Origin of the sequence: Variovorax boronicumulans (genome assembly GCF_029892485.1) — a bacterium.
Lineage (GTDB): Bacteria > Pseudomonadota > Gammaproteobacteria > Burkholderiales > Burkholderiaceae_C > Variovorax > Variovorax boronicumulans_B.
The window spans coordinates 1-56,502 of the sequence record NZ_JARXVG010000017.1 but is presented as its reverse complement, the minus strand read 5'-3'; the positions used below and the strand labels follow the sequence as shown (position 1 = coordinate 56,502).

Sequence of the window (56,502 nt, the reverse complement as noted above, 5' to 3'; positions counted from 1 at the left end):
GCGAAATGGGTTGATCGATGGTCACGCCGCGGTCATGCGCGCGAGGCGCTCGGAGGCGGGCGGATGGGAGTAGTAGAACTTGACGAACACCGGGTCGGGCGTGAGCGTCGATGCGTTGTCCTGGTAGAGCTTGAGCAGGGCGGCGGAGAGGTCGGCGCCGCTGGTTTGCGAGATCGCATAGGCATCGGCCTCGAACTCGTGCTTGCGCGAGAGGCGCGCCGGCAGCGGCGCCACGAAGAAGCCGAACACCGGCACGGCGAGCATGAACAGCAGCAGGGCCAGCGCGCTGTTGGGCGCGGCCGGCGACATGTTCGGCTGCACGCCCAGGCCGGTATAGAACCAGACCTGTGTCGAGACCCAGCCCAGCAGCGCGAAGCCGGCCAGGCTCAGCGCGAACATCGCGACGAGCCGCTTCACGATGTGGCGGTGCTTGAAGTGGCCGAGTTCGTGCGCGAGCACGGCCTCCACCTCGCCGGCGTTGAGCTGGCGCAACAACGTGTCGTAGAACACGACGCGCTTGCTTGCGCCGAAGCCGGTGAAGTACGCATTCGCATGCGCGCTGCGGGTGCTGCCGTCCATCACGAACAAGCCCTTGGCTGCGAAGCCGCAGCGCTTCATCAATGCCGTGACGCGCGCCTTCAGCGTGGGGTCGTCGAGCGGCTTGAACTTGTTGAACAGCGGGGCGATGAAGCTCGGATAGATCAGCATCAACAGCAGGTTGAACCCCATCCACACGGCCCAGGCCCAGAGCCACCACAACGTGCCGGCTGCGCCCATGAGCCAGAGGATCAGCGCTGCGATCGGCAAGCCGATCAGCGCGCCGAGCAGCGTCGACTTGGCGGTGTCGGCCAGCCAGAGCTTCCAGGTCATCTTGTTGAAGCCGAAGCGCTCTTCGAGCCTGAAGGTCTGCCAGAGCGTGAACGGTAGTTCGAGCAGGCCGCCGATGGCCGCGAAGGCGGCCAGCAGCACCAGTTGCTGGACCATGCCGCCGCCGAGCCAAACCAGCAGCAGCTTGTTCAGCACATCGAGCCCGCCGAGCAGCGTCCAGCCGAGCAGCAGTGCCGCGCTCCAGGCCATCTCGACCAAGCCGAAGCGAGCCTTGGCGATCGTGTAGTCGGCGGCTTTCTGATGCGCTGCGAGCGTGATGGTCTGCGCGAAAGCTTCGGGTACGGCGCCGCGGTGCTGTGCCACGTGGCGCACCTGCCGCGAAGCGAGCCAGAACTTCACGACGAGGCCTGCAACGAGCGCGGCCGCGAAGGCGATGGTGAAGATGAGCGAATAGGACATGGAGCGCGGAGTTTAGCCCTCGGTATCTGCAGGCGCGGGCCGTCGGCGACAATCCTGCGATGCCCGAATCCCTTGACCCGACGCCCCCCGCGGCCGTGCCCACCCTGAAGAAAAGCGACCAGAACCTGGTCTGGCTGGACTGCGAGATGAGCGGCCTCGACCCCGAGAAAGAGTTCCTGCTCGAGATCGCCGTGGTCGTCACCGGCCCCGACCTCACGCCCCGCATCGACGGCCCCGTGCTCGTCATTCACCAGAGCGACGCCGTGCTCGACGCCATGGACGCCTGGAACAAGGGCACCCACGGCCGCAGCGGCCTGATCGACAAGGTGAAGGCCTCCACGCTGGACGAAGCTGCGGCTGAACAGCAACTGCTCGAATTCATCGCCAAATACATTCCCCGCAGCGGCTCGCCGATGTGCGGCAACACCATCGGGCAGGACCGGCGGTTTCTGGTCAAGTTCATGCCCAAGCTGGAGGCGTACTTCCACTACCGAAACCTCGACGTCAGCACCCTCAAGGAACTGGCCAAGCGTTGGAAGCCCTCGGCCTACAGCGCCTTCAAGAAACAGCAGGCGCACACCGCGCTGGCCGACGTGCACGAGTCCATCGAGGAGCTCGCCCATTACCGGGACACCTTCCTTCGCCTGACTGATTGACAAAAGATTAGGTGAAAACCCGAAGCCGTGCAATAATCGCAGGCTTCGCTGATTTGACATGTCGTAGGACGACAGATCAGCGTCTCTTGCATCTCCCTATCTTGCACACCGCGCCCGATCGCAATTGCTGATCAAAAAGGGCCACAGCCTCAGGCGTTAGCCGGAAGCTGAATGTCGTTGGATGGTTGATGTTTTTAACCACCAACGGGGCGCCGCCTACGGCAGCGCTCGCGTTTGAGATTGATATCTACATGACCGACGCTTTTGAAGCGCAGGGCGAGTTCGCGCCTGTGCAATCCTCTACCAACAACGAATTCACCGCCGCTGTGGACACCATGTCCGAAGCGCCGATCCTCGAGGCGCTCGACGCAGCCGCCCCCGAGATCGCTGCGGTCGAAGAACCCAGCCTGCCCAACGGCTTCATCCGCCTGGGCCTCGCCCCCGAACTGATCGCCGCCGTGGCCGACCTGGGTTTCACCCAGCCGACCACCGTGCAGGACAAGGTCATTCCGCTCGCCATGGGTGGCGAAGCCGGCCAGGACGGCAAGGCCCGTTTTGTCGACCTGATGGTCTCCAGCCAGACCGGTTCCGGCAAGACCGCAGCCTTCCTGCTGCCCGTGCTGCACACCCTCCTGAAGCGCCAGGCCGAAGCCGAAGCCGAAGCCAAGGCCGAATTCCAGCGTCAGGCCGCCGAAGCCGCCGCCCGCGGTGAAGCCGCCCCGAAGAAGCCCAAGCGCAAGGACCCGACCAACACCCGTCATTTCAAGGCCGCCACCCCCGGCGCCCTGATCCTGTGCCCGACGCGCGAACTGGCTCAGCAAGTCGCACACGACGCCATCGAACTGGTCCGCCATTGCCGCGGCCTTCGCATCGCCAACGTGGTGGGCGGCATGCCTTACCAGCTGCAGATCGCCAAGCTGCAGAACGCCGACCTCGTGGTTGCCACCCCGGGCCGCCTGCTCGACCTGCAACGCTCGCAGCAACTCAAGCTCGACCAGGTCAAGTTCCTGGTGGTCGACGAAGCCGACCGCATGCTCGACCTGGGCTTCTCGGACGACTTGGCCGAAGTCAACCAGCTCACCATCGAGCGCCAGCAAACGATGATGTTCAGCGCCACCTTCGCGCCGCGCATCCAGCAACTGGCCCAGCGCGTCATGCGCGAGCCGCAGCGCATCACCATCGACAGCCCGCAAGAGAAGCACGTCAACATCAAGCAGTCGCTGTACTGGGCCGACAACAGCCAGCACAAGCGCAAGCTGCTCGACCACTGGCTGCGTGACACCAGCATCAACCAGGCCATCGTGTTCGCCAGCACGCAAGTCGAGTGCGACGGCCTCGCCAACGACCTGCAGCAAGAAGGCTTCAGCGCCGTGGCGCTGCACGGCGCCCTGAGCCAGGGCCTGCGCAACCGCCGCCTGATGGCGCTGCGCCAAGGCCAGGTGCAGATCCTGGTGGCGACCGACGTTGCCGCCCGCGGCATCGACGTGCCGACCATCACCCACGTCTTCAACTTCGGCCTGCCGATGAAGGCCGAGGACTACACCCACCGCATCGGCCGCACCGGCCGTGCCGGCCGCGATGGCCTGGCCATCACCTTTGCCGAATTCCGCGATCGCCGCAAGATCATGGACATCGAGCAATACAGCCGCCAGCAGTTCAAGGCTGAAGTGGTTGCCGGCCTCGAGCCGCAACAGCGCATGCCGCAATCGCGTCCGCCGATGGGCGAGTACCGCGGTGGCCGTGGCGACAACCAGTCGCGCGACCGCAAGTTCGGCAATGGCGGTGCAGGCGGCGGCGGTGGCTACCGCGGCAACAACGGCGGCGGCTATGCCGGCGCCAGCGGCTTCAACGACCGCAACGCACGCGGCCCGGCTCCGAGCCAAGGCCACCAGGCCCCGCGCGGCTTCCAGGGTGGCAACAACGCCGGCTTCGGCGGCGGTCGCGACGACGGCGGCAACAACGGTGGTGGCGCAGGCTACGGCCGCAAGCCGGGCTGGGGCGACAGCGCTCCGCGCGGCGGCCATGGCCAAGGTCACCACGGCGGTGGCCGCGGCGACGGTGGTTTCGCGCCCCGTGAAGGCTTCGCACCCCGCGAAGGTTTCGCTCCGCGCGGCAATGGCGCAGGCCATGGCGGCCCGGGCAAGGTGTTCGTGCCCCGCGATGCACAAAAGCGTGCATTCAAACCCACCCGCTGATCCATTGCAGAGCGGCCGATCGGCCGTCTCGCCCCAAAAGAAAGCCCGCGCTTCGCAAGAAGCGCGGGCTTTTTCATTGCGGGTTTTCGAGGGGGCTTCTACACCGAAGTTTGATTGACATCTGAATCGATGAAAAGTAATGTAATGACGCATTACTCCCCGGTCCGCACCGCGGCTGCCGGTTCATCGACATCTGCTTTTCAAACTTCGAACATGAAAATTGCGATTCTTGGCGGTGGTCACGGCGCTTACGCAGCCGCTGCGGACCTGTCCGAAGCCGGTCACGAGGTGCGTCTGTGGCGTCGTGATGCCGCCGCGCTCGAGCCGGTCGTGCGAGCCGGTGCCATCACGCTGAAAGATGCCGATGGCTCGCGCGAGGTGCCGCTCGCACTCGCAACCGCCGATATCGCCAAGGCGTTGAAGGACGCCGAGCTGATCGTCATTCCGACCCCCGCCATCGCACAGCACGACATCGCGCTCGCCATGGCTCCGCACCTCGCCGACGGCCAGGTCGTCTTCCTGCCGCCCGGCACCTTCGGCAGCTACGTGATGGCGAGAACAGTGAAGCAGGCCGGCAACCACGCCGACGTGGCCTGGGCCGAGACTGGCACCTTGCCGTACCTCGCGCGCAAGCACGGCGAGCGCGAAGTGAACGTCACGATCCGGGCGATCCGCTTGCCGACCGGCGTCTACCCGGCGCGTAAGGAGGCCGAGGCGATAGAGGTGATCCGCAAGGCCTACCCGGCCGTGCATGGCTGCGGAGACGCGCTTTCGGGCGCGCTGATGAACGCCGGCCCTGTCATCCATCCGCCGCTGATGGTGATGAACGCCGCCCCGCTGCAACACTTCGAGCGCTGGGACATCCACAACGAAGGCACCCAGCGCGCGGTGCGCGACGTGACCGACCGGCTCGACCGCGAGCGCATGGCGGTGCGCGAAGCCTTCGGACAGGGCGTGCCGCATTATCCGCTGGCCGACCACTACAACAACGACCGGTGGATGTACGGCGACGCGCACAAGCAGCTCGTCAAGTCCGGCGACTGGCGCGAGAACATCGACCTTCACACGCACCGTTACATCACCGAAGACACCGAAATCGGTCTGGCCTTCCTCGCCTCGGCAGCGCGCTATGCCGGGGTGGATGCGCCCATTGCACACGGCCTGCTGGCCATCGTCGGCGGCTTCCTGGGCCGCGATCTGCGCCATGGTCCGCGCACCTTCGAAAGCCTGGGCCTCGCCGACCTGAGTGCAGCACAGCTCAAGCAGAGGCTGCACGATGGCGAATGACCCCGCGTTGCCCCGCTTCGCAGCCGTCGGCGCCGGCCGCATGGGACGCGGCATCGCGATTGCATTCGCCTATGCCGGCCACCGCATCTCGCTGATCGACCTGCGCCAGCGCAGCGACCAAGCCTGGCAGCGCCTGCGCGACGAAGCGAAAACGGAGATCGAAGCCAGCCTCGCAGGACTCGCGCAACTCGGCGTGATCGATGCGGCGCAGATCCAGCCCATCGCCGCGCGCGTGGACTTCGTGAATGCCGCAGCCGCCCCGCAGGCGCTCGCCGCCGCCGAACTGGTGTTCGAAGGCGTCCCCGAAACCATGGACGCCAAGCGCGATGCCTTCGCGCATCTCAACCGCCATTGCCGCGACGACGCGATCCTCACCTCGACCACCAGCAGCATTCTGGTGACCGAACTCGCATCGCTGGTGCGACTGCCCGGGCGCTTTCTCAACATGCACTGGCTCAATCCGGCGTACGTGATTCCAGTGGTCGAGCTCAGCTGCCATCCCGGTACCGATGCCGCCGTGCTCGCACGCACCAAGGCGCTGATGGAAGAGATCGGCAAGCTGCCCGTGGTCTGCGGCGCCTCGCCCGGCTACATCGTGCCGCGCCTGCAGGCGCTGGTCATGAACGAGGCGGCTCGCATGATCGAGGAGGGCGCCGCCACCGCCGAAGAAATCGACAAGGCCACGCGCTACGGCCTCGGCCTGCGCTTCGCCGCGCTGGGCGTGGTCGAGTTCATCGACATCGGCGGCTGCGACATCCTGCACCATGCGAGCCGCGAGATGTCGGCCTCGATCGACAAGGGCCGCTACACCGCGCCAGCCATCGTCGATCGCATGGTCGAAGAAGGACGCCTCGGCCTCAAGAGCGGCAGCGGGTTCTACGACTACGAGGGCCGCGACATCGCCGCCTATCGACGCGACGTGCTCTCGCGCACGCTGGGCGAGTTGAAGCACGCGGGCCTGTGGCGTGCACCTGCGGGCGAGACGGTGTCATGACCATCCGCCGTGCCTTTGCCGACCTGTCGGTGGGACAGGTGCACTACGCGACGTGCGGCGACGCGGAGGCGCCGGCTGTTCTGCTGCTGCACCAGTCGCCGCGCAGCTGGGCCGAATACCGCGAGGTGCTCCCGCTGATCGGCTCACGGTACCGTGCCATTGCGATGGACACCGCGGGCTTCGGCGACTCCGCGGACGGCGGCGTGCCGGCGAGCATCGAACAGTGGGCGCGGGTGGCGCGCGAACTGCTCGATGCGCTGGGCATTCGCGACGCCGTGGTCGTGGGCCATCACACCGGTGGCGTCGTCGCGCTCGAACTGGCAGCTGCATTTCCGGATCGCATTCGCGGCCTGGTGCTGTCATCCACGCCGTACACCGATGAGCCCTTTCGCGTTGCGCGAGCCCAGCGGCCGCCCATCGACGAGGTCGCGCCCAGCGAAGACGGAAGCCATCTCGCCGCACTGTGGCAAAAGCGCCAGGGCTTCTATCCAGCGGGTCGCGCCGACTTGCTCGAGGCCTTCGTGCTGGACGCATTGAAGGTCGGTCATCGCGTGGAGGAGGGGCATCGTGCTGTCGCGTCCTATCGCATGGAAGATCGCATTGGCTGTGTAACGCAGCCTGCGCTCATCATCCGCGCCACCGACGATCCCTTCGCTGCACCGCATGCCGTCGAACTTCTGCACCGCCTGCCGCAAGCGCGCATCGTCGACATCGAAGGCGGCATGGTCCCCTTGCCCGACCAGATGCCCGAAGCCTTTGCACGCACTCTGCTCGACTTTCTTTCGACACTGCCATGAAGGCCGTCCGCATCCACGGTTTCGACGCGGTGCCTGCGGTGGAAGAGGTGGTCGATCCTGTTGCGCGCCCCGGCCGCACCATCGTCCGCATGCAGGCGGCAACCGTCGGTCACATCGATCGCACCGTGTGGCGTGGCAGTTTCCTGCGGCATCCGCCGTTGCCCTACACGCCGGGCGTGGAAGCCGCGGGCATCGTTGTCGCGAGCGAACGCTACGACGTGGGACAGCGTGTGTGGCTGCGCGGCAGCGGGCTGGGCACCTTGTTCGATGGCACCTGGTGCGAACTGATCGATGCGCCCGACGAAGCCCTCGGCCTCTTGCCCGATGCATTGCCGATGACGCTCGGTGCAGCCTTCTTCTCGCCCACCACATCGGCATGGGTGGCGCTGCACGAAGTCGCGAAGCTGCAGGCCGGCGAACAGGTGCTGGTGACTGGCGCAAGCGGCGCAGTCGGCTCTCTCGCAATGCAGCTTGCAAGCGATGCGGGCTGCACCGTGGCGCGGGTGGATCCCGACGCCGGACCGCCCGCCGTCGCCAGCGCCGACCTGCTCATCGACACTGTGGGCGGCAGCGTCCTCGCGACGGCGCTGCCTGCCGTGCGGCCCGGTGGGCGCGCCGTGCTGATCGGCTACACCGCCGGGCCCACGCTGCAACTCGACATTGCGTACTTCCTGCAGCGCGATGTCGCTCTGCTGCCGCTCAACATGTTCCGGCGAGAGGCCGCAGGCCGCGCCGCCGCGCCCGAATTGCTCGCGCGGTTGGCCGATGGCCGCCTGCACCTCGATGTGCAGAGCTTCGCGCTGGCCGATGCCGCCATCGCACTCGACTGGATCGCGCAACGCGGTCATCGCGGGCGCGCGGTGCTGGTGCCCTGGCTGCGCTAAGCGCGAAGAGCGAACGCCTTACTCCTCTCCGGCTCTTCGAGCGGCACATGCACATGCAGTTCGATCATTCGCCGCAGTGTCTGCTTGAGTTCTTCGGCCCGTCGCAGGCCGAAGGGCTCGAGCACGCGCCGCTCGTGTTCGCGAGCCAGCTCCATGAGGTGCTCGACCGCCTTCAACCCCGCAGGTGTGATGCGCACCAGCGTGATGCGACGGTCACTTTCATGGGGCAGCCGCTCGACCTGTCCGCGCGATTCCATGCGGTCCAGCAAGCGCGTCACCGTCGGCTGCTTGGTCACGGTCACCTGTGCGAGCTGGCCGATGCTGACCGGTTCGCTGCCCGCGAGCGAGGCCATCACGCGCCACTCCGACACCGAGAACCCTTGCTGGCGCGCCACCTCGTGGAATTCCGACGAGATCAACTGGCTTGCCTGCGCCAGCAGGGCAGGCAGGTAGTCGTCGACGAAGCGATGCGACTCAGGCGTCGACTTGGCCATGAAGGCACCTCAAGGTTGCCGCGGGCACGCTGCTTGCATGTTTAGGGTAATACATGATTGTGGATACATTCATTTGTCAACATTATAGAAAGCGTGATGTGGCACCTGAAGCGCATCCTCCCACGAGAAAGAAGAAGGACCCACATGGCTGAGCGTTCGTTCGTCGAGGAAGTCAAGAAGCTGCGGCTTTCGGGCGGAGATGTGTTTCGCGGTGAAGGCATTCTGGCGGTCACCAAGGCCTTGCTCGAATCGGGGGTTTCCTACGTGGCCGGGTACCAGGGGGCGCCCATTTCGCACCTGATGGACGTGCTGGCCGATGCGCAGGACATCCTCGCCGAGCAGGGCATCCGCTTCGAGAACAGCGCGAGCGAAGCCACCGCCGCCGCCACGCTGGCCGCCTCCGTCAACTACCCGCTGCGCGGCGCCGTCACCTTCAAGGCCACCGTGGGCACCAACGTCGCGTCCGACGCGTTGGCCAACCTCGCCTCGGGCGGCGTGACCGGCGGCGCACTCATCATCGTGGGCGAGGACTACGGCGAAGGTTCATCGATCATGCAGGAGCGCAGCCACGCGTTCGCGATGAAGTCGCAGATCTGGCTGCTCGATCCGCGCCCCAACCTGCCGAGCATCGTCGATGCGGTGAAGACGGGTTTCGATCTCTCCGAGGCCAGCAACACGCCCGTGATGCTGCAGCTGCGCATCCGCGCGTGCCATGTGCACGGCCACTTCATCGCCGGCGACAACAAGCGCGCCAAGTTCACGCTGCAGGAAGCGCTGGAGAACCCGCAGCGCGACGTGAGCCGCATCGTGCTGCCGCCCGCGAGCTTCGTGCACGAGCAGGAAAAGGTGAAGGACCGCTGGCCCGCCGCGGTGCGCTTCATCGAGGAGCGCCAGCTCAACGAGTTCTTCTCCGAGGACGCCGACGACATTGGCATCATCGTGCAGGGCGGCAGCTACAACACGCTGCTGCGCGCGCTGGAGCGGCTCGACCTCGCCGATGTGTACGGCAACACCAAGGTGCCGCTCTACGTGATGAACGTGGCGTACCCCGTCATCGAGAGCGAAGTCATCCGCTTTTGCGAAGGCAAGCGCGCGGTGCTGATCGTGGAAGAGGGTCAGCCCAACTTCGTCGAACAGAACCTCGCGACGATCCTGCGCCAGGCCGGCTCCACGACGGCGCTGCATGGCAAGGACATGCTGCCCGTTGCCGGCGAGTACACGTCCTCCGAACTGCTCAAGGGCGCGCGTGCCTTCTGCGAGCGCTACGAGCGCCTCGCGCCGCTGCCCGCACCGGTGCGCAAGGTGATCCCGCTCAGGGAAGTGGCCGCCATTGGCGTGGACGCCGCGCCCGAGCCGGCCGTGCCGTCCTCAGCTCTCGGCGATGTCGTGCATGCCCGTCCCCCGGGCTTCTGCACCGGCTGCCCCGAGCGTCCGATCTTCAGCGCGATGAAGCTGGTCGAGCGCGAACTCGGCGCGCACCATGTGAGCGCCGACATCGGCTGCCACCTGTTCTCGATCCTGCCGCCCTTCAACATCGGCAACACCACGATGGGCTACGGCCTTGGTGGCGCGGGTGCGTCCGCGTTGAATGCGCCGGCCGGCAAGCGCGCCATCTCGATGATGGGCGACGGTGGCTTCTGGCACAACGGCCTCACCAGCGGCGTGGCGAACTCGGTCTTCAACAAGAGCGACAACCTCACCATCGTCGTCGACAACAACTACACCTCGGCCACGGGCGGGCAAGACATCCTCTCCTCGAACGCCGTCAACAAGACACGCAGCACCGGCCACGAAATCGAGCGCGCCGTGCGCGGCGTCGGCGTGGAATGGGTGAAGACGCTGCGTCGCACCTACGACGTGGCGGGCATGCGCGATGCGCTCAAGGAAGCGCTCACCACCACGAAGAAGGGCCCCAAGGTCCTGATCGCGCAGTCGGAGTGCATGCTCAACAAGCAGCGCCGCGAGAAGCCGCTGGTGCGCAAGGCCATCGCCGACGGCAAGCGCATGGTGCGCGAGAAGTTCGGCGTCGATTCGGACACCTGCACCGGCGACCACTCGTGCATCCGTCTGTCGGGCTGCCCGTCGCTCTCCATCAAGCCCAACCCCGATCCGCTGCGCACCGACCCGGTCGCGACCGTGCTCGACAGCTGCGTGGGCTGCGGCGTGTGCGGCGAGGTTTCGCATGCCGCGGTGCTGTGCCCTTCGTTCTACAAGGCGCAGATCGTGAGCAACCCCACCGGCTGGGACAAGCTGCGCGAGCGCGTGCGTTCTGCCGTCATCGGCTGGCTGCAGCGCGGCGAAGCGCGCCGCCGTGAAGCCTATGCCTTCTGAAGCGATGACGAACATCAAGGCACAACCGATCAAGATCGCGATCCTCGCCATGGGCGGGGAGGGCGGCGGCGTGCTGGCCGACTGGATCGTGGACATGGGCGAGGCGAATGGTTATGTCGCGCAGACCACTTCGGTGCCGGGCGTGGCCCAGCGCACCGGCGCGACCATTTACTACGTCGAGCTGTATCCGATCGCGCAAGCCGACGCCGATGGCGGACACCCTGTGCTGGCATTGATGCCCTTGCCGGGCGATGTCGATGTGGTGCTCGCATCGGAACTCATGGAAGCCGGCCGCGCGGTGCAGCGCGGCCTCGTCACGAACGACCGCACCACACTCATCGCCTCCACGCACCGCGTGTTCTCCATTGCCGAGAAGAGCGCACTGGGCGATGGGCGTGTCGACAGCGCGCAACTGCTCGCGCACACGGCCAAGGCCGCCAAGCGCTTCATCCGCTTCGACATGGCGCAAGCCGCCGAAGCATCGGGCAGCGTGATCAGCGCCGTGCTCTTCGGTGCGCTCGCGGGGTCTGGCGTGCTGCCGTTCAGCCGTGCGCAGTTCGAGGCGACCATCGAGCGCGGCGGCGTGGGCATCAAGCCCAGCCTGAAGGCCTTCGGCGGCGCATTCGCTCGCGCACAGGCCGGCGACGACGGCGAGACGCCGCCGGAACCGGCAGTGGCCCCGCCAATGCCGCAACCGCGCCACCCGGCCGTGCGCGCGCTGGTCGAACGCGTGCAACACGACTTTCCGCTGGCCGCACAAGACTTCTTGCTCGAAGGGGTGCGTCGCCTCATCGACTACCAGGACGTGGCGTATGCCGGCCTGTACCTAGACCGCATGGCCACGATCGCTGCATTGCCCAGCAACGACGACCACCGCCTGCTGCGCGAGACCGCACGCCACCTCGCGCTCTGGATGTCCTACGAAGACACCGCCCGCGTGGCGGCCCTCAAAACCCGCGCCACCCGCTTCGAGCGCGTGCGCGGCGAAGCCCGCGTGCAACCCGGCCAGGTGCTTGCGATCAACGAATACATGCACCCGCGCCTGCAGGAAATCTGCGAGACGCTGCCAGGTGGCATCGGCCGTTGGCTGATGGGTTCCACGTTGCCGAAGAAGATCGTCGAGCGCTTCACGCAACACGGCCGCGTGATCCAGACCAGCTCGCTGCGCGGCTACCTGATGCTGCGCACGGTCGCTGCCATGAAGCGCTGGCGCCGTTCGACGATGCGCTACGCGGAAGAAAACCGCCGCATCGAGGAATGGCTGCAGCGCATCGCCGCGACCGCGCAGCGCAACCCCGAACTGGCGGTGGAACTCGCGCAGTGCCAGCGCCTCGTCAAGGGCTACAGCGACACGCACGAGCGCGGCATCCGCAACTACGACACCGTGATGCGCGCGGTCGAGCGCGCCGGTGCACAACTCGCTCCCGCTACCTTGCGCGAGTTGCGCGACGCGGCGCTCGCCGATGAACACGGCCACAAGCTGCAAGCCGCGCTGGCGCAGCACGCGCTGGCCTGAAGAGACAACGGACGCACGATGACCGCTCCCACCGCCACGCTCCAGCTTCGTGTCGCCGAAGCGCGCCAACTCAATCCGCTGATCCGCATGCTGCGCCTGCGCGGCGAAGACGGTCGGCCGTTGCCCGGCTTCGCGGCCGGCGCCCACATCCGCGTGCAGGTGTTGCTGGCCGATGGCAAGACCGACTGGCGACACTACTCGCTGATCAACTTTGCGACCGCGCGCAACGCCACCAATGCGCCGACGGAATACGTGATCGCCGTACGCAAGGAAGCCGAAGGCCGCGGCGGCTCGCGCTTCATGCACGAAGGGTTGAACGAAGGCGACACGCTCGCCATCGAGGCGCCGAAGAACGACTTCCCGCTGCACACCGGCCCCGGCGGCTCGGTGCTGGTGGCCGGCGGCATCGGCGTCACCCCGCTCGCCACCATGGCCGCACGCCGCCGCGCCGAAGAAGCACCGGTGCGCATGCACTACGCCGGCCGCAGCCGCGAGCTGATGGCTTTCCTGCCCGAACTCAAGGCGCTGCTCGGCGACGACCTGCGCGTGCACACCGACGCCGAGGCCGGCGCGCCGCTGGACATCGACGCACTGCTCGACGACGTACCTGCCGGCGACCGCCTCTACGTCTGCGGCCCCAAGGTCATGCTCGACGCGGTGCTTGCCCGCACCCAGGCACGCGGCTGGGACCACGACCGCGTGCACTTCGAACTCTTCACCGAACCGGTCGCCGAAGAAGGCGACCAGCCCTTCGAGGTCGAACTCGCCCAGTCGGGCCAGCGCTTCACCGTCGCGGCCGACCAGAGCATCCTCGATTGCCTCATCGACAACGGCTGCGACCCGATGTTCGACTGCAAGCGCGGCGAATGCGGCGTGTGCGCCGTGCCGGTGCTCGAGGGCGAGATCGAACACCGCGACTACGTGCTCACCGCCCGCGAGAAGGCGGCTGGCAATGTCATGCAGATATGCATCTCGCGCGCCAAGGGTGCGCGCCTGGTGCTCGACATCTGAAGGAGATACCAGAACCATGCCTTCGTACAGAGACAACCCCGATGCCGTGCGCGCACTCGTGCAGAACGACCGCGTGCACCGCGACCTGTACACCAGCCAGGAACTCTTCGAGCTGGAACAGGAGCACTTCTTCGCCAACACCTGGAACTACGTCGGCCACGAGAGCCAACTGCCGAAACCCGGCGACTGGATCAGCAACGAGATCGCCGGCCGCCCGCTGATCGTGGTGCGCCACACCGACGGCAGCGTGCGCGCGATGATGAACCGCTGCGCCCACAAGGGCTCGCGCCTGGTGAGCGCGCCCTGCGGCAACACCGGAAAGTTCTTTCGCTGCCCGTACCACGCGTGGACCTTCAAGACCGATGGTTCGCTGCTGGCGATTCCGTTGAAGACCGGCTACGAGAACACCGCGCTGCACGAATGCGAGTCGGCCAAGGGCCTGACGACGTTGAAGCATGTGCGCAGCCACCGCGGTTTCATCTTCGTGAAGATCAACGACGCGGGCCCTGACTTCGACGAGTACTTCGGCGATTCGCTCAGCTCCATCGACAACATGGCCGACCGCTCGCCCGAAGGTGAGCTCGAAATCGCCGGCGGGTGCCTGCGCTTCATGCACCAGTGCAACTGGAAGATGTTCGTGGAGAACCTCAACGACACCATGCACCCGATGGTGGCGCACGAATCGTCGGCCGGCACCGCCAAGCGCATGTGGGCCGACAAGCCCGCCGACGAACCCAAGCCGATGGCGGTCGAGCAGTTCGTGCCCTTCATGTCCGACTACAAGTTCTTCGAGGACATGGGCATCCGCACCTACGACCACGGCCACAGCTTCACGGGCGTGCACTTCAGCATCCACAGCAAGTACAAGGCGATCCCTGCATACGACGACGCGATGAAGGCGCGCTATGGCGAGGAGAAGACCGCGCAGATCCTAGGCATGGCACGGCACAACACGGTGTACTACCCGAACCTCACGATCAAGGGCGCGATCCAGGCGATTCGCGTGGTGAAGCCGATCTCGGCCGACAAGACGCTGATCGAGAGCTGGACCTTTCGCCTGAAGGGCGCGCCGCCCGAGCTGCTGCAGCGCACCACCATGTACAACCGGCTCATCAACTCGCCGTTCTCGGTGGTGGGGCATGACGACCTGCAGGCCTATCGCGGCATGCAGGCCGGTCTGCATGCGAGCGGCAACGAGTGGGTGAGCCTGCACCGCGACTACGACGCGTCGGAACTGAAGGGCGGCGAGATCACCACCGGCGGCACCAACGAGCTGCCGATGCGCAATCAGTACCGCAGTTGGGTCAAGCGCATGACGGAGACCATGTGATGAGTGGCACCGACATCACGCGTCAGGACCTGATCGACTTCGTGGTGAACGAAGCGCACCTGCTCGACACCCGTCGCTACGAAGAGTGGAACGCGCTCTTCACCGACGACGCCTTCTACTGGGTGCCGCTCGTGCCCGACCAGGAAGACGGCCTCAACCACACCTCGCACCTCTACGAAGACAAGCTGCTGCGCGAGCTGCGCATCGAGCGCCTGAAGAGCCCGCGCGCGTTTTCGCAGCAGCCGCCGAGCCGCTGCCATCACCTGCTGCAGGTGCCGGTGGTCGAGACCTTCGACGCCGAGGGCAATCGCTTCGTGGTGCGCACCGGGTTCCATTACACCGAGTCGCAGGGCGACGAACTGCAGTTCTACGTGGGCACTTTCTTTCATTACCTCACAGTGCAGGACGGCGCGCTGCGCATGACGCTCAAGCGCGTCAACCTGCTCAACTGCGATGCGGCGCTTCCGGCCGTGCAGCTTTTCATCTAGGGACGTGATGCCACACACCACCGTCCATCAAGTCTTCGCGGCGACTGCCAAGCGCACGCCGCAGGCCGAGTTCCTGTTCACCGAATCGGTGACCGCTGCTGCCTATGGCATCGCGGCCGGCGCCATTCGTTGGAGTGAGGCTGCCACAGAGGTCGGGCGCTTGCGAGCGGCCTATGCGCAAGCCGGCTACGGGCACGGCCACCGCGTCGGCCTGCTGCTGGAGAACCGGCCTGCCTTTCTCTTTCACTGGTTCGCGCTCAATGCGCTGGGCGTGAGCGTGGTGCCGATCAACGCCGAGATGCGTTCGGCCGAACTGGTCTATCTCATCGGCCACAGCGAGATCGGCCTGGCGGTCACGCTGCCGGAGCGCGCCGCCGACCTGCACGCTGCCGCAGCCCAAGCCGGCGTGCCATTCGAGACCATGGGCCCCGGCGACGCGGTGCCTGAAGCGATGACCGCCGCACCACGCGCCCACGAGCCCGTCGGTGTTGATACCGAATGCGGCCTGCTCTACACCTCGGGCACCACCGGGCGCCCCAAGGGTTGCATCCTGAGCAACGCGTACTTCCTGCGCGCGGGCGAGTGGTACGCGGCACTCGACGGCGTGTGCAGCATCCGCCCCGACACCGAGCGCGTCATCACGCCGCTGCCGCTCAACCACATGAACGCGATGGCGTTCTCCACCATGGTGGTGCTGGTAGCGGGCGGCTGCCTGGTGCAGCTTGATCGCTTTCATCCGAAGACTTGGCTGGCGAGCGCGCGCGAAAGCGGTGCGACCATCGTGCATTACCTTGGCGTGATGCCCGCGATGCTGTTGTCGGCGCCCGCATCGGCCGCCGACCGCGACCATGCAATCCGCTGGGGCTTCGGCGCCGGTGTGGACCGCAAGAATCACGTGCCTTTCGAAGAGCGCTTCGGCTTCCCGCTGGTCGAGGCATGGGCCATGACCGAGACCGGCGCGGCCGCCTGCATCATGGCCAACCGCGAGCCGCGTCTCGTGGGCACGAGCTGCTTCGGACGCCAGGAAGACTTCGTGCAGATCCGCCTCGTCGGCGAGGACGGCAGCGATGTCGGCACCGATGCACCCGGCGAACTGCTCGTGCGCTCGGCAGGCAGCGACCCCAAGCGCTACTTCTTCTCCGGCTACCTGAAGGACGAGGAAGCCACGCGCGAAGCCTGGGCCGACGGCTGGTTCCACACCGGCGACCTGGTGTGCCGCGATGCCGAGGGCAACTTCTTCTTCGTTGACCGCAAGAAGAACGTGATCCGCCGCAGCGGAGAGAACATCTCGGCCGTCGAGGTCGAGAGCGTGCTCAACCAGCACCCGGCCGTGAAGACATCGGCCGTGGCCGCCACGCCCGATGCGGTGCGCGGCGACGAAGTGCTGGCCTGCATCGTGATGCGCGAAGACACCGATGTATCGCAGCGCGAGCAGTTCGCAGCCAGCATCGTCCAGCATGCGCTCGCGCAGTTGGCTTACTACAAGGCCCCAGGCTACGTCGCCTTCGTCGACGCACTGCCGCTCACGCCCTCGCAGAAGATTCAGCGCGGACAGCTGCGCGAGATGGCGCAGTCGCTGCCGGGGCAGGGCCACTGCATCGACACACGCGCGATGAAGAAGAGACAGGCGGGACAGGCATGACCCGCAATCGACTCTCCTACGAAGGCGTCGCGGTGGCCGTTCCGGTCACAGTGCCCTACGTGCGCTACTCCACGCGCACCGCGCACTGGTTCATCGGCCAGGCCGTCGAGGCACTGGTCAAGGCCAGCGGCGTGCCGAAGGAACAGATCGACGGCCTGTGCCTCAGCAGCTTCTCGCTTGCGCCCGACACGGCCGTGGGCGTCACGCAGCACCTGGGCCTTTCGCCGCGCTGGCTAGACCATGTGCCCACGGGAGGAGCCTCGGGCGTGATGTGCCTGCGCCGTGCCGCGCGTGCGGTGCAGGCGGGCGATGCGGACATCGTCGCCTGCGTGGGCGCCGACACCAACCACGTCGACTCATTCCGCCAGACGCTCGGCAGCTTCAGCAACTTCGCGCGCGATGCGAGCTACCCCTACGGCTCGGGCGGGCCGAACTCGATCTTCGCGTTCATCACCGCCAACTACATGCGCATCTACGGCGCCACGCGCGAGGACTTCGGCCGCATCTGCGTGGACCAGCGCACCAACGCGCTCGGCAATCCGAACGCGATGTTCAAGAAGGCGCTGACGCTGGAGGAGTACATGGCCGCGCGCCCCATCTCCGACCCCATCCATCTCTTCGACTGCGTGATGCCTTGCGCCGGTGCTGAGGCTTTCCTGGTGATGAGCGAGGAACGCGCACGCGACCTGGGCCTGGCGCACGTGGTGATCCGCGGCGCCATCGAACGCCACAACGCCTACGCCGAAGACCCGGTGATGGTGCAGGGCGGTTGGCGCAAGGACCGCGACGACCTCTACGCGCAGGCCGGCATCCAGCCCGACGCGCTCGATTTCGTGCAGACCTACGACGACTACCCCGTCATCGCGATGATGCAATTCGAAGACCTGGGCTTCTGCGAAAAAGGCGAGGGCCCGGCCTTCGTGCAGTCGCACACCATGACCTTCGACGGCAGCTTTCCGAACAACACGAGTGGCGGACAACTGTCGGCAGGGCAGGCGGGTGCGGCGGGCGGCTTCCTTGGCATGGTCGAGGCGATCCGCCAACTGACGGATCAAGCCGACAAGCGCACGGTGCCCGATGCGCAACTGGGCCTCGTCGCTGGCTTCGGCATGGTGACCTACGACCGCTGCCTGTGCACAGGTGCCGTCATCCTCGGGAGACCCGCATGACGATGCCGATGATGCGCCCCCCGCGCAAGAACCCGGTGCTGCGCACCCGGCAGATGAACCTGCCGCCCGGCGCACGCGGCCGCGTGGCGCTCGGCCTCACGGCCGCTGCCGCCGAGGGTCGCTTCGAACTGCAGACCTGCGAGGACTGCGGCACCGTGCAGTACCCGCCGCGCGAGGTCTGCCACAAGTGCCTCTCGGCCGCGTTGCGTTGGCGCGCGCAGAGCGGCGAAGGCGAACTGCTCGGCAGCACCACGCTGCACCACAGCAACGACCTGTTCTTCCGCGAACGGCTGCCCTGGCGGCTGGGGCTGGTGCACCTCGATGCCGGCCCGACGCTCATGGTCCACCTGCATGGCGAGGTCGGCGAAGCGCCCACCCGCGTGCGTGTCGGCGCCCGGCTCGACCGCGCGGGCCAGGCCGTTCTCATTGGTTTTCCGAATGAAGGGAGTGCCCATATGGCCGACGACAAGATGCTGCGTGAAATGACCAGCGACCCCAAGTTCCGCAAGGCGCTGGTGACCGACGGCAAGACCGAGACCGGCCAGGCCATCGTGCGCGCGCTGGTGAAGGCCGGCGCCGACATCGTCTGGGTCGGCCACGCCGAGCCCTGGAAGAAGATGGGCGACGGCCTGGACGACATCTCGGCGCTGCCGCAGGTGACGCTGGTGCCGCTGGACCTGACCAACGGCCGCCAGGTGACCGAGCTCGCGGGCTCCATCGGCGGCAAGGTCGACATCGTGATCAACAACGCCGAGGTGCACCGCACCTTCGGCATCGGCGCACGCCGCGGCACGGATGTGGCCAAGGCCGAGATGGACATCAACTACTTCGGCCTGCTGCGCCTGGCGCAGGAGTTCGGCCCCGCGCTCAAGGGCCGCTCGGCCGATGGTGCGACGGGCGCGACGGCGTGGGTCAACCTGCTGTCGATCTATGCGCTCAGCAACTTCCCGCCGCATGGCACCTTCAGCGCCTCGAAGGCGGCGGCGCATTCGCTGGCGCAGTGCCTGCGCGCCGAGATGCGTCCAGCTGGCATTCGCGTGATCAACGTGTTCCCCGGCCCCATCGACGACGAATGGAACCAGCACACGCCCCCGCCCAAGCTGGCGCCCACCGCCTTGGCCAACGCCATCGTGAAGGCACTGCGCGATGGCGTCGAAGACGTCTACCCAGGCGACGTCGCACAGGAATGGCTGGAGCGCTGGCGCGACAACCCCAAGGTGCTTGAACGCGAGCTGGCCGCAGGCGGCTGAGAACAGGAGCCACACGAATGACCACGACAACCGAACTGATGTCCGCCGCCGAAATCCTCGGCGGCCTGGTGACCGCCATGGCGAGCGGCCGCATCCGCGTGATCGACCTCACGCAGACGCTCACCCCCGAGTTCCCGCAGATCGCGCTGCCACCCGAGATGGGCCAGTGCTGGCCCTTCCGCATCGAGGAAGTGTCGAAGTACGACGAGCGCGGCCCGGGCTGGTACTGGAACAACTTCTCTTGCGGCGAGCACACCGGCACGCACTTCGACGCGCCGATCCACTGGATCTCGGGACGCGACCTGCCGAACAACTCGGTAGACACGATTCCGGTACAGAACTTCGTCGCGCCGGCCTGCGTGATCGACTGCTCGGCCGAGGTGCAGGGCAACGACGACTACCTGCTGAGCGTGGCCGACATCGAGCGCTACGAGGCCGCGCACGGCCGCATTCCAAAGGGCGCGTGGGTGCTGATGCGCACCGACTGGTCCAAGCGCAGCGACCCCGAGGCTTATCAGAACTTCGACGAGACCGGCCAGCACACGCCCGGCCCGAGCACAGAAGCCGTGCGCTTCCTGGTGGAGCAGCGCGATGTGCTGGGCTTCGGCTCCGAAGCCATCGGCACCGATGCAGGGCAGGGCTATCACCTGCGGCCGCCGTATCCGTGCCACTACTACATGCATGGGGCGGGGCGCTATGGGTTGCAGTGCCTGGCCAATCTCGATCTGCTGCCGCCTTCTGGCGCGGTGCTCATCTGTCCGCCGTTGAAGATCGAGAAGGGCAGCGGGAGTCCGTTGCGCGTGCTGGCTTTGGTGGGAGCTTGGCTATGACTCGCTGCTGCCGCATTAGCTTTGGCTCCTTCTCCCGCGTGCGGGAGAAGGCGGGGGATGAGGGTGCTTGCGAAGGCCGCAGGGGACACCCTCACCCCAACCCTCTCCCGCAGGCGGGAGAGGGAGCAAGACAAGGGGAGCGCGCATGACCGGCGCGGCACCGAAGGTGGCGGCGGTCACCGGCGGCAGCGCCGGCATCGGCAAGGCGATCTGCGAGGACCTGCTGGCGCAGGGCTACGAGGTGATCTCGCTCGCGCGCCGCAAGGCCGAGATCGACCACCCGAAGCTGCACAGCCTGGAGGTCGACCTGAGCGACCGCGCCGACACGGGCGAAGCGGTGCACGAGCTGGTCGAGCGTTTTGCGCCGACCACCATCGTCCACAACGCGGGCGTCATCCGCGCCGCGTTGCTGCCTGAAGTGAAGCTCGACGACCTCGATGCATTGGTCGACCTGCACCTGGGCTGCGCGATCCAGCTCGTGCAGGGTGCATTGCCCGCCATGCGTGCACAGCGTTTCGGCCGCGTCGTGCTGCTGTCGTCGCGCGCGGCGCTGGGCCTCGCCACCCGCACCAGCTATTCCGCCACCAAAGCCGGCATGCTGGGCATGGCGCGCACCTGGGCGCTGGAACTCGCAGCGGACGGCATCACGGTGAATGTGGTGGCGCCCGGGCCCATCCGCACCGACATGTTCTACGACGTCGTCGAAGCCGGCAGCGAGAAGGAACGCGCGCTCGCGGCCTCCGTGCCGGTCAAGCGCCTGGGCGAATCGGCCGACGTGGCACGCGCCGTGCGCTTCTTCGCCGACCCCGACAACAGCTTCGTCACCGGCCAGGTGCTCTATGTCTGCGGCGGCACCAGCGTCGGTAGCCTGGCGCTCTAGTTTTTATTCCCGTTCCGTTCAAAAAACATCACCTCTGGAGCATCGCCATGAAAGTCCTGAACCGATTCCGTGCCCTCGCAAGCATTGCCGTGGGCCTCGGCGCCCTGACCGCCGTGGCTGGCGCGTGGGCCGCCGATCTCAAGGTCGGTTTCATCACGTCGCTCTCGGGGCCGGTGTCGTCGCTGGGCATTCCCTACGAGAAGGGCATGAAGGCCGCGCTCGCCTACAAGGCGGACCTGGGCGGCCGCAAGATCCAGCTGGTGCAGCTCGACGATGCCTCCGACCCGTCCACGGCCGCGCGCAATGCCCGCAAGATGATCGACGAGGACAAGGTCGACGTCATCATCGGCACCGCAGGCTCGCCCGGCGCATTGGCCATCGCCGGCGTGGCGCGCGAAACGAAGACGCCGCTGATCTCCATCGCCAACGCCAACCTGCCGGGCGAAGAGGGCGCGTGGATGGTCACGCTGCCGCAACCCGCGCCGCTGATGGTGAGCGCAGTGGTCGAGCGCATGAAGAAGTCGGGCGTGAAGACGGTCGGCTACATCGGCTTCTCAGACGCCTGGGGCGACCTGGTGTACGACGCGCTGCAGAAGAGCGCGGAGCCAGCGGGCATCAAGATCGTGTCGAACGAGCGCTATGCGCGCGCCGATTCGTCGGTGACCGGCCAGGTGCTCAAGATCGTGGCGCTGCGCCCCGATGCGGTGATCACCGGCACCTCCGGCACACCCGGCGCGTTGCCGTACCTGGCGCTCGCCGAGCGTGGCTACAAGGGCCAGATCTACGGCATGCATGCGCTCATCAACCCCGACTTCGTGCGCGTGGGCGGTGCAGCCGTCGAAGGCATGCTCGCGCCGACCGGGCCGGTGATCGTCGCCGAGCAGTTGTCGAACGACAACCCGATCCGCAAGGTCTCGATGGACTTCCGCGCGGCCTACCAGAAGGCCAACGGCGCGCCGCCGACCGATGCCTTCTCGGCCTACACCTTCGATGCCTGGCTGCTGTACCTGGACGCTGCCCAGCGCGCACTCGCCACCAAGGCCGAGCCGGGCACGCCGCAGTTCCGCCTCGCGCTGCGCGACGCCATCGTCAGCACCAAGGAGCTGGTGGGCACGCACAGCGTCTACAACTTCAAGCCGACCGATCGCTATGGATCGGACGAGCGCTCGCGTGTGGTCGTGAAGCTTGAAAAGGGCCAGTGGAAGCTGGTTCCCTGATGCAACGCACACAACACACGCTGGAGCAACCTCGATGAAAAAGAAACTGGTCCGCATTCTCGGCCTCACCGCCGTCGCACTGGCAGCTGCACAGGCCATGGCGGCTGATCTGAAGATCGGCTTCATCAGCTCGCTGTCGGGGCCTGTCGCCGCACTGGGTGTGCCCTACGAAAAGGGCATTCGCGCAGCCATCGCCGAGCACCCGGAAATCGGTGGCCGCAAGGTCCAGCTGATCGTGCTCGACGATGCCTCCGACCCCACGACCGCCGGCCGCAATGCCCGCAAGCTGGTGACGGAAGACAAGGTCGATGTGCTCATCGGCACCTCGGGTGTGCCGGGTGCGATGGCCATCGCCTCTGTGGCGCGTGAGCTGAACACGCCGCTGATCTCGCCCACGCCGGTGACCATCGCCGGCCCCGAGGGCGCGTGGACGGTGACGGTATCGCAGCCCTTTCCGCTCATGGTGGCGGGCGTGGTGGATCGCATGCAGAAGTCCGGCGTGAAGACGGTGGCCTTCATCGGCTTCTCCGACGCGCTGGGCGACCTCGCCTACGACTCGCTGATGAAGAGCACGGCCGCCGCCGGCATCAAGGTGGTGGCGAACGAGCGCTATGCGCGCAGCGATTCGTCGGTGGCGGGGCAGATCCTGAAGATCGTCGCGGCGCGGCCCGATGCCGTGTTCGCAGGCAACTCCGGCACGCCCGGCGCGCTGCCCTACATCGCGCTCGCCGAGCGCGGCTACAAGGGCAAGATCTACGGCACGCACGGGCTCATCAACGCCGACTTCGTGCGCGTGGGCGGCGCCTCCATCGAAGGCCTGCAGGTGCCCAGCGGCCCCGTGCTCGTGGCCGACCAGTTGCCCGACAGCAACCCCATCAAGAAGGTGTCGATGGCCTTCCGTGCGGCCTACCAGAAGGTCAACGGCGCAGTGCCGACCGATGCCTTCTCCTCGTACACCTACGACGCCTACCTGCTGTTGGCCGACGCCGCCTCGCGCACCAAAGGCGAGCCTGGCACGCCGCAGTACCGCACGGCACTGCGCGACGCCATCGTGAGTACCAAGGAGCTGGTGGGCACGCACGGCATCTACACCTTCAAGCCCGACGACCGCTACGGCTCCGACCAGCGCGGCGTGGTGATCGTGCAGATGAACAAGGGCCAGTGGAAGCTGGTCCCCTGAAAGAAACCTGAGCGCCCGCCGATGACCAGCTACCGCCATCATCCCGACCGCATCGCCGCCCTGGTGCAGGACGACCGCGTGCACCGCGACCTGTACCTGAGCGAGGAGATCTTCGCGCTCGAACAGGAGCGCCTGTTCGCGAACACCTGGGTCTTCCTCGGCCATGCGAGCCAGGTGCCGGATGCGGGCGACTTCGTGACGCAGGAGGTCGCGGGCCGGCCGCTGCTGATGGTGCGGCAGCCCGACGGCGCGGTGCATGTCATGTACAACCGCTGCGCCCACAAGGGCACGCAGCTGGTGACGGACGAGAGCGGCAACACCGGCCGCTTCTTCCGCTGCCCGTACCACGCGTGGACCTACAAGCTCGACGGCGCGCCGCTCGGCGTGCCGCTGAAGGCCGGGTATGAAGGCACACAGCTCAAGGCCTGCGAATCGGGTCAGGGGCTTTCCGTGGTGAAGCATGTGAAGGTCTACCGCGACTTCGTGTTCGTGCGCCTGGCCGACACCGGCCCCACGTTCGAGGACTACTTCGGCGAAGTGCTCGGCGCCATCGACAACATGGTCGACCGCTCGCCCGAAGGCAAGCTCGCCGTGGGCGGCGGCGTGTTGCGCAACATCGTCCACTGCAACTGGAAGATGTACCTGGAGAACATCAACGACACGGTGCATCCGATGTCGACGCACGAATCGGCCACCAAGGCGGCCGAGGCGCTGTGGGAAGGCCATGCGCCCACCGACCCCAAGCCGATGGCGATGGAGCAGATCCTGCCCTTCGGCTCGGGCTACGAGTTCTTCGACAGGATGGGTGGGCGGGTGTTCGCCAACGGGCACAGCGTACTGGGCGTCAACTTCAGCATCCACTCCAACTATGCGCAGCTGCCCGAGTACGAGGCCGCGATGCAGGCGGCGCACGGGGCCGAGCGCGCGGCCGACATCCTGCAGCGCTCGCCGCAGAACTCGGTCTTCTATCCGAGCCTGTCGGTCAAGGGCTCGCCGCAGGCGATCCGCGTGATCCGTCCGCTGGCCGCCGACCGCACGCTGATCGAGGCCTGGAGCTTCCGCGCGGCCGGCGCGCCCGCACTGCTCTTCGAGCGCGCAATGAGCTACAACCGGCTCGTGTTCTCGCCGATGTCGGTGGTGGCGCACGACGATGTGCACCTGTTCGAGAGCATCCAGCAGGGCCTGCGGGCCGGTGGCAACGAATGGGTGAGCCTGCACCGCAACTTCGACGCGGCCGAACTCGCGCAATCGACGATCACCACCAACGGCACGAACGAGCTGCTCATGCGCAACCAGTTCCGTGCCTGGGCGAAGGCGATGGCATCGGAGGTCGTGGCATGAACGATCCGCACGACTTCATCGCCCACGAGGCGGCCTTGCTCGACGAGCGGCGCTTCGACGACTGGCTGGCGCTCTTCGCTGACGACGGCTACTACTGGGTGCCGTTGCTGGGTGCGGCGCAGGCCGATCCGTTCTCGCACAACTCGCTGGCCTATGAAGACCGGCTGCTGCTGCAGCTGCGCGTCGACCGCCTGAAGAGCCCGCGCGCGCATTCGCAGCATCCCGAGAGCCACAGCCAGCACGTGCTACAGCCTTCACGCATCGAGAGCGAGACGGCCGACGAAGTGCACCTGCGCACGCCGTTCATCTACGTCGAGGCGCGCGGCGAAGCCCAGATCCTGCTGAGCGGCATTGCCCGCCACCACCTTGTGCGCACGCCATCGACGCCTTCGGGCTGGGCCATCCGCCAGAAGCGCATCGATCTGCTCAACGCCGGGCGCGCGTTGCCGGCGATCCAGTTGTTCATCTGAGTCATCCGTCCTTTCCACCCATCCTCACTGGAGCTACGACATGAAGAGCCTGATGCTGACCCTGACGCGCGGTGCCCTCGCCGCGGCGCTCGCCGCCTGTGGCGTTGCGAGCGTTCTTGCGGCCGACCTGAAGGTCGGCCTGAGCGTTTCGCTCTCTGGGCCGAACTCCTCGCTGGGCGTGCCCTATGCGAAGGGCATGCAGGCGGCGCTCGCCTACAAGCCCGAGATCAACGGCCGCAAGGTGCAGCTGGTCGTGCTGGATGACGGCTCCGACCCGACCACCGCCGGCCGCAACGCGCGCAAGCTGGTCGAAGAGGAAAAGGTCGATGTGCTCATGGGCACATCGGGGGTGCCGGCGGCCATCGCGATGGCGCAGGTCGGCCGCGATGCGAAGACGCCGATGATCGGACTCACGCCCATCCTGTTGGACCCGAACGAGAACCCGTGGGTCATGACGGTCGCGCAGCCCACGCAGCTGATGATCGACGCGGTGGTCGAGCGCATGAAGCGCAACAACGTGAAGACGGTGGGCTACATCGGCTTCACCGACGCATGGGGCGACCTGGTGTACGACGCGCTCATGAGGGCCGCGCCCGGCGCGGGCATCAAGGTGGTGAGCAACGAGCGCTATGCGCGCGCCGACGCCTCGGTGACCGGCCAGGTGCTCAAGATCGTGGCGCTGCGCCCCGACGCGGTGATGACCGGCGGCGCCGGCACACCCGGTGCGCTGCCGTTCCTTGCGTTGCAGGAGCGCGGATACAAAGGCGGCGTGTACGGGCAGCACGGCCTCATCAACCCCGACTTCGTGCGCGTGGTCGGTGCAGCAGGGCAAAACGCCTTGATGCCCACCGGCCCGGTGATCGTCGCCGAGCAGCTGCCCGACAGTTACCCGACCAAGAAGATCGCGACCGAGTTCCGCGCGGTGTTCCAGAAGGTCAACAACGCGCCGACCAGCGATGCCTTCTCGGCCTATTCCTTCGACGGCTGGCTGGTGTTCGCCGACGCCGCCTCGCGCGCCATGAAGAAGGCCGAGCCGGGAACGGCCGAGTTCCGCGTCGCGCTGCGCGATGCCATCTTCAGCACCAAGGAAGTGGTGGGCACGCACGGCGTCTACACCTTCAAGCCCGGCAGCCTTTACGGCGTGGACGAGCGCGCCCGCGTGATCGTCAAGCTCGACAACGGCCAATGGAAGCTCGCACCTTGAACCGCTTCACGACCACGATGTTCTTGCCAGGGGTTTTTCTATGACATGGGACGTGGCGCTGATCCTCGTCACCGATGGCCTGGCCAACGGTGCCGTCTATCTGCTGGCCGGGCTCGGGCTGGTATTGATCTTTTCCGTGACGCGCGTGGTGTTCGTGCCGTTCGGCGACATCGCGGCCTTTGCGGCCCTGTCGCTCGCGGCCTTCGAAACCGGCCGCGTGCCGGCGACCATCGGCATGGTCGCGGTGCTGGCGGCTTTGGCTCTGGCCACCGAAGTCGGCAGCTTGCTGCGGCGCGGTGAAGCGGCGCGCATTCCGAAGGCGGTGCTGATGTGGGGTGTGCTGCCCGCGATCCCGTGCGTGCTCGCATGGCTCGCGGCGCGGCCCGGCGTGCCAGTGGCGGTGCACATCGCGGTGGCGGTGCTGCTGGTGGTGCCCATCGCGCCGCTGCTCGCACGGGTGGTGTTCCAGCCGATCGCCGATGCGTCGGTGCTGGTGCTGCTGATCGTGTCGCTCGCGCTGCACTTCCTGCTCTCCGGTCTGGGCCTGCTGTTCTTCGGCCCTGAAGGCTCGCGCACCACGCCGCTCACCAGCGCGGTGTTCACGCTCGGCGACGGGTTCACGGTCAGCGGCCAGGTGGTGCTGATGGTGGGGGCTGCCATCGTGCTCAGCGGGTTGTTCTTTCTCGTGTTCGAGCGCACGGTGGCCGGCAAGGCACTGCGCGCCACGGCGGTCAACCGTGTCGGCGCGCGGCTGGTCGGCATCCGGCCGGTGCGCACGGCGCTGCTGGCATACGGGTGCGCATCGTTGCTCGCCGGGCTCATCGGCGTGCTGATCGCGCCGGTGACGACCATGTACTACGACTCCGGTTTCATCATCGGCCTGAAGGCCTTCGTGGCCGCGATCATCGGCGGGCTCGTGAGCTACCCGATGACGGCCGTGGGCGCGCTCGCCGTCGGCGTCGTGGAGAGCTTTGCCTCGTTCTGGAGCGGTGCGCTGAAAGACGTGATCGTGTTCAGCCTGCTCATCCCGGTGCTCATGCTGCGGTCCTTCATGGTGACCCATTCGGAAGAGGAAGAAGACGAGGTGGACCAATGAACGGCAACCGCAAACGCATGGGCTGGATCGCTGCGGTGGTCGTCGTGCTGGCCCTGGTGCCGGCGGTGGCGGGCAGCTTCACGGTTTCGCTGCTCAACGACATCGGCATCGGTGCGCTGGTCGCGCTCGGGCTGGTGCTGCTCACCGGCGTGGGCGGCGCGACCTCGTTCGGACAGGCCGCCTTCGTGGGCATCGCGGCCTACGCGACGGCGTGGCTCACGACGGCGCAGGGCATGTCGCCGTGGATTGGCCTCTTGTTCGCGCTGCTGCTCACGGGCCTCTCGGCGCTGGCCATCGGCATGCTGACGCTGCGGCTCGGAGGGCACTTCCTGCCGCTCAGCACGATCGCGTGGGGGCTGTCGATCGCCATGCTGTTCGGCAACGTCGATGCGCTCGGCCGCCACACGGGCCTGTCGAACATTCCGGCGCTGCAGGTCGCGGGCTGGTCGCTGGCCGATCCGCGCTCGATGTACTACCTGATCTGGGTGGTGGTCGGGCTGGCCTGCCTGTTCAGCCACAACCTGCTGCAGTCGCGCCCGGGCCGCGCCATTCGCGGGCTGCGCGGCGGCGCGACGCTGCTGGCGAGCGTGGGGGCGGATGCGTACCGCGTGCGGCTCTCGCTGTTCGTGACGGCTGCGCTCTTCGCAGGGTTGGCCGGCTGGCTCTATGCGCACATGAACCGCTTCGTGAGCCCGTCGCCCTTCGACGTGCGCGCGAGCATCGAGTACCTGCTGATGGCCGTGGCCGGCGGCCTCGGGCAACTGGCGGGCGCGCTGGTGGGCGCCGCGCTGGTGCTGGTGCTCAAGAACGGGCTGCAGGACGTGCTGCCGATGCTCACGCAGCGCGCGGGCCAGCTGGAGGCCGTGGCCTTCGCCGCGCTCTTCATCCTGCTGCTGCACTTTGCGCGCGGCGGGTTGATGGGACTGCTGCGGCGCTGGACGCGCAAGCGCGGCGGCACGCAGGGCGCTTCGCGCCATGAGGCACCGCCGGTCGACCCGCTGCCGCATCGCCAACTGCCGGCGCGCGGCACGCAGGTGCTGTCGGTGAATGGCGCGGTCAAGCGCTTCGGCGGGCTGGTGGCGGTGAACGATGTGAGCTTCGACGTGAAGGCCGGCGAGATCGTCGGGCTGATCGGGCCGAACGGCGCGGGCAAGTCGACCATGTTCAACCTGCTGACCTGCACGCTGCCGATGACATCGGGCCAGGTGCGCTTTCTGGACCACGACATCGCCGGCATGCCGCAGCGTCAGGTGGCGCGGCTGGGACTGGCCCGCACCTTCCAGCATGTGAAGCTGCGGCCGCACATGAGCCTGCTGGACAACGTGGCGCTGGGTGCGCATTCGCGCACGCGCTCGGGCATCCTGAAGGCGGGCCTGCGGCTCGACCGCAAGGAGGAAATGCAGATCCTGCAGGAGGCGCAGCGCCAGCTCGACCGCATCGGCCTCGGCGACCGCGCGCACGAACTCGCGGGCAGCCTGCCGCTGGGCACGCAGCGCATCCTGGAAATCGCGCGCGCACTCGCCGCCGACCCGGTGCTGCTGGTGCTCGACGAACCCGCGGCAGGCTTGCGCCGCAAGGAAAAGATGGCGCTCGGCGACCTGCTGCGCAAGCTGCGCGAAGAGGGCGTGACCATCCTGATCGTCGAACACGACATGGACTTCGTGATGAAACTGGTGGACCGGCTGGTGGTGATGAACTTCGGCTCCAAGCTCGTGGAGGGCGTGCCCTCAGCGGTGCGCGCCGACGAGCGTGTGCAGGCGGCTTACCTGGGGAGCGTCGTATGACTGCAATGCTGGAGATCGGCGACCTGCATGTGTCTTACGGACAGGTCGAGGCGGTGCGCGGTGTGTCGCTCGACTTGCAGCCGGGGCAGATCATCTCGGTGATCGGGCCGAACGGTGCGGGCAAGACCACGCTGCTGGCGGCTGCGATGGGGCTCCTTCCTTGCAAGGGCACGCTGCGCTTCGAGGGCGAAGACCTGCAAGGGCTCGACGTGGAAGCGCGCGTGGAGCGCGGCCTGTGCCTGGTGCCCGAGAAGCGCGAGCTGTTCGGTGAGCTCACCGTGCTCGACAACCTGCAGCTCGGCGCGTATGCCAAGCGGCTGCGCGGCGACGCGATGAAGAAGCGTCTGCAATCGGTGTACGACCGCTTCCCGCGGCTGGCCGAGCGCCGTGCGCAGCGCGCCGACACGCTCTCGGGCGGCGAACGTCAGATGCTGGCGGTGGGGCGCGCGCTGATGTCGGCACCACGTCTGCTGATGCTCGACGAGCCGAGCCTGGGCCTCGCGCCGCTGATCGTGCGGGACATCCTCACCATCGTGCGCAAGCTGCGCGAAGACGGCGTCTCGATCCTGCTGGTGGAGCAGAACGCCCGCGCGGCGCTCGAGAGTTCGGACGAGGGGTATGTGCTGGAGACTGGCGAGATCGCGCTCTCTGGCGCCTCGGCCGAGCTGGCGAGCGACCCGCGCGTGCAAGCGACCTATCTCGGCGGAGGCACGCACGATGACGAGTGAGGTGCGCGCACTGCCGCCAGCGCAGCGCACGCTGCCCGCGATGCTGCAGCGGCAGTCGGCGATGTTCGCCGGTCGCCCGCTGCTGCGTATTGCGGGGCGGCAATGGACGCACGCCGATGCGGCCGAAGCCGCGGCGGTGCGTGCCGGGGCGCTCGCGCAAGCCGGCGTGGCACGGGGCGACCGCATCGCGGTGATGTGCGGCAATCGCATCGAGTTTCTCGAGACCTTTCTCGGTGCGGGATGGATGGGTGCGTCGGTCGTGCCAGTCAATACGGCGTCGATGGGGCCGCAGATCGAGTACTTCCTCGCGAACAGCGCGGCGAAGCTGCTGGTGATCGAAGCGGGTTTTCTCGAGCGCTTGAAGACGGCCGATCTCGGACGCACCGCGTTGCGCGATGTGTGGGTGGTGGGCCAGAGTGATGCCTCGTGGGAGCCGCCCGCTGGCGTGCGCGTCACGAGCTACCCCGCAGGTTCTGAAGCAATGGCACCTGCCGCCGTGCAGCCGGGCGATCCGCTCGCCATCCTCTACACCTCCGGTACCACCGGCCCGGCCAAGGGCGTGATCTGCCCACACGCGCAGTATTTCTGGTGGGGCGTGAACAGCGCCGAGGTGCTCGGTGTCGGCCGCGACGACGTGCTGTGCACCACGCTGCCGCTCTTTCACATCAACGCGCTCAATACCTTCGCGCAGGCTGCGCTGACCGGGGCCGAGGTGGTGTTCGATTCGCGCTTCTCCGCGTCGGGCTTCTGGCCGTCGATGCGCGCGAACGGCGCGACCGTGGTCTACCTGCTCGGCGCGATGGTGCCGATCCTGCTCGCGCAGCCCGAGGGCGAAGGCGAGAGGGATCACCGGGTTCGCATCGGGCTCGGGCCGGGCGTGCCTTCGGCGGCGGGACAGGCGTTCAAGGCGCGCACGGGCGTGCCGCTGCTGGAGGGCTACGGCTCGACGGAAACCAACTTCGCGATCGCCACTGCGCCCGATTCGCCGCGCGGCGGCGTCATGGGCTGGCTGCGACCCGGCTTCCAGGCCTGTGTGGCCGATGAGGACGACGTGGCGCTGCAGCCCGGCGAGGCCGGCGAACTGCTGCTGCGTGCGGACGAGCCCTACGCCTTCGCCAGCGGCTACTTCAACATGCCGGAGAAGACCGTCGAGGCCTGGCGCAACCTGTGGTTCCACACCGGCGACCGCGTGGTGCGCGATGCGGACGGGGCGTTTCGCTTCGTCGACCGCATCAAGGACGCGATCCGCCGGCGAGGCGAGAACATTTCTTCGTTCGAGGTCGAGCAGGTGCTGCTGAGTCACCCCGGCGTGGCCTCGTGTGCCGTGTACCCCGTGCGCTCCGAGTTGGCCGAAGACGAAGTGATGGCCGCACTGGTCGCGCGCGAGGGCGAGCGCATCGATCCCGTGGAACTGTCGCGCTTCTGCGAGAGCCTTCTGCCGTACTTCGCGGTGCCGCGCTACATCGACGTCCTGCCCGACCTGCCGCGCACCGAGAACGGCAAGGTCCAGAAGTTCAAGCTGCGCGAGCGCGGTGTGGGTCCAGAGACCTGGGACGGTCGGCCCGCGAGCCGGTAGGTCCATGGGCACCGCGCCGCTGGACCTGAATGGCGGGCGTTGCATGCGGTGACAGCCCGGGTCGTGCAGCGCCGTTAAAATGATTCAGAACTAAACAATTCAGGCATGCAATCAAATCTACTCATTGGCCGGCACGCGCTCGTGACCGGCGCTGCGCGCGGCATCGGTGCGGAGATCGCGCGAACCCTGGCGGCCGAGGGCGCCGTGCTGACCCTGCTCGGGCGTGACCGCGAGGCGCTCCAGCGCGTGGCCGATACGCTCGCCGGCGGCGGACATGGCGTGGCCGCTGCCGATGTGGCCGACCCGGAAGGCGTGCAGGCGGCCTTCGCGCAGGCGCGTGCAGCGCGGGGCCCGATCGTCATCCTCGTCAACAACGCAGGCGCCGCAGAGAGCGCGCCGTTTCTCAAGACCTCGGTCGAGCTCTGGCAGCGGATGCTGTCGGTGAACCTTACCGGCAGCTTCCTGTGCGCGCAGGCCGCGTTGCCCGACATGCTCGAGGCCGGCTGGGGCCGCATCGTCAACATCGCGAGCACGGCGGGGCAGAAGGGCTATGCCTACGTCTCGGCGTACACCGCGGCCAAGCATGGCGTGATCGGGCTGACGCGCTCGCTCGCACTGGAGGTGGCGCGCAAGGGCATCACGGTGAATGCCGTGTGCCCGGGCTACACCGACACCGACATCCTGCGCAACAGCGTCGCCAACGTGGTCGGCAAGACCGGGCGCAGCGAGGCCGATGCGCTGGCGGAGTTCTCCAGCGTGAATCCGCAGAAGCGCATCGTGCAGCCGTCCGAAGTGGCCGATGCCGTGCGATGGTTGTGCGGGGAGGGCGCCGCGTCGGTCACTGGCCAGTCGATTTCGGTTTCAGGAGGGGAGGTGACATGACACGCAACGACGCTTCGCACGCCGCGCTGAGCGACGCCGAAGAACTCGGTCACGAGGGCCGCGCCGGCCACGAGGACCACGCGATGCTCAAGCTGTGGCTGCGCATGCTCGCGAGCACCACGCAGATCGAGGCCGAGATCCGCCGCCGTCTGCGCGAGCGCTTCGGCATCTCGCTCGCGCGCTTCGACTACATGGCGCAGCTTTACCGCTACAAGGACGGTCTCAAGATGCGCGTGCTGTCGCGCTACCTCATGGTGACCGGCGGCAACGTGACCGGCTTGACCGACGAACTGGAGCGTGAAGGCATGGTGGCGCGCGCCCCCAGCCCCGACGACCGCCGCGCATGGATCGTGAGCCTCACGCCCGCCGGCCGGCGCACTTTCGAGACCATGGCGAGCGAGCACGAGCAGTGGATCCTCGAGATGTTCTCGGGCCTGGACATGAAGACGGTCAAGCAGATGCACAGCCAGCTCGGGTTGCTGCGCGTGCACGTGATGCGCGGCGAGGCGACGGGCGAGGAGGGCTGAGCATGAGCGAGGCCACGCATGCCGACCTGGCAGCGGCGAGTGCGGAGTTCAGGCGGCCGCGGCTGATCCGGTTTTCGGATTGCGATCCGGCGGGCATCGTGTTCTATCCGCAGTACTTCGTGATGCTCAACGGGCTCGTCGAAGACTGGGTGAACGAAGGGCTGGGGCTGAGTTACCACGGGCTCGTGGCGCAGCGCCGCATCGGTCTGCCGACCGTGAAGCTCGACGTGGACTTCCGCGCCGTGAGCCGCATGGGCGATCAGGTGACGCTCGGGCTTGCCGTGGAGCGGCTCGGTTCGCGTTCGATGACGCTGGCAGTGCGCTGCTTCGGTGCCGAGAGCGGCGAAGTGCGGATGCAGATGACGCAGGTGATCGTCACGACATCGCTGGAGACGCATCGCGCCGTCGCCATTCCCGACGACATGCGCGCGGCAATCCTGCGCGACGCGCCGGCATTGGTGGGTTGAAGTTCAGGGGGGCGGCTCGGCGCCCTGCGCGTGTTTCTTCAGCCAGCCGCTGAGTTCTCGTTTCCCTTTGGCATTGGCTGTGCGCCACGCCTCGCGCGCGGCCGCGATGAAGCGCTCTTCCGCTGCATCGGGTACCTCGGAGGGCCGGTCTTCCTTGTCGAGCCAGCCGACCTCCACATCGCAATGCCGCTCGATCTGTCGCGCGAGGTTGTCGCCGATGGGCCGGGAACTCTTGATCTGGCTCCACATGCTCGGGGAGATTTCGATCTTCTTCGCAAAGGCCTGGTCCAGCCCCTTGGCTGGCAGGCCCGCGGCAACGGCGCCCTCGAGAAAGCGGCGATGCAGCGCAAGGACATTGCGACGGCGCGCGACGGTGGTATTGGGCACTGTTCAAAAACAACAACAAGACAAGAAAAGATTGTCCCGGTTGTTGACGTTGCCGTAAACACTATTTACAGTCAACCTCACTCGCGGCTCAAGCCGTATCTTTTTTCCAACCCTTTACAGCCGACAGCGGCAATTTTTGACCAGGAACCATCGTGTACACCGCATTGACCCTCACCAACATTCGCCCCGCATCGGGCCGGGCGTTCGTGCGCGTGTGGTCGTGTGGCGGTGGGTTCGGCATGCCGTCGTCGAAATCGAATCTGCGCCAGAGCTACGTGCATGCCACGCAAACCGCAGCCCGCCTGCGCGTTGGCAAGTTCGAGGATCAGGTGCTACCGGGTGGAGGTTGCGCGTAGGCGCATACCTTTCAAGCTCTCTCCAGCAGAGGCCCGGACACCGAAAGGTTTCCGGGCCTTTTTGTTTTGTTTTTTTGCTCTTGTTTGTCGTGCTTTGTCATTTCGGGTGTGCCTTCACCACACCGCCAGAACCCACCACGTAGACGGTCTGGCGGGATGTGCAGGAACTGATCTCTCCTGTGCAGCGACGTCGTACGGGGCAGCGCCCAGCGCGCTGTCCGTCGCGTGAGGACACAACCGAAATGGAAAAGCGGTCATTCGTTTTTTCGCACCGAACCCGAGCGGAACCGGGCCATTGCAGATGGTCCTTCCGCGGAACCGGCCGCAAAGATTGGGCGGCGCCGGAACTCGTAACCGGACACTTTTTGTTTTTGCTTTCCATCCCGCGTTAGCTCAATGGATCAGAGCACTTGCCTACGAAGCAAGGGGTTGCACGTTCGAGTCGTGCACGTGGGGCCATTTTGTTTTGCTGTCATCGCAACCAAGGAGTCACCATGCGCAAGCGCAACACCCCGATCCGGATGATCACCGTGCGCCCGGCCCAGCCGCGCAGCCGCGTGGTGCTCGCCCTGTTTCGTCGTTTCGGCATCGGCGCCGATGCGCGGCCCGCGGCAGTGGACTCGTCCGCTTCGCTCGGGCATGTGCGCCTGCGCGAGTGCCTCGATCTCGACCAGCGCGTGCGCGAAGTGGGCGAGTGGTAGCGGGCCGGTCGGTTTTCTCTCAACGGTGCGCGTAGCTCAACGGCAGAGCCGCGGGTTGTGGTCCCGCTGACGACGGTTCGATTCCGTTCGTGCACCCCGTCGTCTTCTTTCTTCTTCAACCCGTTCAGCCATCGCCGCAAAAGGAGGCGAGCCATCATGCAACCCCACGTCCTGCAACTCGATATTCAGGGCACGCCGCAAGCCTGGATTTCACTGGAGCAGGCGGTGCTGCACTACGCCACCGGATCGGTCGCGTGGGAAGACGGCGTCCTGCCGCTGGCCACGCTGCGCGGCGGCTTCAACGTTGCGCACGGTGTGCAGTCGCGCATCGACGTGGCGCCCATCATTGCGCTGCGTGGCGCGTCGAAGATCAACCTCTTCGACGTGATTCCCAGCGTCACCAAGAGCAAGTTGCTGCGCCGCGACCGCCACACCTGCGCGTACTGCGCGGGTGTGTTCCATGAACGCGATCTGCAATGCGAACACGTTCTGCCCGAATCGCGCGGCGGTCCGTGGACCTGGACCAACCTGGTGAGCGCGTGCGCCGTCTGCAACAACAGAAAGGCCGCGCGCACGCCCGAGGAAGCCGGCATGCCGCTGGTGTACCTGCCCTACGTGCCGAGCCGCTTCGAGAACTTCCTGCTGGAGGGCCGCAACATTCGAGCGGACGTGCACGAGTGGCTGGCCAGGCGGCTGCCCAAGGGCTCGCGGCTTCAATGAGAGGCGCGCTGCCGTGCATGGGGTCGGCCCCACGTAAAAAAGCCCGCTGTCGTCGAACAGCGGGCTTTTTCTTGTGCAAGCGGAATGTTCAGCGCCCCACGCCAAAGACGCGGTAGGCAATCACCCCCGCAGCCGCGAGGCCGCCGACGATGATGCAGAACACTTTGGTGGCCCGACGATTGCCGCGCTTCGAGTGGCCCCAGTGTTCCGGCCCGATCAGGTCGATGGGGACGGTGGCTTTGCCTATGTCGGAAGCCTGCTGCAAAGATCGGAGGGCAAAAAAATAACCCGCCGAAGCGGGTCCAACGAGCTTTTTTGCTTCGAAGTTGATGTCCCTGGGATCCTGATTGTTGTGATGCGTGACAGCAGGTACAAGATGCCATGTCGCACGCCGGATTTTTTGTATCCGAGGGCACAGCAGTTCGAAACTGTCAGTCGTAAATGTGAAATAGTGCCTATATGGACAAAGAAATCATCCTCGAGAGTTTGACGCGTGCGCTGGAGAACTGGATTCGCAACGCTTCTGCAGAGCAACTCTGGCAGGTGCATCAATCGGGCGGCCTCGGCGCGTCCATTCATGCGGAGATCGACGTCGTTCAGGCCCGCGTCGTGCTCGGCGGTCCGCGCAATGCGTTGTCGGACATCGGCAAGACGGATGGACGACTGCCTGTCACGGAGGCCTTCCTGGGCAAGCATGTTGCCGCCTGGGGCACGCCACCACCGCAAGGCAGCGCCGCGCGGGAGCAATGGTTTCTGTCGAACGAGTTGGCCCGGGAACATGCGCGGCAATACCTGATGGCCGAGGTCAATGAAAAGCGCGAGGTGCTCGCGAGCTTCGTTGACGACTGGATGGCGCAACAGGATGCGGCAGGTTCGCCGTGATGCCGAACAGCAAATAAAAAAGCCTGCTACCGGTGAGGTAGCAGGCTTTTTCAGCGTTTCCGCGATGTTGGTGGTGGGCCCTGAGTGACTCGAACACTCGACCTACGGATTAAGAGTCCGCTGCTCTACCAACTGAGCTAAGAGCCCCAGCGCTGTAAACGACTAGCGTTTTCAGGCAAGACCACGAGTATATCCCAGAATTTTCCGGTGTCCAAAAAATTTGTGAATCGCGGCGTTAGGATGCGCCACCCATGGGGCCGCGCCCCTTCTCTTATCTGGAGCATTTTCTTATGAGCGATGCAAACACCACACCCCACGTCGTGATCACCGGTGCTGCAGGCGCACTGGGTCGGGCCGTGGCGCAGCATTTCCTCGACCAGGGCGCGCGCCTTGCGCTGGTCGATCACCACGCGGGTCGCCTGGCCGAAGTCTTTCCGGGGCTCGACAACTCGCAGCACCTGCTGCTTGCAGGCGACGTGACCTCGGCGCCCGACATGGCCGAGCTGACCGGCCAGGCGCTCAAGGCCTTCGGCCGTGTCGACGCGCTCGTGCACATCGCCGGCGGTTTCGAGATGGGCGAAGCAACGCATGCGCTGTCGCGCGCGAGCTGGGACCGGATGATGAATCTCAACGCATGGTCCTTCGTCGCGGTGACGCAGGCCGTGCTGCCTTCGATGATCGAACGCAAAGCCGGCCGCATCGTCGCCGTGACGGCGAAGGTCGCGGCGCGCGGTGTGCCGGCGATGGCTGCATACATCGCATCGAAGAGCGCGCTGCAGCGCCTGGTGGAAGCCATGGCCGCCGAAGCCGCGCCGCACGGTGTCAGCGTGAACAGCGTCGCGCCGAGCGTGCTGGACACGCCGGCGAATCGCCAGGCGATGCCCGATGCCAATCCGGCTGAGTGGGTGTCTACGTCGGTTGCAGCGCAGACCATCGGGTTCCTCGCATCGCCCGCCGCGGCGGCGATGCATGGACAGCACCTGACGCTCGATACCTGAATGCCAAAAAGAAAAGGCCTTGGCGGTTGCCAAGGCCTTTTCAAATCGGTTGGTGGAGAGGATGAGGATCGAACTCACGACCTCCGCATTGCGAACGCGGCGCTCTCCCAGCTGAGCTACCCCCCCAACACGACGTAAATTCTAACCAGACTCCTGCCCCGGCGCTCGTCGGCATGCCAAGATTCGCGCCTCGCAAATCAAGAGCAACAACTGCATGGCTTCGTACGACCCCGCCTGGCTGGAAGGCATGTACAACAACCTCGCGCGGGTGAAAAACCATCCGGCGTACTTCGAACGCTGGACGCGCGAATCGGCCGCGGTGCGCGATGCCTTGCCCGGCCGGATCGACCTGCCCTACGGCGAGGGCCCGAACGAGACGCTCGACATCTTCCCCGCGCCGATCCCCGACGCGCCGGTGCTGGTCTTCATCCACGGCGGCTACTGGCGTGCGATGGACAAGAGCCAGCATTCCTTCATCGCGCCGTCGTTCAACGACCGCGGCATTTGCGTCGTCGTACCCAACTACGCGTTGTGCCCCGGACCGGTCGAGGCACCCGTCACCGTGCCGGGCATCCTGCTGCAGATGGTGCGCGCGCTCGAATGGACGTGGCGCCACGTCGCGGCCTACGGCGGCGATCCCTCGCGCATCACCGTCGCCGGTCATTCGGCCGGTGGCCACATGGCGGCGGCTTTGTTGTCCTGCGACTGGAATGCGGTCACGCCCGATCTGCCCGCGCAACTGGTGCGCAACGCGCTTTCGATCTCTGGCCTCTACGACCTGCGGCCGCTGCAACGCACGCCCTTCCTGGAGCACACGCTGAAGCTGACCGATGCAGACGCCCATCGTGCGAGTCCGGCGCTCTGGCCCGCGCCGCCACGCGGCCAGCTCTACGCAGCCGTCGGTGGTGAAGAGAGCCCCGAATTCATCCGCCACAACACGATGATCCGCGACGCCTGGGGCCGCAATGCGGTGCCGGTGTGCGAGGTGCTCCCGGGCCTCGACCATTTCGGCGTGGTCGATGCATTCGCCGACCCGGCCCACACGCTGCACCGCCACGCGGTGCAACTGCTCGAAGCCTGACCGACACAGCCCAGGGCAGGGCGCTTACATCAGCAGATGTTCGCCCTCGTTGGCGCCGCCCAGCGTGACGTAGTTGACCTTGCGGATGTCCATCAGCGTGCGGCCGCCTGCATAGCTGATCGAGCTCTGCACGTCCTGCTCCATCTCGACCAGCGTGTCGGCCAGCTTGCCCTTGATGGGTTCGAGGATGCGCTTGCCCTCGACGTGCTTGTACTCGCCCTTGTTGAAGTCGCTGGCCGAGCCGTAGTACTCCTTGAAGAGCGTGCCGTCGACGTCCACCGTCTTGCCCGGCGACTCTTCGTGGCCCGCGAACAGCGAGCCGATCATCACCATCGAGGCGCCGAAGCGCACGCTCTTGGCGATGTCGCCGTGGTCGCGAATGCCGCCATCCGCAATGATCGGCTTGGTCGCCACGCGCGCGCACCACTTGAGCGCCGACAGCTGCCAGCCGCCCGTGCCGAAACCCGTCTTGAGCTTGGTGATGCAGACCTTGCCCGGGCCGATGCCGACCTTGGTCGCATCCGCGCCCCAGTTCTCCAGGTCGATCACCGCTTCGGGCGTGCCGACATTGCCGGCGATCACGAAGGCCTTGGGCAGCTTCTCCTTGAGGTAGCCGATCATGTTCTTCACGCTGTCGGCATGGCCATGCGCGATGTCGATCGTGATGTATTCGGGAGCGAGGCCTTGTGCCACCAGTTGGTCGACGGTCTCGTAGTCGGGCTTCTTCACGCCGAGCGAGATCGAGGCGAACACGCCCTTGCCCTGCATCTCCTTGACGAACTTCACGTTGTCCAGGTCGAAGCGGTGCATCACATAGAAGTAGCCGTTCTGCGCGAGCCACAGGCAGATCGACTCGTCGACCACCGTCTTCATGTTGGCCGGCACCACCGGGAGGCGGAAGGTGCGCTCGCCCAGCGTGACGCTGGCGTCGCATTCGGAGCGGCTCTCCACGCGGCACTTGCGGGGGAGCAAAAGGATGTTGTCGTAGTCGAAAATCTGCATGACCAGGCTCCTGAAAGGAATCGTTAGAAAAAAACGAATGAGCGCTTGGTCCGGCCGGCCTTTGCGGTGCTTCTCGAAAAGAAAACGCCCACAAAAAACCGGGCGCAAGAATCTTGGGCCCGGTGATTGAGTCTACGCGGTGTCCCGGTGGCAGGTCTTCCAGTTCTTCATATAACCCGCATACGCCGTGGTTTCTACAATCGGAGGATGTTGTTTAACGATCCTGCGGCTGACGCCCACTCTGCGGACCTGCCGCTGCTCAAGAACCTGAACGCGGAGCAGCTTTCTGCGGTCACCCTGCCGGCGGGCAATGCGCTCATCCTCGCGGGCGCTGGCTCCGGCAAGACCCGGGTGCTGACCACCCGCATCGCCTGGCTGCTGCAGACGGGTCAGGTCTCCGCCGGCGGCATCCTCGCCGTGACCTTCACCAACAAGGCCGCCAAGGAAATGATGACGCGGCTGACGGCGATCCTGCCGGTCAATGTGCGCGGCATGTGGATCGGCACCTTCCACGGCCTGTGCAACCGCCTCCTGCGCGCGCACTGGAAGCTCGCCAACCTGCCTTCGACCTTCCAGATCCTCGACACCCAGGACCAGCTCTCGGCCATCAAGCGCCTGATGAAGCAGTTCAACGTCGACGACGAGCGTTTTCCCGCCAAGCAGACCCAGTGGTTCATCGCCGGCGCCAAGGAAGACGGCCTGCGTCCGAAGGATGTGGAGATCCGCAGCGACGACGACCGCAAGAAGGTCGAGCTCTACCAGCTGTACGAAGAGCAGTGCCAGCGCGAAGGCGTGGTCGACTTCGGCGAGCTCATGCTGCGCAGCTACGAACTGCTGCGCGACAACGACCCCGTGCGCGAGCACTACCAGCGGCGCTTTCGCCACATCCTGATCGACGAGTTCCAGGACACCAACCGCCTGCAGTACGCGTGGATCAAGATGCTCTCGGGCAGCACCGTCGGCGGGCAGTTCACGCCGAACCCGAACAACAGCGTGATCGCCGTGGGCGACGATGACCAGAGCATCTACGCCTTTCGCGGCGCGCGCGTGGGCAACATGGCCGACTTCGTGCGCGAGTTCGACGTGCAGCACCAGATCAAGCTGGAGCAGAACTACCGCAGCTACAGCAACATCCTCGACTCGGCCAACGAGCTCATCAGCCACAACAAGAAGCGCCTGGGCAAGAACCTGCGTACCGACCAGGGCCCGGGCGAGCCGGTGCGCGTGTACGAATCGCCCACCGACCTCGCCGAGGCGCAGTGGATGGTCGAGGAAATGCGCCAGCTGGTGCGCGACGGCTTCGACCGCAAGGAAATGGCCGTGCTCTACCGCAGCAATGCGCAGAGCCGGGTGATAGAAACCGCGCTCTTCAATGCTTCGGTGCCGTACCGCGTGTATGGGGGCCTCCGCTTCTTCGAGCGCGCCGAAATCAAGCACGCGCTGGCTTACTTGCGCCTCCTGGAGAACAAGGACGACGACACCAGCTTCCTGCGTGTCGTCAACTTCCCGCCGCGCGGCATCGGCGCGCGCACGCTCGAAACCCTGCAGGACGCGGCCCGCGCGGCCGGGCGTTCGCTGCACGATGCGGTCAGCGTCGTCGGCGGCAAGGCGGGCGCGAACCTCACGGGCTTCGTCGCCAAGATCGACGTGCTGCGCGAGCAGACCCAGGGCGTGAGCCTGCGCGAGATCATCGAGCTGGTGCTCGATCACAGCGGGCTCGTCGAGCACTACAAGGCCGACCGAGAAGGCGCGGACCGCCTCGAGAATCTGGAAGAACTGGTGAATGCGGCCGAGAGCTTCGTCACGCTGGAAGGCTTCGGCCGCGATGCGGTGGCGCTGCCGATCGACGAGTTGCGCCAGTCGCCCGCGAGCCAGGGCATCGACCCCACCCGCCCGGTGGTCGACGAGCCGCTCGCCCCCGACGCCGAAACTGGCGAAACGCTGAGCCCGCTGGCCGCCTTCCTCACGCACGCCGCGCTCGAATCGGGCGACAACCAGGCGCAGGCCGGGCAGGACGCGGTGCAGCTCATGACCGTGCACGCCGCCAAGGGCCTGGAGTTCGACTGCGTGTTCATCACCGGCATGGAGGAGGGCCTCTTTCCGCACGAGAACTCGATGAGCGACTTCGAGAGCCTCGAAGAAGAGCGCCGCCTGATGTACGTGGCGATCACGCGCGCCCGCAAGCGCCTGTACCTGAGCCATTCGCAGACGCGCATGCTGCACGGCCAGACCCGCTACAACGTCAAGAGCCGTTTCTTCGACGAGCTGCCCGAGAGCGCGCTCAAGTGGCTCACGCCGAAGAACCAGGGCTTCACGCCGTCGGCGTTCGGCTATGGCGGCGGTTATGCGAGCACGCGCGGCGGCAGCGGCGGCTACAGCGGTGGAAGCAACAGCTACGGCGGCAGCAAGGACACCTTCGCCAGCCCGCCGGTGCCGCCGCAGAAGACCGCACCGTCGCACGGCCTGCGCTCGGGCATGCAGGTGTTCCACAACAAGTTCGGCGAAGGCACAGTGGTCGCCCTCGAAGGCACGGGCGACGACGCGCGTGCGCAGGTCAAGTTCACGCGCCACGGCGTGAAGTGGTTGGCGCTGTCGGTGGCCAAGCTCACGCCGGTCTGAGACTGCTACCAAACCTATAGCTAACAGCATAGGCCGGGCGGGCGCCGCAGCGGTTTCAGCCGGGATCAGCCGTACACTCCGGACTCGCCAAAACATGGGGAGTCAGGGATGTGGTTCATAGGCATGATTGCCGGCCTGTTCATCGGGGCGCTGTTCGAATCGGTGCCTGTGGCGCTGGTCCTCGCCCTCGTCGGCGCCTTTGCGTTCTCGAAGCTGTTCGGCAAGAAGAAAAAGGATGCGCCGCAGCGCACCGAGGCTGAAGGCGGCTTGCTGGACGGCCGCGCCGCTGGCACGCCGGCCGCGACCGCACCCGCAGGCGGCGTGCTGAAGCTGCAGCAGCGAGTGACCGAACTCGAGGAGCGCGTCAGCCAGCTCGAACGCCGGCTCGCGCAGGGTGCGAGCGAAGTGGCTGCTGCACCGGTGGCGACGCCGGTGGGCGATCTCGCCACCTCCATGGCCAGCACGCCAGTGGCCGAATCGCCTTCATTGCCCTTGGGTCAACCGGCGACCGCACGCGCCGCCGAGATGACGCGGCCCCCCATCTCGACCATGCAGGTTCCGCAACCTGTCGTCGTTGCCAAGGAGCCCGCCGCAGAGGCGCCGGCCGCACCCGTCGTTCCCGCTTTCGACAAACCCGCCGCGCCACGTCCGTCTGAGACCATCGCTGTCCCTGCGCCGGTCGCCGTGCCGCCGCTGGTCCGCCGTCCACCTCCGCCGCCTCCGCCGCCACCGATCCCGCTGCGCGACCGACTGCCCGCACCGATCTCCAACCTGATCTTCGGCGGCAACATGCTGGTCAAGCTCGGCGTGCTGATCCTGTTCCTCGGCCTGGCTTTCCTGCTGCGCTACACGGCCGAACGCGTCACGGTGCCGATCGAGCTGCGCTACGCCGCGGTCGCGCTGGTGGGCGCGGGCCTCTTGGTGCTGGGCTGGCTGCTGCGCCACAAGCGCGCGGACTATGCGCTGATATTGCAGGGCGCGGGCATCGGCGTCTTCTATCTCACGACGCTCGCGGCCATGAAGCTCAGCGGCCTGCTGCCGGCCAGCGTGGGCTTCGCATTCCTGTTCGGCGTGGCGGCGCTCAGCGCCGCGCTTGCGGTGCTGCAGAACGCGCCCTTGCTCGCCATCGTCGCGGCGCTCGAAGGCTTCGCGGCACCGGTGCTGGCATCGACCGGCTCCAACCAGCCGGTCGGCCTCTTCACCTACCTGCTGGTGCTCGACGTGGGCATCGTGCTGATCGCTTGGTTCAAGGCCTGGCGCGTGCTCAACCTGATCGGCTTCGTCGGCACCTTCACGCTCGCGGCCGGCTGGGCGCACAAGTACTACACCGACGACCAGTACGGCATCGTGCAGCCGTTCCTCATCGTGTTCTTCCTGCTGTTCACGGCCATCGGCTTGTTCTTTGCGCGCCGCACGCTGTTCGATGCGCCGGTGCAGTCCGCGCAACCGCTGGCCACGCGCGCGCTCGACACGCTGCGCCGCGCGGGCCGGGTCGACAGCTCGCTGGTGTTCGGCACGCCGATGGTCGCATTCGGCATGCAGTACCTGCTGATGCATCCGTGGCCCTACGGCGCCGCTTTCTCGGCAATGGCGCTCGCGGCGTTCTACCTCGTGATGGGGCGGCTGGTGTTCGCCACGCAGCCCAAGGGCCTTGCGCTGCTGGCGGAGGCCTACGCGATCGTCGGGGTGATCTTCGGCACGCTTGCCATTCCGCTCGGCCTCGAGGGGCAGTGGACCGGCGCGGCGTGGGCGGTCGAGGCGGCCGGCATGTACTGGCTGGGCGCGCGGCAAGGGCGCGTCTATGCGCGTGCCTTCTCGTTCCTGGTGTTCGCAGGCGCGGTGTGGAAGCTGCTCGAAGCCACGCAGCTCGACGGGGCGGCGGGCCATCCGTTGCTGCAGGGTTCGGTGATCGGCCCACTGCTGGTGGCGGCGAGTGCCTTCGCGATGTGGGCCATGCACCGCCGCGCGAAGCTCGACGAGGGCGACAGTCTCGAAGCCATCGTCGGCAGCGCCTTGCCGTGGCTCGGCATGGCCGCGCTCACGCTGCTGTTGTGGCAGTGGTTCATGCCGCCCTGGGCCGCGGCGGCGACGGCCGTGCTCGCATCGGTCACCTTCGCGGTGGCCGTGCGCTTCGCGCTGCTGCCGCTCACCTACGTGAGCTTCGGCATGCAGGCGCTGGCGGTGGCGGGGTTCATCGCCACGCTGCATCGCACGGGCGATGGTCTCGATGCCAGGCAGGCGCTCGAAAGCGGCTGGCAGGGCGCCGCGGCTGCGTGCCTGATCGCGCTCAGCGTGCTCGGCAGTGCCGCCTGGTCGATGCTGCAGGCGCACCGCGCGGCCCTGGCGCGCGGCGTGCAGCCCGTGTGGTCGGTCGGCAATGTGGTGGGCGTGATCGCGGGCGTGGGCCTGCTGCACCTGGCGATGCTGTTCCAGATCAGCCTCGCCCAAGCCGCGCTGCTGTGGCCGCTGACCGCCAGCGTCGTGCTGTGGGTGGCGCTGCGCATGGCGCACCTGCCGCTCGCGGCGTTCGCGGGCGTGCTGCATGCGGTCTCGGCGATCTTCTTCATCGTGCTGGCGGAGATGGGCGGCGACATGCGCGTGCTGCGCCCCGCCTTCGCCCATCTCGGTTTCTGGACGCCGGTGGTGCTGGGCCTTACGGCGCTGCTGGCCGGTGACTGGCTGCGCGATGAAGCACGGCCGCGCGCAGGCGAGCCCACCGGTGTGGCGCGCAAGCGCTGGGTCAACGCCTGGTGCGCGAACCCGGTCGTGCTGTGGGTGCCCGTGGTCTGGGGCCTGGGCTGGTGGCTGTTCGGCATGCTGAACGAAAGCGTCCGGACGCTGAACCTGAACGCGTTGGCGAACCACGTGCCCGCAGCCGTCATGGCGGTGGTGCTGGTGACGTCGGTGCTGTCCGCGCTCGTGGCGCACCGGCGCGACTGGTCGCAGCTCGGCCAGGCAACGATCGCCACGCTGCCCGGCTTCGGCCTGATCGCCGCCTACGGCATCGCAGGCGGTCCGACGCTGTTCTACGTGCCGTCGAGCGCGCTCGGCTGGATCGCCTGGCCGCTGGCGCTCGTGTGGCACCTGCGCCTGCTGCATGCGCAGAAGCGCTGGCTCGACGTCTCGGCGCTCAAGCCGTTCCACGTCGCGGGCTTCTGGCTCTTCCTCCTGCTCGCGGCGCGCGAGTGCCAGTGGCAGCTCGGCCGCATCGGCGCCGAGTGGTCGAGCTGGCAACTGCTGGGCTGGGCCATCGTGCCGGCGCTCGTGCTGTGGGCGCTGCGTTCTCGGGTGCTGCTGCAGCGCTGGCCGCTCAGCGAGTACCGCAGCGCCTACCTGGAGTTCGCCGCAACGCCGGTGGCGGTGTACCTGCTCGCATGGGTGTGGGTCACCAACGCCGTCAGTCCGGGCAATGCGGCGCCGCTGCCGTATGTGCCGCTGCTCAATCCGCTAGAACTCGCGCAATGGCTCGTGCTGTTCGCGTTGGTGCTCTGGTGGCGCGCGCTGCCGCAGGGTTCGTCCGCGCGCGTGCAGCCGATGGTCGCCAAGGGCGCGGTCGGCTTCACCGGCCTCGCGCTGCTGACCGGCATGGTGCTGCGCACCTGCCACCACTACGCGGGCGTGGAGTGGCGCTTCGATGCGCTCTATGCCTCGTGGCTCACGCAGGCGGCGCTGTCGATCACCTGGGCGATCTGCGGCGTGGTCGCGATGGTGCTCGGCCATGGGCGGCGGGTACGGACCTTGTGGATCGCGGGTGCCGCGCTGCTCGGCGTGGTGGTGCTGAAGCTCTTCTTCGTCGAGCTGGCAGACCGGGGCGGGCTGTTCCGCATCGTGTCGTTCATCGCCGTCGGCGCATTGCTGTTGCTGGTGGGGTACTTCGCGCCCGTGCCGCCCAAGAAAGAAGAGACTGCGCCGAAGCAAAATGCGCCGGCTGAAGGAGGTACGGCATGACCGGCCGTTCGATTCGTGTTGTCTTTGCGCTGCTGATGGCGGCGACGAGCGCCGCACAGGCGCAGCCGATCACTTCCGCGCCCATCTCGCTGCAGGGCGCCGGGCCGTACCACCGGCTCACGCTGCCGCTCGCCATCTACGGCCGCGCCGCCTATGGCGACCTGAGCGACCTGCGGGTCCACAACGCCGCCGGACACGCGGTGCCCTATGCCTGGTTGCGCAACGAAGCAGCCGCGCCGCGCACGGCTTCGCAGGCGGTGCCGATCTTCGCGTTGCCCGGCAACCCCGCGTCGGGCGATACCGCACTGGCTTTCACCGTGCGCCCCGACGGCTCTTTGGCGCTGGACAGCAAGACCGCCGCCAGGCCGAACGACGCAGCGCAATGGCTCATCGACGTGAGCCAGGTCAAGGGCAGCCTGCTGCAGGCGCGCTTCGAGGTTGCGCCCGATGCGCGCGGCCTGTTCGGCTTCCGGCTGGAGGCCAGCGACGACCTGCGGCAATGGCGCCCGGTGGGTGGCGAGGAGCAGCTGGTGCGCCTGGCCCACGGCGGCCAGACCATCGAGCGCATGGCGGTCGAGCTGGGCAATCTGCGCACGCGTTTCCTGCGCCTGCGCTGGAGCGATCCGAAGCACGGCGTGCCGCTCGCCAAGGTGGAAATCGACAGCGTGCAGGAGGTCGAACCGGTGGCGCCGATCGAATGGTCCGCCGCGCTGAAGCCGGAGCGCTGCGCCGAGGACTACTGCGACTATGTGCTGCCGCGCGGCCTGCCGGTGCAGAGCCTGCGCATCGACCTGGCCGACATCAACACGCTGGCGCAGGTCGGTGTGTCGGGCCTGGTCGATGCCGCGCCGGCTTCTGCAACGCCGCCGCAGTTCGTGCCGCGCAACCCGCTCTACGCGCTGCGACACCAGCAGCGCCGAACGACCCCGCTGCCCAGCGGCCCCGGCGAGGCACCGCTGCTCGACACGGTGGTGTACCGCCTCGCGCAACCCGGCGGCGAAGCGCGTTCGCCGGTTCTGGCGCTCGACGGCGCGGTGTATTCGCGCCTGCGGCTGCGCACTTCCGGCCCGGTGAGCGTGCTCGGCGCCACGCCGCCGACGATTGCGGTGGGCGCCACGCCGCGCACGTTGGTGTTTCTCGCGCAGGGCGGTGCACCGTTCTCGCTGGCCTGGAGCGCGGCGCCCGGCAAGGGCGCGGTTCAAGGTGCGGTGCCGGGTGCGCCGCTCGCGTTGTCGACGCTGATACCGGGTTACGCCGCGGACAAACCCGTCGTGGCGGACGGCACTTCGGTCACGTTGCCCGTGGCTGCGGTGGAGGCCGCCGTCGCAGCCGCCGCGCTCGCGCCCGTTCCCGAGGTGGCGCCCAACGACCCGTCACGCAAGTGGTGGCTCTGGGGTGCTTTGGGTGTCGGCCTGCTGTTGCTCGCAGGCATGGCGTGGTCGCTGTTCGCGAGCCTGCGCAAGGACAGGGCAGCGGCCGACTGACCGCCGGCGATCAGTTCGGATCGAAGCTGTCGCGGAAGGTGAACCAGGTGGAGCTCAGCGACATGGCCGCCAGCACCAGCGCCGTGCCGATCATCAGGATGTTGCCGACCGCCACGGCCGCGCCGCCCGCGCCCAGCGCGCCGACACCCACCAGCACGGTCGCGACCAGGCCCATCGCAATGCCGGCCAGCAGGAACACGCCGAACCATGCGAGCACGAACAGCGCATAGGCGCCGAAGTTGCGGAACAGCGCGACGATGCTGAAGAAGATGCTCTTGACCGGCTCCACGCGGTGCCAGTGCACCAGCGCCGGCGCATGCCACATGGCCAGGGAGAGCGGCAGGTTCAGGCACATCAGGAGCACGCGGGCGAGCTGGAAATCGCTGCTGGCCATCACTTCGGGGGTGATCGCATCGTCGAGCAGGTAGGCGCGCATGAGCTGCCCGCCATCGACCAGCGCGGTGACCATCACCGCGAACACGAAGTAGATCGCCGAGATCACGCCCAGCACCACCAGCGAGCGCCATTCGGCGCGCATGGCGCCGAACACCGCCACGAACATCGCGGAGCCCGTGGGCCGCTGCGCGTCACCGAGCTGACCGGTGTGGCCAAGGGCATCGGCGTTGTCGTTGTGGGCCACCGAAGTGGCCACCATCAGCCCCAGCGTCATGAAGGGCAGCAGCACCGGCGCGATCACGCTGCCGATGAGCGGCAGCACCGACACCGTCGAGATCACCGCCATCAGCAGGAAGAACAGCGAGATGAAGGCGAGCGGCTGCTGCCAGAAGGTCTTGAGCCCGGAGCGGACCCATACGGCGCCGGTTCGCGCCGGCACGAGGTTGAGTTTCATGGGGTCCGGGTCATGCGGCCATGAGCGGCTCGAGGGCCTCGCCCATGGCATGCGGATGGGTGGCGCGCCCGCGCAGCACGCGCTCGAAGTGCGTGGGGTCGTGGGGCTTGAGCATGCTGGCCTCTCGCGGCAGGTGGAAGTCCCACAGGCGCGAGATCCAGAAGCGCAGCGCCGCGGCGCGCAGCATCGCGGGCAGCAGGGCGCGCTCGGCGGCGTTCAGCGGGCGCACGGTTTCGTAGGCCGAGAGCAGGGCCTCGGCACGCACGGCATCGTGTTCGCCTGTCGACAGGTCGATGGCCCAGTCGTTCAGGCACACCGAGAGGTCGAACAGCCAGGTGTCGGTGCCGGCGAAGTAGAAGTCGAACACGCCGGTCAGGCGCGGCGGCGAACCTGCGTCGCCGCCGGTCGCGAACATCACGTTGTCGCGGAACATGTCGGCATGCACCGGTCCGCGCGGCAGCGCCGCGTAGGCCGACGATTCGGCGATGTGGTTCTGGTAGGCGAGTTCGGCGCGCAGCAGCGCGGCCTGCGATTCGTCGATGTAGGGCAGCACCACCGGAACGGTCTCGTTCCACCACGCGAGGCCGCGCAGGTTCGGCTGGATGCGCGGGAAGTCGCGCGCGGCGATGTGCATGCGCGCCAGCATCGCGCCCAGCTCGGCGCAGTGCGCTGCGGTCGGGGCGAGTTCGCTGTGGCCCGACAGGCGCTGCACCAGCGCCGCCGGCTTGCCTGCCACGATATGCAGCAGCTCGCAGGGCGCATTGGCGGGAACGGTCAGCGCGTGGCCCTTGGGGGCTTGCACTGCTGGGTCGGCCACGGGCTCCGGCACCGGCAGGCCACCGGCTGCCAGGTGCTTCATCAGGCAAAGGTAGTAGGGCAGCTGATCGGCGCGGAGGCGCTCGAACAGCGTGAGCACGAACTCGCCGGACTCGGTGGTCGCGAAGTAGTTGGTGTTCTCGATGCCGCCCTCGATGCCGCGCAGGTCGCGCAGTGCGCCCATGCCCAGGCGCTGGACGAGCGCGTCTGCCTCGCCGAACTCGACTTCGGTAAAAACTGCCATGAGGGTGCTCAGCGAAGAGCTGGAAATGCGGTGAACGGGAGCGGCGAAGGCACGGTCAGAACTTCATCACGTTCCAGACACGCGCGCCGTTGCCGGTGGAGTTGGTCTCGCCTGCACCGGGGCGTGCGCCCGGGTCGTTGGGCAGCACTTCGTAGCCCGGCATGTTGGACTTCGGCTTGACGTTGATGCTCTGCGTGCGGCCGCCATAGCGGACTTCGTCGACCGAGGCGCCGCTGTCTTCCGTGTGGATGTGCTCGACCTTCTGGTTGCGGCGGCCTTCGGACTGCTCCTGATTTTGTAGCGTCTCCGCCGGGGCCGGGGTGGCGGCCGGCGCGGATTGCGCGTGCGCAGCGGCAAAGGGGGCTGCAAAGGCCAGCGCCAGCAGGATGCGGCGGGCAATCAGGAGTGTGGAGCTAGGCATGCCCGGATTGTAGGCGTGCCCCCCGGTTCCAGGGTGTGGGCATCCAGCGCGCGGTGTCGTGGTTCTGCAGGCCGGTCAGGGCACGGCAAAATGGCCCGATGACCGACAAGAAAACGCTGCTGCTCGTCGATGGCTCGAGCTATCTGTACCGGGCCTTCCACGCCATGCCCGACCTGCGCGCCGTGCCCGGCGATCCGAAGAGCCCCGCCACAGGCGCCATCCGCGGAATGATCAACATGATGACCGCGCTGCGCCGCGAGGTGCGCGCCGACTATGCGGCCTGCATCTTCGACGCGCCCGGCAAGACCTTTCGCGACGACTGGTATCCCGAATACAAGGCCAACCGCTCGCCGATGCCCGACGACCTGCGCAGCCAGATCGACCCCATCCACGAAGTGGTGAAGCTCCTGGGCTGGCCGGTGCTCAGCGTGCCCGACGTGGAGGCCGACGACGTGATCGGCACGCTCGCCAAGATCGCGGCGGCGCAGGGCGTCGAGGTGATCGTCTCCAGCGGCGACAAGGACCTGAGCCAACTGGTCGACGAGCACATCACGATCATCGACACGATGAACGGCAAGAAGCGCGATGTGGCCGGCGTGACGGCCGAGTTCGGCGTGCCTCCGAACCTCATGGTCGACTACCAGACGCTGGTGGGCGATACGGTCGACAACGTGCCCGGCGTCGAGAAGGTCGGCCCCAAGACGGCAGCCAAATGGCTGCTCGAATACGGTTCGCTCGATGCGCTGGTTGAACGCGCCGCCGAAGTGAAGGGCGCCGCCGGCGAAAACCTGCGTAAGGCGCTGGACAAGCTGCCCCTGAGCCGCAGGCTCGTCACCATCCGCACCGACTGCGACCTCGACGGCCACGTCACCGGCCTGCCGTCCCTCGAAGGCCTGCCGGTCGGCGCGCCGCAGACGGGCGAACTCAAGCCCTTCTACGAGAAGTTCGGCTTCAAGAGCCTGGTGAAGACGCTCGAGGCGCAGGAAGTGCCGCCCGAGTTGATCGAGGAAAACATCAAGAAGAAGGCCGCGAAGGCCGACACCGACCAGGGCGGCCTGTTCGACGAGCCTTCGGACCTGAGCGCGCTCGACGCCGCCGCGCCCGCGAGCAACCTCAAGTACGACACCATCACCACCTGGGAGCAGTTCGACACCTGGCTCGCAAGGCTCGAAGCCGCCGAGCTCGCGGCAATCGACACCGAGACCACCTCGCTCGATGAAATGGTCGCGCAGATCGTCGGCGTGAGCTTCAGCGTCGAACCCGGCGAAGCGGCCTACATCCCGCTCACGCACAACTACCCCGATGCGCCCGCGCAGCTGCCCATCGACGAGGTGCTTGCGAAGCTCAAGCCCTGGCTCGAGAACGCCGACAAGAAAAAGCTCGGCCAGCACATCAAATACGACCGCCATGTGTTCGCCAACCACGGCATCGAAGTCGAGGGCTACACGCACGACACCATGCTGCAGAGCTACGTGCTCGAAGTGCACAAGCCGCACGGCCTCGCGTCCCTGGCCGAGCGCCACCTGGGCCGCAGCGGCATCTCCTACGAAGACCTGTGCGGCAAGGGCGCGCACCAGATCTCCTTCAGCCAAGTCGACATCGCCAAGGCCGCCGAATACTCGTGCGAAGACAGCGACCAGACGCTCGACGTGCACCGCACGCTGTGGCCCCAGCTCGAAGCCAACGAGAAGCTGCGCTTCGTCTACCAGCTCGAGATGGATTCGAGCGAGGCGCTCTACCGCGTCGAGCGCAACGGCGTGATGATCGACAGCGCCACGCTCGCCGCGCAGAGCCACGAACTCGGCACGCGCATCATGGCGCTGGAGCAGGAGGCCTACGAGATCGCGGGCCAGCCCTTCAACCTCGGTTCGCCCAAGCAGATCGGCGAGATCTTCTTCACCAAGCTGGGCCTGCCGGTGGTCAAGAAAACACCGAGCGGCGCGCCCAGCACCGACGAAGAAGTGCTGGAGAAACTGGCCGAGGACTATCCGCTCCCCGCCAAGATCCTCGAACACCGCGGCCTCTCCAAACTCAAGGGCACCTACACCGACAAGCTGGGCCAGCTGGCCAACCCACGCACCGGCCGCGTCCACACGCACTATGCGCAGGCCGTGGCGGTGACGGGGCGCCTGAGCAGCAACGACCCGAACCTGCAGAACATCCCGATCCGCACGCCCGAGGGCCGCCGCGTGCGCGAGGCCTTCGTGGCACCGGCGGGAAGCGTGATCGCGAGCGCCGACTACTCGCAGATCGAGCTGCGCATCATGGCCCACATCAGCGGCGACGAGTCGCTGTTGCGCGCATTCACCGAAGGCATCGACGTGCACCGCGCGACGGCCGCCGAAGTGTTCGGCTCCACGCCCGACCAGGTGTCCAGCGAGCAGCGCCGTTATGCGAAGGTCATCAACTTCGGGCTGATCTACGGCATGAGCAGCTTCGGCCTCGCGCGCAACCTGGGCATCGAGACCAAGGCGGCGGCCTCGTACATCGAGCGCTACTTCGCGCGCTACCCGGGCGTGAAGGCATACATGGACGAGACCAAGGCGCTCGCCAAGGAGCAGGGCTATGTGGAGACCGTGTTCGGCCGGCGCCTGTACCTGCCCGAGATCAACTCGCCCAACGGCCCGCGCCGCGGCGGCGCCGAGCGCGCGGCCATCAACGCGCCGATGCAGGGCACGGCGGCCGACCTCATCAAGCTCAGCATGGTCAAGGTACAGAACGTGCTTGACGAAGAGAAGCGCGCCACGAAGATGATCATGCAGGTGCACGACGAACTGGTGTTCGAAGTGCCCGAAGCCGAAGTCGAATGGGTGCGCATCGAAATCCCGCGCCTGATGGCCGGCGTGGCGGCGCTCAAGGTGCCGCTGCTCGCCGAGATCGGCATCGGTCCCAACTGGGACAAAGCCCACTGAAGAGACAAGACGAAAGAAGAACCAGACCCATGACACGCCAGCCCCGCAAATTCCTGCTCGCCGCCGTCTGCGCGGCCTTCCTCGGCACCGCCTTCGCCGCCCCCGATGCCAGCATCGCGTCGCTCGCCGCCAAGGAAAAGCCCGCGCTGCTCGACACGCTGAAGGAACTGGTCTCCATCGAATCGGGCAGCCGCGACCTCGAAGGCCTGGAGAAAATCTCCGACCTCATTGCCGCGAAGTTCAAGGCGTTGGGCGGCGAGGTCGAGCTGATCGATCCGAGCGCCGAGGCCTACCGCATGGAAGACACGCCCGAGAAAATCGGCCGCGTGGTGCGCGCCACCTTCAAGGGCACGGGCACCAAGAAGATCATGCTCATCGCGCACATGGACACGGTCTACACCATCGGCATGCTCAACAAGCAGCCGTTCCGCATCGACGGCGACAAGGCCTATGGGCTGGGCATCTCCGACGACAAGCAGGGCGTGGCGGTCATCACGCACACGGTGGCCATGCTGCAGGCGATGAAGTTCAAGGAGTACGGCACGCTCACCGTGCTGATCAACGGCGACGAGGAAATCAGCTCGCCCGGTTCGCGCGCGCTCCTCACGCGCCTGGGCGGCGAGCACGATGCGGTGATGTCCTTCGAGGGCGCCTCCATCAAGGACGACAAGCTCTCGCTGGCCACCGCGGGCATCGCCTCGGTCACGCTGAACGTCACCGGCAAGGCTTCGCATGCGGGCTCGGCGCCGGAGCTGGGCGTGAACGCGTTGTACGAACTCTCGCACCAGATCTTGCAGATGCGCGACCTGTCCGACCCGGCCACGGGCCTGAAGATGAACTGGACCATCTCCAAGTCGGGCAGCAACCGCAACGTGATCCCGGCATCGGCCACCGCAGGCGCCGACGTGCGCGTGCTCAAGGTCGCCGACTACGACCGCATCGAGCAGCAGGTCAACGAGCGCGTGAAGAAGCAGCTGATTCCCGAAGCCAAGGTCGAGCTCAAGTTCGAGCGCCGCCGCCCGCCGCTCGAGGCCACCGCCGCCTCGATCGCGTTCGCGAAGCATGCGCAGGCCATTTACAAGGATGAACTCGGCCGTCCGCTGGGCGCCGACGACAAGGCGGCCGGCGGCGGCACCGACGCCGCCTTCGCCTCGCTCAAGACCAAGGCGCCCGTGGTCGAGCGCTTCGGCCTGCAGGGCTTCGGCGCGCACTCGGCCGATGCCGAGTACGTGCTGCTCGATTCCATCGAGCCGCGCCTGTATCTCGCCACGCGCATGGTGATGGATATTTCGCGCGGCAAGACCGGCGCCAACTGATACGGCCATGCGGCTGCGCCACATCGAGGTCTTCAACGCGATCATGCTCACCGGCAGCGTGAGCGCGGCGGCGCGGCTCATCAACATCACGCAGCCGGCCGTGAGCCGCACCCTGCAGCATGCGGAGCTGCAACTGGGCTTTCCGCTGTTCCAGCGCGCCAAGGGGCGGCTCACGCCGACCACCGAGGCGCTCACGCTGTACCCGCACATCGAGCGCCTGTTCGCGCAGCTGGACGAAGTGCAGCGGCTGGCTTCCAACCTCAAGGCCGGCAGCGACACGGGCGAGTTGCGCATCCTGAGCGTGCTGGCGCTCAGCTACGAGATATTGCCGCGCGCGCTCAAGGCCTTTCGCGAAAAGCATCCTGGCTATGCGATTTCAGTCGAGTCGCTGCACTCGCCGCAGATCATGTCGGCGCTGCTGCTGCAGGAGGCCGACGTGGGCTTCGCTTTCAGCCCCGTGGTGCACCCGTCGCTCACGCAGGAGACGCTGGCCGACAGCCGCATGGTGTGCATCGCGCCCAAGGGCATGCTGCCGCGCGCGCTGGTGCGCAATGGCTCGGTGGCGCTGCACGACCTGGTCGATCGACCGGTGATCGGCCTTGATAGCCGCGACCCCGTCGGCACGAGTCTCAGCCAGGCCTGCCGGCAGGCCGGCGTCGGCTTCCAGCAGGCGGTGGTGACCGTGCAGACCTATCACGCGGCGCTGGCCATGGCACACCACGGCTTGGGCGTGGCGCTGGTCGACGGCTGCACCGCGCTGTCGGCGGACCGCGAGAAGGTCGACGTGCTCACGCTCGAACCGCACATCCCGGTGCCGGTGCGCGCGCTGCGCTTCACCGGCCGGCCCGACTCGGTGGCGGTGCGCGGCATCACGCGCTGCATGCAGCAGGCGATCCAGGAAACGCTGTAGCTGCTCGCGCTCAGGCGGCCTGCAGCGCCTGCCCGATCTTCAGCGCCGAGCCGAAAGCCAGCGTGAAACCCAGCGCACCGTGCCCGGTGTTGAACAGCATGTTCGACGGTGCGCTCTCCAGCCGTCCGATGATCGGCAACCCCTTCGGCGTGGCAGGCCGCATGCCCGTCCAGGGATGCAGTTCCTCGAGACGGCTCGCCTGCGGGAAGACCGCACGCGTCGCGGCGGCCAGCGTCTCGATGCGCGTCGCCGGAATGCTGGCGTCGTGCCCCACCAGCTCGGCCATGCCCGCCACACGCAGGCGCGAGCCGATGCGCGCGAACACCACCTTGCGCGCGCTGTCGGTCACGCTCACCGTCGGCGCCGCGCCGGGCGCAGGATCGACATCCACCGTGATGCTGTAGCCCTTGAGCGGATACACCGGCAGGTAGGCGCCCAGCGCCCGGCCTAGCTTGTGCGAGGCCGAGCCCAGCGCCATCACGAAGGCGTCGGCCTCGATGTCGCCCTGGCTCGTGTTCACCGCCGCGATCTGATGTCCGTTGCGGGCGAAGCCGTGCACGTCGGTGCCGAGCAGGAAGCGCACGCCGCGTGCCTGGAGCGCACGCATCAGCCCGGCGCACACCTTGAGGCAGTCTGCCGCGCATTCGCTGGGCGTGTAGACCGCGCCGGCCATCTGGCCGCGGTAGCTCGCGAGCGCGGGCTCGATGGCGATGCATTCGTCGGGCGTGACGATGCGCTGCTCGCTGCCCAGGGTGCGCTGCAGTTCGACTTGCGCGAGCGCGCCTTCGAGCGATGCCGCGCTCGCGTACAGCACCAGCTTGCCGGTGGCGGAGAAGTCGCAGTCGGGCGCGATGTCGGCCTGCATCGCCTCGAACTCGGTGCGGCTCGATGCGGCCAGCGCCAGCAGCCTGGCCGTGGTGTCGCGCGAGGTCTCGGCATTGCAGGCCGCAAGAAATGCCATGCCCCAACGCCATTGCAGCGGGTCGAGTTGCGGCCGCAGCTTGAGCGGCGAGGTGGTCGAGAACAGCAGCTTGGGCAACTGCTTCCAGATCGACGGATCGGCCAGCGGCTGCACGTAGGAGTAGCTCAGCTGCGCGCCATTGCCGCCGCTCGCGCCGGCACCGGGCGCCGCGCGGTCGATCACCGTGACCTGATGGCCCCGGCGTTCGAGCTGCCAGGCGGTGGCCAGGCCCACGATGCCGGCACCGAGCACACACACATGCATGAAGACAACTTTCCGGGAGTGAAGACAGCAACCATCTTGAATGACTAACTCAAACTATCCCTGCGAGCTCATTGCTCCAAGGCGACTTGGTGCGAGCGATGGCGTTCAGGATGATCA

The 56,502-nt window shown here is 67.0% G+C and carries 49 protein-coding genes and 4 tRNA genes; 42 read left to right on the top strand and 11 right to left on the bottom strand.

Annotated elements, in window-relative coordinates; all coding sequences use genetic code 11:
• Window positions 1-21 precede the first annotated feature (21 nt).
• A complete protein-coding gene (locus tag M2282_RS28125; protein ID WP_280812081.1) occupies window positions 22-1,287 on the bottom strand; it encodes a M48 family metallopeptidase in 1,266 nt (421 codons plus the stop codon).
• A 59-nt stretch (window positions 1,288-1,346) separates the two neighbouring features.
• On the opposite strand from M2282_RS28125, the gene orn reads away from it, so the two are divergent.
• The 6 genes from orn (at window position 1,347) to M2282_RS28095 (ending at window position 8,100) form a co-directional block, all read left to right on the top strand.
• On the top strand, window positions 1,347-1,943 hold the full coding sequence (orn, locus tag M2282_RS28120; RefSeq protein ID WP_280812080.1) for an oligoribonuclease: 597 nt from the start codon (window positions 1,347-1,349) through the stop codon (window positions 1,941-1,943).
• A 251-nt stretch (window positions 1,944-2,194) separates the two neighbouring features.
• Window positions 2,195-4,138, top strand: a complete 1,944-nt coding sequence (locus M2282_RS28115) for a DEAD/DEAH box helicase (protein ID WP_280812079.1) — start codon at window positions 2,195-2,197, stop codon at window positions 4,136-4,138.
• Between the two features lie 213 nt (window positions 4,139-4,351).
• Window positions 4,352-5,425 carry an NAD/NADP-dependent octopine/nopaline dehydrogenase family protein gene (locus tag M2282_RS28110; RefSeq protein ID WP_280812078.1) on the top strand — a complete coding sequence of 358 codons (1,074 nt, stop codon included), beginning with the start codon at window positions 4,352-4,354 and terminating at the stop codon, window positions 5,423-5,425.
• A complete protein-coding gene (locus M2282_RS28105; RefSeq protein WP_280812077.1) occupies window positions 5,415-6,419 on the top strand; it encodes a 3-hydroxybutyryl-CoA dehydrogenase in 1,005 nt (334 codons plus the stop codon). The genes M2282_RS28110 and M2282_RS28105 overlap by 11 nt, the downstream gene beginning before the upstream one ends.
• Window positions 6,416-7,216 carry an alpha/beta fold hydrolase gene (locus M2282_RS28100; protein WP_280812076.1) on the top strand — a complete coding sequence of 267 codons (801 nt, stop codon included), beginning with the start codon at window positions 6,416-6,418 and terminating at the stop codon, window positions 7,214-7,216. Before M2282_RS28105 ends, M2282_RS28100 begins: the two co-directional genes overlap by 4 nt.
• Window positions 7,213-8,100 (top strand): quinone oxidoreductase family protein, encoded by an 888-nt coding sequence (locus M2282_RS28095; protein WP_280812074.1) that lies wholly within the window; start codon window positions 7,213-7,215, stop codon window positions 8,098-8,100. Before M2282_RS28100 ends, M2282_RS28095 begins: the two co-directional genes overlap by 4 nt.
• Here M2282_RS28095 and M2282_RS28090 read toward each other — a convergent pair.
• Complete coding sequence (locus tag M2282_RS28090) at window positions 8,097-8,594, bottom strand: MarR family winged helix-turn-helix transcriptional regulator (protein ID WP_280812073.1); 498 nt, start codon at window positions 8,592-8,594, stop codon at window positions 8,097-8,099. The two genes, M2282_RS28095 and M2282_RS28090, sit on opposite strands and share 4 nt — an antisense overlap.
• Before the next feature lie 144 nt (window positions 8,595-8,738).
• Here M2282_RS28090 and M2282_RS28085 point away from each other — a divergent pair, with 144 nt between their 5' ends.
• From M2282_RS28085 to M2282_RS27980, 22 genes are all read left to right on the top strand, one after another.
• A complete protein-coding gene (locus M2282_RS28085; RefSeq protein WP_280812072.1) occupies window positions 8,739-10,925 on the top strand; it encodes an indolepyruvate ferredoxin oxidoreductase subunit alpha in 2,187 nt (728 codons plus the stop codon).
• 4 nt (window positions 10,926-10,929) lie between these two features.
• A complete protein-coding gene (locus M2282_RS28080; RefSeq protein ID WP_280812071.1) occupies window positions 10,930-12,441 on the top strand; it encodes an indolepyruvate oxidoreductase subunit beta family protein in 1,512 nt (503 codons plus the stop codon).
• Window positions 12,442-12,459: 18 nt separating this feature from the next.
• Window positions 12,460-13,452 (top strand): PDR/VanB family oxidoreductase, encoded by a 993-nt coding sequence (locus M2282_RS28075; protein WP_280812069.1) that lies wholly within the window; start codon window positions 12,460-12,462, stop codon window positions 13,450-13,452.
• Window positions 13,453-13,468: 16 nt separating this feature from the next.
• A complete protein-coding gene (locus M2282_RS28070) occupies window positions 13,469-14,782 on the top strand; it encodes an aromatic ring-hydroxylating dioxygenase subunit alpha (RefSeq protein WP_280812068.1) in 1,314 nt (437 codons plus the stop codon).
• Entirely contained in the window at window positions 14,782-15,270 is a 489-nt protein-coding gene (locus M2282_RS28065) for an aromatic-ring-hydroxylating dioxygenase subunit beta (RefSeq protein ID WP_280812067.1), read from the top strand. The genes M2282_RS28070 and M2282_RS28065 overlap by 1 nt, the downstream gene beginning before the upstream one ends.
• Window positions 15,271-15,277: 7 nt before the next feature.
• Window positions 15,278-16,912 carry an AMP-binding protein gene (locus tag M2282_RS28060; protein WP_280812066.1) on the top strand — a complete coding sequence of 545 codons (1,635 nt, stop codon included), beginning with the start codon at window positions 15,278-15,280 and terminating at the stop codon, window positions 16,910-16,912.
• Window positions 16,909-18,081, top strand: coding sequence for a thiolase family protein (locus M2282_RS28055; protein ID WP_280812065.1), 1,173 nt, complete (start codon window positions 16,909-16,911; stop codon window positions 18,079-18,081). Before M2282_RS28060 ends, M2282_RS28055 begins: the two co-directional genes overlap by 4 nt.
• Window positions 18,078-19,331 (top strand): SDR family NAD(P)-dependent oxidoreductase, encoded by a 1,254-nt coding sequence (locus M2282_RS28050; protein WP_280812064.1) that lies wholly within the window; start codon window positions 18,078-18,080, stop codon window positions 19,329-19,331. Before M2282_RS28055 ends, M2282_RS28050 begins: the two co-directional genes overlap by 4 nt.
• Window positions 19,332-19,348: 17 nt before the next feature.
• Complete coding sequence (locus M2282_RS28045; RefSeq protein WP_280812063.1) at window positions 19,349-20,161, top strand: cyclase family protein; 813 nt, start codon at window positions 19,349-19,351, stop codon at window positions 20,159-20,161.
• A gap of 145 nt (window positions 20,162-20,306) precedes the next feature.
• Complete coding sequence (locus M2282_RS28040) at window positions 20,307-21,041, top strand: SDR family NAD(P)-dependent oxidoreductase (RefSeq protein ID WP_280812062.1); 735 nt, start codon at window positions 20,307-20,309, stop codon at window positions 21,039-21,041.
• Between the two features lie 47 nt (window positions 21,042-21,088).
• The gene (locus tag M2282_RS28035; RefSeq protein ID WP_280812061.1) at window positions 21,089-22,258 is read left to right on the top strand and encodes an ABC transporter substrate-binding protein; all 1,170 of its coding nucleotides are present in this window, start codon (window positions 21,089-21,091) and stop codon (window positions 22,256-22,258) included.
• A 34-nt stretch (window positions 22,259-22,292) separates the two neighbouring features.
• Window positions 22,293-23,438, top strand: a complete 1,146-nt coding sequence (locus tag M2282_RS28030) for an ABC transporter substrate-binding protein (RefSeq protein ID WP_280812060.1) — start codon at window positions 22,293-22,295, stop codon at window positions 23,436-23,438.
• Window positions 23,439-23,459: 21 nt separating this feature from the next.
• Complete coding sequence (locus tag M2282_RS28025; RefSeq protein WP_280812059.1) at window positions 23,460-24,779, top strand: aromatic ring-hydroxylating dioxygenase subunit alpha; 1,320 nt, start codon at window positions 23,460-23,462, stop codon at window positions 24,777-24,779.
• Window positions 24,776-25,249, top strand: a complete 474-nt coding sequence (locus tag M2282_RS28020) for an aromatic-ring-hydroxylating dioxygenase subunit beta (protein ID WP_280812058.1) — start codon at window positions 24,776-24,778, stop codon at window positions 25,247-25,249. Before M2282_RS28025 ends, M2282_RS28020 begins: the two co-directional genes overlap by 4 nt.
• Window positions 25,250-25,289: 40 nt before the next feature.
• Window positions 25,290-26,453 (top strand): ABC transporter substrate-binding protein, encoded by a 1,164-nt coding sequence (locus M2282_RS28015; RefSeq protein WP_280812057.1) that lies wholly within the window; start codon window positions 25,290-25,292, stop codon window positions 26,451-26,453.
• Window positions 26,454-26,493: 40 nt separating this feature from the next.
• A complete protein-coding gene (locus M2282_RS28010; protein ID WP_280812056.1) occupies window positions 26,494-27,549 on the top strand; it encodes a branched-chain amino acid ABC transporter permease in 1,056 nt (351 codons plus the stop codon).
• Window positions 27,546-29,333 (top strand): branched-chain amino acid ABC transporter ATP-binding protein/permease, encoded by a 1,788-nt coding sequence (locus tag M2282_RS28005; protein WP_280812055.1) that lies wholly within the window; start codon window positions 27,546-27,548, stop codon window positions 29,331-29,333. Before M2282_RS28010 ends, M2282_RS28005 begins: the two co-directional genes overlap by 4 nt.
• Complete coding sequence (locus M2282_RS28000; RefSeq protein ID WP_125947932.1) at window positions 29,330-30,061, top strand: ABC transporter ATP-binding protein; 732 nt, start codon at window positions 29,330-29,332, stop codon at window positions 30,059-30,061. Before M2282_RS28005 ends, M2282_RS28000 begins: the two co-directional genes overlap by 4 nt.
• Entirely contained in the window at window positions 30,051-31,637 is a 1,587-nt protein-coding gene (locus M2282_RS27995; protein ID WP_280812054.1) for an ATP-dependent acyl-CoA ligase, read from the top strand. The genes M2282_RS28000 and M2282_RS27995 overlap by 11 nt, the downstream gene beginning before the upstream one ends.
• A gap of 105 nt (window positions 31,638-31,742) precedes the next feature.
• The gene (locus M2282_RS27990) at window positions 31,743-32,519 is read left to right on the top strand and encodes an SDR family NAD(P)-dependent oxidoreductase (protein ID WP_280812053.1); all 777 of its coding nucleotides are present in this window, start codon (window positions 31,743-31,745) and stop codon (window positions 32,517-32,519) included.
• Window positions 32,516-33,046: a MarR family winged helix-turn-helix transcriptional regulator gene (locus M2282_RS27985; protein ID WP_280812052.1), complete on the top strand. Its 531-nt coding sequence runs from the start codon at window positions 32,516-32,518 to the stop codon at window positions 33,044-33,046. Before M2282_RS27990 ends, M2282_RS27985 begins: the two co-directional genes overlap by 4 nt.
• A gap of 2 nt (window positions 33,047-33,048) precedes the next feature.
• Entirely contained in the window at window positions 33,049-33,513 is a 465-nt protein-coding gene (locus M2282_RS27980; protein WP_280812051.1) for an acyl-CoA thioesterase, read from the top strand.
• A 3-nt stretch (window positions 33,514-33,516) separates the two neighbouring features.
• Here the strand turns inward: M2282_RS27980 and M2282_RS27975 are convergent, their stop codons facing one another.
• Window positions 33,517-33,900, bottom strand: a complete 384-nt coding sequence (locus M2282_RS27975) for a hypothetical protein (protein WP_280812050.1) — start codon at window positions 33,898-33,900, stop codon at window positions 33,517-33,519.
• 152 nt (window positions 33,901-34,052) lie between these two features.
• Between M2282_RS27975 and M2282_RS27970 the strand changes: the two genes are divergently transcribed.
• The 5 genes from M2282_RS27970 (at window position 34,053) to M2282_RS27950 (ending at window position 35,677) form a co-directional block, all read left to right on the top strand.
• Window positions 34,053-34,256: a hypothetical protein gene (locus tag M2282_RS27970; protein ID WP_280812049.1), complete on the top strand. Its 204-nt coding sequence runs from the start codon at window positions 34,053-34,055 to the stop codon at window positions 34,254-34,256.
• A gap of 382 nt (window positions 34,257-34,638) precedes the next feature.
• Window positions 34,639-34,715: transfer RNA gene (locus M2282_RS27965), tRNA-Arg, on the top strand.
• Window positions 34,716-34,750: 35 nt separating this feature from the next.
• Window positions 34,751-34,957 (top strand): short-chain dehydrogenase, encoded by a 207-nt coding sequence (locus tag M2282_RS27960; RefSeq protein ID WP_280812048.1) that lies wholly within the window; start codon window positions 34,751-34,753, stop codon window positions 34,955-34,957.
• 25 nt (window positions 34,958-34,982) lie between these two features.
• Window positions 34,983-35,053 (top strand) — tRNA-His (locus tag M2282_RS27955).
• 60 nt (window positions 35,054-35,113) lie between these two features.
• Complete coding sequence (locus M2282_RS27950) at window positions 35,114-35,677, top strand: HNH endonuclease (RefSeq protein ID WP_280812047.1); 564 nt, start codon at window positions 35,114-35,116, stop codon at window positions 35,675-35,677.
• A gap of 88 nt (window positions 35,678-35,765) precedes the next feature.
• Here the strand turns inward: M2282_RS27950 and M2282_RS27945 are convergent, their stop codons facing one another.
• Window positions 35,766-35,942, bottom strand: a complete 177-nt coding sequence (locus tag M2282_RS27945; RefSeq protein ID WP_280812046.1) for a hypothetical protein — start codon at window positions 35,940-35,942, stop codon at window positions 35,766-35,768.
• Window positions 35,943-36,136: 194 nt separating this feature from the next.
• Here M2282_RS27945 and M2282_RS27940 point away from each other — a divergent pair, with 194 nt between their 5' ends.
• The gene (locus M2282_RS27940; RefSeq protein ID WP_280812044.1) at window positions 36,137-36,559 is read left to right on the top strand and encodes a hypothetical protein; all 423 of its coding nucleotides are present in this window, start codon (window positions 36,137-36,139) and stop codon (window positions 36,557-36,559) included.
• 71 nt (window positions 36,560-36,630) lie between these two features.
• Here M2282_RS27940 and M2282_RS27935 read toward each other — a convergent pair.
• Window positions 36,631-36,706: transfer RNA gene (locus M2282_RS27935), tRNA-Lys, on the bottom strand.
• Between the two features lie 143 nt (window positions 36,707-36,849).
• On the opposite strand from M2282_RS27935, the gene M2282_RS27930 reads away from it, so the two are divergent.
• Window positions 36,850-37,557, top strand: a complete 708-nt coding sequence (locus tag M2282_RS27930; protein ID WP_280812042.1) for an SDR family NAD(P)-dependent oxidoreductase — start codon at window positions 36,850-36,852, stop codon at window positions 37,555-37,557.
• Between the two features lie 50 nt (window positions 37,558-37,607).
• On the opposite strand, the gene M2282_RS27925 is transcribed toward M2282_RS27930, so the two are convergent.
• A tRNA-Ala gene (locus tag M2282_RS27925) sits at window positions 37,608-37,683 on the bottom strand.
• A gap of 88 nt (window positions 37,684-37,771) precedes the next feature.
• Here M2282_RS27925 and M2282_RS27920 point away from each other — a divergent pair.
• A complete protein-coding gene (locus tag M2282_RS27920; protein WP_280812041.1) occupies window positions 37,772-38,638 on the top strand; it encodes an alpha/beta hydrolase in 867 nt (288 codons plus the stop codon).
• A 24-nt stretch (window positions 38,639-38,662) separates the two neighbouring features.
• Here the strand turns inward: M2282_RS27920 and M2282_RS27915 are convergent, their stop codons facing one another.
• Complete coding sequence (locus tag M2282_RS27915; protein ID WP_280812040.1) at window positions 38,663-39,640, bottom strand: GMP reductase; 978 nt, start codon at window positions 39,638-39,640, stop codon at window positions 38,663-38,665.
• Between the two features lie 207 nt (window positions 39,641-39,847).
• On the opposite strand from M2282_RS27915, the gene M2282_RS27910 reads away from it, so the two are divergent.
• The 3 genes from M2282_RS27910 (at window position 39,848) to M2282_RS27900 (ending at window position 47,691) form a co-directional block, all read left to right on the top strand.
• Window positions 39,848-42,259: a UvrD-helicase domain-containing protein gene (locus M2282_RS27910; protein ID WP_280812039.1), complete on the top strand. Its 2,412-nt coding sequence runs from the start codon at window positions 39,848-39,850 to the stop codon at window positions 42,257-42,259.
• Window positions 42,260-42,367: 108 nt separating this feature from the next.
• Entirely contained in the window at window positions 42,368-46,207 is a 3,840-nt protein-coding gene (locus M2282_RS27905) for a DUF2339 domain-containing protein (protein ID WP_280812038.1), read from the top strand.
• On the top strand, window positions 46,204-47,691 hold the full coding sequence (locus tag M2282_RS27900) for a DUF3999 domain-containing protein (RefSeq protein WP_280812037.1): 1,488 nt from the start codon (window positions 46,204-46,206) through the stop codon (window positions 47,689-47,691). The genes M2282_RS27905 and M2282_RS27900 overlap by 4 nt, the downstream gene beginning before the upstream one ends.
• Before the next feature lie 10 nt (window positions 47,692-47,701).
• On the opposite strand, the gene M2282_RS27895 is transcribed toward M2282_RS27900, so the two are convergent.
• The 3 genes from M2282_RS27895 to M2282_RS27885 are packed head-to-tail and all read right to left on the bottom strand — an operon-like array spanning window position 47,702 to window position 50,022.
• Window positions 47,702-48,541, bottom strand: a complete 840-nt coding sequence (locus M2282_RS27895; protein WP_280812036.1) for a BPSS1780 family membrane protein — start codon at window positions 48,539-48,541, stop codon at window positions 47,702-47,704.
• A 10-nt stretch (window positions 48,542-48,551) separates the two neighbouring features.
• On the bottom strand, window positions 48,552-49,601 hold the full coding sequence (locus tag M2282_RS27890; protein ID WP_280812035.1) for a homoserine kinase: 1,050 nt from the start codon (window positions 49,599-49,601) through the stop codon (window positions 48,552-48,554).
• A 55-nt stretch (window positions 49,602-49,656) separates the two neighbouring features.
• Window positions 49,657-50,022, bottom strand: coding sequence for a hypothetical protein (locus tag M2282_RS27885; RefSeq protein WP_280812033.1), 366 nt, complete (start codon window positions 50,020-50,022; stop codon window positions 49,657-49,659).
• A gap of 98 nt (window positions 50,023-50,120) precedes the next feature.
• Between M2282_RS27885 and polA the strand changes: the two genes are divergently transcribed.
• The 3 genes from polA to M2282_RS27870 are packed head-to-tail and all read left to right on the top strand — an operon-like array spanning window position 50,121 to window position 55,160.
• On the top strand, window positions 50,121-52,934 hold the full coding sequence (polA, locus tag M2282_RS27880; protein WP_280812032.1) for a DNA polymerase I: 2,814 nt from the start codon (window positions 50,121-50,123) through the stop codon (window positions 52,932-52,934).
• Window positions 52,935-52,963: 29 nt separating this feature from the next.
• Window positions 52,964-54,250 carry a M20/M25/M40 family metallo-hydrolase gene (locus tag M2282_RS27875; protein ID WP_280812030.1) on the top strand — a complete coding sequence of 429 codons (1,287 nt, stop codon included), beginning with the start codon at window positions 52,964-52,966 and terminating at the stop codon, window positions 54,248-54,250.
• A gap of 7 nt (window positions 54,251-54,257) precedes the next feature.
• A complete protein-coding gene (locus tag M2282_RS27870) occupies window positions 54,258-55,160 on the top strand; it encodes a LysR family transcriptional regulator (RefSeq protein ID WP_280812029.1) in 903 nt (300 codons plus the stop codon).
• 10 nt (window positions 55,161-55,170) lie between these two features.
• Here the strand turns inward: M2282_RS27870 and M2282_RS27865 are convergent, their stop codons facing one another.
• Complete coding sequence (locus tag M2282_RS27865; protein WP_280812028.1) at window positions 55,171-56,385, bottom strand: D-amino acid dehydrogenase; 1,215 nt, start codon at window positions 56,383-56,385, stop codon at window positions 55,171-55,173.
• Window positions 56,386-56,502 lie beyond the last annotated feature (117 nt).

Coding starts and splice junctions, on each gene's coding strand:
- M2282_RS28125 (WP_280812081.1), bottom strand. CDS start 1,287: ATGTCCTATTCGCTCATCTTCACCATCGCCTTCGCGGCCGCGCTCGTT.
- orn (WP_280812080.1), top strand. CDS start 1,347: ATGCCCGAATCCCTTGACCCGACGCCCCCCGCGGCCGTGCCCACCCTG.
- M2282_RS28115 (WP_280812079.1), top strand. CDS start 2,195: ATGACCGACGCTTTTGAAGCGCAGGGCGAGTTCGCGCCTGTGCAATCC.
- M2282_RS28110 (WP_280812078.1), top strand. CDS start 4,352: ATGAAAATTGCGATTCTTGGCGGTGGTCACGGCGCTTACGCAGCCGCT.
- M2282_RS28105 (WP_280812077.1), top strand. CDS start 5,415: ATGGCGAATGACCCCGCGTTGCCCCGCTTCGCAGCCGTCGGCGCCGGC.
- M2282_RS28100 (WP_280812076.1), top strand. CDS start 6,416: ATGACCATCCGCCGTGCCTTTGCCGACCTGTCGGTGGGACAGGTGCAC.
- M2282_RS28095 (WP_280812074.1), top strand. CDS start 7,213: ATGAAGGCCGTCCGCATCCACGGTTTCGACGCGGTGCCTGCGGTGGAA.
- M2282_RS28090 (WP_280812073.1), bottom strand. CDS start 8,594: ATGGCCAAGTCGACGCCTGAGTCGCATCGCTTCGTCGACGACTACCTG.
- M2282_RS28085 (WP_280812072.1), top strand. CDS start 8,739: ATGGCTGAGCGTTCGTTCGTCGAGGAAGTCAAGAAGCTGCGGCTTTCG.
- M2282_RS28080 (WP_280812071.1), top strand. CDS start 10,930: ATGACGAACATCAAGGCACAACCGATCAAGATCGCGATCCTCGCCATG.
- M2282_RS28075 (WP_280812069.1), top strand. CDS start 12,460: ATGACCGCTCCCACCGCCACGCTCCAGCTTCGTGTCGCCGAAGCGCGC.
- M2282_RS28070 (WP_280812068.1), top strand. CDS start 13,469: ATGCCTTCGTACAGAGACAACCCCGATGCCGTGCGCGCACTCGTGCAG.
- M2282_RS28065 (WP_280812067.1), top strand. CDS start 14,782: ATGAGTGGCACCGACATCACGCGTCAGGACCTGATCGACTTCGTGGTG.
- M2282_RS28060 (WP_280812066.1), top strand. CDS start 15,278: ATGCCACACACCACCGTCCATCAAGTCTTCGCGGCGACTGCCAAGCGC.
- M2282_RS28055 (WP_280812065.1), top strand. CDS start 16,909: ATGACCCGCAATCGACTCTCCTACGAAGGCGTCGCGGTGGCCGTTCCG.
- M2282_RS28050 (WP_280812064.1), top strand. CDS start 18,078: ATGACGATGCCGATGATGCGCCCCCCGCGCAAGAACCCGGTGCTGCGC.
- M2282_RS28045 (WP_280812063.1), top strand. CDS start 19,349: ATGACCACGACAACCGAACTGATGTCCGCCGCCGAAATCCTCGGCGGC.
- M2282_RS28040 (WP_280812062.1), top strand. CDS start 20,307: ATGACCGGCGCGGCACCGAAGGTGGCGGCGGTCACCGGCGGCAGCGCC.
- M2282_RS28035 (WP_280812061.1), top strand. CDS start 21,089: ATGAAAGTCCTGAACCGATTCCGTGCCCTCGCAAGCATTGCCGTGGGC.
- M2282_RS28030 (WP_280812060.1), top strand. CDS start 22,293: ATGAAAAAGAAACTGGTCCGCATTCTCGGCCTCACCGCCGTCGCACTG.
- M2282_RS28025 (WP_280812059.1), top strand. CDS start 23,460: ATGACCAGCTACCGCCATCATCCCGACCGCATCGCCGCCCTGGTGCAG.
- M2282_RS28020 (WP_280812058.1), top strand. CDS start 24,776: ATGAACGATCCGCACGACTTCATCGCCCACGAGGCGGCCTTGCTCGAC.
- M2282_RS28015 (WP_280812057.1), top strand. CDS start 25,290: ATGAAGAGCCTGATGCTGACCCTGACGCGCGGTGCCCTCGCCGCGGCG.
- M2282_RS28010 (WP_280812056.1), top strand. CDS start 26,494: ATGACATGGGACGTGGCGCTGATCCTCGTCACCGATGGCCTGGCCAAC.
- M2282_RS28005 (WP_280812055.1), top strand. CDS start 27,546: ATGAACGGCAACCGCAAACGCATGGGCTGGATCGCTGCGGTGGTCGTC.
- M2282_RS28000 (WP_125947932.1), top strand. CDS start 29,330: ATGACTGCAATGCTGGAGATCGGCGACCTGCATGTGTCTTACGGACAG.
- M2282_RS27995 (WP_280812054.1), top strand. CDS start 30,051: ATGACGAGTGAGGTGCGCGCACTGCCGCCAGCGCAGCGCACGCTGCCC.
- M2282_RS27990 (WP_280812053.1), top strand. CDS start 31,743: ATGCAATCAAATCTACTCATTGGCCGGCACGCGCTCGTGACCGGCGCT.
- M2282_RS27985 (WP_280812052.1), top strand. CDS start 32,516: ATGACACGCAACGACGCTTCGCACGCCGCGCTGAGCGACGCCGAAGAA.
- M2282_RS27980 (WP_280812051.1), top strand. CDS start 33,049: ATGAGCGAGGCCACGCATGCCGACCTGGCAGCGGCGAGTGCGGAGTTC.
- M2282_RS27960 (WP_280812048.1), top strand. CDS start 34,751: ATGCGCAAGCGCAACACCCCGATCCGGATGATCACCGTGCGCCCGGCC.
- M2282_RS27950 (WP_280812047.1), top strand. CDS start 35,114: ATGCAACCCCACGTCCTGCAACTCGATATTCAGGGCACGCCGCAAGCC.
- M2282_RS27940 (WP_280812044.1), top strand. CDS start 36,137: ATGGACAAAGAAATCATCCTCGAGAGTTTGACGCGTGCGCTGGAGAAC.
- M2282_RS27930 (WP_280812042.1), top strand. CDS start 36,850: ATGAGCGATGCAAACACCACACCCCACGTCGTGATCACCGGTGCTGCA.
- M2282_RS27920 (WP_280812041.1), top strand. CDS start 37,772: ATGGCTTCGTACGACCCCGCCTGGCTGGAAGGCATGTACAACAACCTC.
- M2282_RS27915 (WP_280812040.1), bottom strand. CDS start 39,640: ATGCAGATTTTCGACTACGACAACATCCTTTTGCTCCCCCGCAAGTGC.
- M2282_RS27910 (WP_280812039.1), top strand. CDS start 39,848: ATGTTGTTTAACGATCCTGCGGCTGACGCCCACTCTGCGGACCTGCCG.
- M2282_RS27905 (WP_280812038.1), top strand. CDS start 42,368: ATGTGGTTCATAGGCATGATTGCCGGCCTGTTCATCGGGGCGCTGTTC.
- M2282_RS27900 (WP_280812037.1), top strand. CDS start 46,204: ATGACCGGCCGTTCGATTCGTGTTGTCTTTGCGCTGCTGATGGCGGCG.
- M2282_RS27895 (WP_280812036.1), bottom strand. CDS start 48,541: ATGAAACTCAACCTCGTGCCGGCGCGAACCGGCGCCGTATGGGTCCGC.
- M2282_RS27890 (WP_280812035.1), bottom strand. CDS start 49,601: ATGGCAGTTTTTACCGAAGTCGAGTTCGGCGAGGCAGACGCGCTCGTC.
- M2282_RS27885 (WP_280812033.1), bottom strand. CDS start 50,022: ATGCCTAGCTCCACACTCCTGATTGCCCGCCGCATCCTGCTGGCGCTG.
- polA (WP_280812032.1), top strand. CDS start 50,121: ATGACCGACAAGAAAACGCTGCTGCTCGTCGATGGCTCGAGCTATCTG.
- M2282_RS27875 (WP_280812030.1), top strand. CDS start 52,964: ATGACACGCCAGCCCCGCAAATTCCTGCTCGCCGCCGTCTGCGCGGCC.
- M2282_RS27870 (WP_280812029.1), top strand. CDS start 54,258: ATGCGGCTGCGCCACATCGAGGTCTTCAACGCGATCATGCTCACCGGC.
- M2282_RS27865 (WP_280812028.1), bottom strand. CDS start 56,385: ATGCATGTGTGTGTGCTCGGTGCCGGCATCGTGGGCCTGGCCACCGCC.